General features: G+C 58.7%; 45 protein-coding genes, 1 pseudogene and 1 CRISPR repeat array (1 of these 47 running past the window's edge). Of the genes and pseudogenes, 31 read left to right on the top strand and 15 right to left on the bottom strand.

The window, feature by feature from the left end; genetic code table 11:
* The 8 genes from cas3 to cas2e all read left to right on the top strand — a co-directional run.
* Nucleotides 1–1,190, top strand: partial view of a CRISPR-associated helicase Cas3' gene (gene cas3 / locus ACLEIV_RS10930; RefSeq protein ID WP_410456676.1) — the end only. 1,570 nt of this gene lie to the left of the window's left edge; the window shows 1,190 of its 2,760 coding nt (coding positions 1,571–2,760); its start codon lies off the left edge, out of view; its stop codon occupies nucleotides 1,188–1,190.
* Between the two features lie 519 nt (nucleotides 1,191–1,709).
* A complete protein-coding gene (gene casA, locus ACLEIV_RS10925; RefSeq protein WP_410456675.1) occupies nucleotides 1,710–3,302 on the top strand; it encodes a type I-E CRISPR-associated protein Cse1/CasA in 1,593 nt (530 codons plus the stop codon).
* The gene (gene casB, locus ACLEIV_RS10920) at nucleotides 3,302–3,913 is read left to right on the top strand and encodes a type I-E CRISPR-associated protein Cse2/CasB (RefSeq protein ID WP_410456768.1); all 612 of its coding nucleotides are present in this window, start codon (nucleotides 3,302–3,304) and stop codon (nucleotides 3,911–3,913) included. Before casA ends, casB begins: the two co-directional genes overlap by 1 nt.
* Before the next feature lie 15 nt (nucleotides 3,914–3,928).
* Nucleotides 3,929–4,963, top strand: coding sequence for a type I-E CRISPR-associated protein Cas7/Cse4/CasC (gene cas7e / locus ACLEIV_RS10915; protein WP_410456674.1), 1,035 nt, complete (start codon nucleotides 3,929–3,931; stop codon nucleotides 4,961–4,963).
* 9 nt (nucleotides 4,964–4,972) lie between these two features.
* Entirely contained in the window at nucleotides 4,973–5,707 is a 735-nt protein-coding gene (gene cas5e, locus ACLEIV_RS10910; RefSeq protein WP_410456673.1) for a type I-E CRISPR-associated protein Cas5/CasD, read from the top strand.
* A 1-nt stretch (nucleotide 5,708) separates the two neighbouring features.
* Entirely contained in the window at nucleotides 5,709–6,536 is an 828-nt protein-coding gene (gene cas6e / locus ACLEIV_RS10905; protein WP_410456672.1) for a type I-E CRISPR-associated protein Cas6/Cse3/CasE, read from the top strand.
* Nucleotides 6,506–7,483 (top strand): type I-E CRISPR-associated endonuclease Cas1e, encoded by a 978-nt coding sequence (gene cas1e, locus ACLEIV_RS10900; protein WP_410456671.1) that lies wholly within the window; start codon nucleotides 6,506–6,508, stop codon nucleotides 7,481–7,483. Before cas6e ends, cas1e begins: the two co-directional genes overlap by 31 nt.
* Nucleotides 7,484–7,485: 2 nt before the next feature.
* Nucleotides 7,486–7,779 (top strand): type I-E CRISPR-associated endoribonuclease Cas2e, encoded by a 294-nt coding sequence (gene cas2e / locus ACLEIV_RS10895; protein WP_410456670.1) that lies wholly within the window; start codon nucleotides 7,486–7,488, stop codon nucleotides 7,777–7,779.
* Nucleotides 7,780–7,862: 83 nt separating this feature from the next.
* Nucleotides 7,863–12,469: a CRISPR direct-repeat array (repeat unit 29 nt; unit sequence CCGTTCCCCGTACGCACGGGGATAAACCG).
* Nucleotides 12,470–12,553: 84 nt separating this feature from the next.
* Here the strand turns inward: cas2e and ACLEIV_RS10890 are convergent.
* The 4 genes from ACLEIV_RS10890 to rimI all read right to left on the bottom strand — a co-directional run bounded on the left by ACLEIV_RS10890 (nucleotide 12,554) and on the right by rimI (nucleotide 17,732).
* Entirely contained in the window at nucleotides 12,554–13,603 is a 1,050-nt protein-coding gene (locus tag ACLEIV_RS10890; RefSeq protein WP_410456669.1) for an NADP(H)-dependent aldo-keto reductase, read from the bottom strand.
* A gap of 239 nt (nucleotides 13,604–13,842) precedes the next feature.
* A complete protein-coding gene (locus ACLEIV_RS10885; protein WP_410456668.1) occupies nucleotides 13,843–15,753 on the bottom strand; it encodes a PhoX family protein in 1,911 nt (636 codons plus the stop codon).
* A gap of 207 nt (nucleotides 15,754–15,960) precedes the next feature.
* Complete coding sequence (locus ACLEIV_RS10880) at nucleotides 15,961–16,428, bottom strand: hypothetical protein (RefSeq protein ID WP_410456667.1); 468 nt, start codon at nucleotides 16,426–16,428, stop codon at nucleotides 15,961–15,963.
* A gap of 197 nt (nucleotides 16,429–16,625) precedes the next feature.
* The gene (rimI, locus tag ACLEIV_RS10875; protein WP_410456666.1) at nucleotides 16,626–17,732 is read right to left on the bottom strand and encodes a ribosomal protein S18-alanine N-acetyltransferase; all 1,107 of its coding nucleotides are present in this window, start codon (nucleotides 17,730–17,732) and stop codon (nucleotides 16,626–16,628) included.
* Nucleotides 17,733–17,870: 138 nt separating this feature from the next.
* Here rimI and ACLEIV_RS10870 point away from each other — a divergent pair, with 138 nt between their 5' ends.
* Nucleotides 17,871–19,334 carry a RimK family protein gene (locus ACLEIV_RS10870; RefSeq protein WP_410456665.1) on the top strand — a complete coding sequence of 488 codons (1,464 nt, stop codon included), beginning with the start codon at nucleotides 17,871–17,873 and terminating at the stop codon, nucleotides 19,332–19,334.
* A 225-nt stretch (nucleotides 19,335–19,559) separates the two neighbouring features.
* Here the strand turns inward: ACLEIV_RS10870 and msrB are convergent, their stop codons facing one another.
* The gene (msrB, locus tag ACLEIV_RS10865; protein WP_410456664.1) at nucleotides 19,560–20,030 is read right to left on the bottom strand and encodes a peptide-methionine (R)-S-oxide reductase MsrB; all 471 of its coding nucleotides are present in this window, start codon (nucleotides 20,028–20,030) and stop codon (nucleotides 19,560–19,562) included.
* A gap of 2 nt (nucleotides 20,031–20,032) precedes the next feature.
* Nucleotides 20,033–20,647, bottom strand: a complete 615-nt coding sequence (gene msrA / locus ACLEIV_RS10860) for a peptide-methionine (S)-S-oxide reductase MsrA (RefSeq protein ID WP_410456663.1) — start codon at nucleotides 20,645–20,647, stop codon at nucleotides 20,033–20,035.
* Between the two features lie 251 nt (nucleotides 20,648–20,898).
* On the opposite strand from msrA, the gene ACLEIV_RS10855 reads away from it, so the two are divergent.
* The 3 genes from ACLEIV_RS10855 to ACLEIV_RS10845 are packed head-to-tail and all read left to right on the top strand — an operon-like array spanning nucleotide 20,899 to nucleotide 23,433.
* A complete protein-coding gene (locus ACLEIV_RS10855) occupies nucleotides 20,899–21,681 on the top strand; it encodes a TSUP family transporter (protein ID WP_410456662.1) in 783 nt (260 codons plus the stop codon).
* Nucleotides 21,681–22,682, top strand: coding sequence for a vitamin B12 ABC transporter permease BtuC (gene btuC, locus ACLEIV_RS10850; protein WP_410456767.1), 1,002 nt, complete (start codon nucleotides 21,681–21,683; stop codon nucleotides 22,680–22,682). The genes ACLEIV_RS10855 and btuC overlap by 1 nt, the downstream gene beginning before the upstream one ends.
* Nucleotides 22,675–23,433, top strand: coding sequence for a vitamin B12 ABC transporter ATP-binding protein BtuD (locus ACLEIV_RS10845; RefSeq protein ID WP_410456661.1), 759 nt, complete (start codon nucleotides 22,675–22,677; stop codon nucleotides 23,431–23,433). The genes btuC and ACLEIV_RS10845 overlap by 8 nt, the downstream gene beginning before the upstream one ends.
* A gap of 164 nt (nucleotides 23,434–23,597) precedes the next feature.
* On the opposite strand, the gene ACLEIV_RS10840 is transcribed toward ACLEIV_RS10845, so the two are convergent.
* Nucleotides 23,598–24,632: a 3-deoxy-7-phosphoheptulonate synthase gene (locus ACLEIV_RS10840; RefSeq protein WP_410456766.1), complete on the bottom strand. Its 1,035-nt coding sequence runs from the start codon at nucleotides 24,630–24,632 to the stop codon at nucleotides 23,598–23,600.
* Between the two features lie 87 nt (nucleotides 24,633–24,719).
* Nucleotides 24,720–25,127: a VOC family protein gene (locus tag ACLEIV_RS10835; RefSeq protein ID WP_410456660.1), complete on the bottom strand. Its 408-nt coding sequence runs from the start codon at nucleotides 25,125–25,127 to the stop codon at nucleotides 24,720–24,722.
* A 75-nt stretch (nucleotides 25,128–25,202) separates the two neighbouring features.
* Between ACLEIV_RS10835 and ACLEIV_RS10830 the strand changes: the two genes are divergently transcribed.
* From ACLEIV_RS10830 to ACLEIV_RS10815, 4 genes are all read left to right on the top strand, one after another.
* Nucleotides 25,203–25,505 (top strand): putative quinol monooxygenase, encoded by a 303-nt coding sequence (locus ACLEIV_RS10830; protein WP_410456659.1) that lies wholly within the window; start codon nucleotides 25,203–25,205, stop codon nucleotides 25,503–25,505.
* 111 nt (nucleotides 25,506–25,616) lie between these two features.
* Nucleotides 25,617–26,132: a prolyl-tRNA synthetase associated domain-containing protein gene (locus ACLEIV_RS10825; RefSeq protein WP_410456658.1), complete on the top strand. Its 516-nt coding sequence runs from the start codon at nucleotides 25,617–25,619 to the stop codon at nucleotides 26,130–26,132.
* Between the two features lie 77 nt (nucleotides 26,133–26,209).
* On the top strand, nucleotides 26,210–27,901 hold the full coding sequence (locus tag ACLEIV_RS10820) for a PhnD/SsuA/transferrin family substrate-binding protein (RefSeq protein WP_410456657.1): 1,692 nt from the start codon (nucleotides 26,210–26,212) through the stop codon (nucleotides 27,899–27,901).
* Nucleotides 27,901–28,509 carry a response regulator transcription factor gene (locus ACLEIV_RS10815; protein WP_410456656.1) on the top strand — a complete coding sequence of 203 codons (609 nt, stop codon included), beginning with the start codon at nucleotides 27,901–27,903 and terminating at the stop codon, nucleotides 28,507–28,509. The genes ACLEIV_RS10820 and ACLEIV_RS10815 overlap by 1 nt, the downstream gene beginning before the upstream one ends.
* Nucleotides 28,510–28,621: 112 nt before the next feature.
* On the opposite strand, the gene ansA is transcribed toward ACLEIV_RS10815, so the two are convergent.
* The gene (gene ansA / locus ACLEIV_RS10810) at nucleotides 28,622–29,638 is read right to left on the bottom strand and encodes an asparaginase (protein WP_410456655.1); all 1,017 of its coding nucleotides are present in this window, start codon (nucleotides 29,636–29,638) and stop codon (nucleotides 28,622–28,624) included.
* Nucleotides 29,638–31,473, bottom strand: coding sequence for a signal peptide peptidase SppA (sppA, locus tag ACLEIV_RS10805; RefSeq protein WP_410456654.1), 1,836 nt, complete (start codon nucleotides 31,471–31,473; stop codon nucleotides 29,638–29,640). The genes ansA and sppA overlap by 1 nt, the downstream gene beginning before the upstream one ends.
* A 177-nt stretch (nucleotides 31,474–31,650) precedes the next feature.
* Between sppA and ACLEIV_RS10800 the strand changes: the two genes are divergently transcribed.
* Together ACLEIV_RS10800 and ACLEIV_RS10795 are read left to right on the top strand one after the other, a co-directional pair.
* Entirely contained in the window at nucleotides 31,651–33,657 is a 2,007-nt protein-coding gene (locus ACLEIV_RS10800; RefSeq protein WP_410456653.1) for an FAD-dependent oxidoreductase, read from the top strand.
* A gap of 100 nt (nucleotides 33,658–33,757) precedes the next feature.
* Nucleotides 33,758–34,312 (top strand): NAD(P)H nitroreductase, encoded by a 555-nt coding sequence (locus ACLEIV_RS10795; protein ID WP_410456652.1) that lies wholly within the window; start codon nucleotides 33,758–33,760, stop codon nucleotides 34,310–34,312.
* 56 nt (nucleotides 34,313–34,368) lie between these two features.
* Here the strand turns inward: ACLEIV_RS10795 and mobA are convergent, their stop codons facing one another.
* Nucleotides 34,369–34,959, bottom strand: a complete 591-nt coding sequence (mobA, locus tag ACLEIV_RS10790; RefSeq protein ID WP_410456651.1) for a molybdenum cofactor guanylyltransferase MobA — start codon at nucleotides 34,957–34,959, stop codon at nucleotides 34,369–34,371.
* A 225-nt stretch (nucleotides 34,960–35,184) separates the two neighbouring features.
* Here mobA and ACLEIV_RS10785 point away from each other — a divergent pair, with 225 nt between their 5' ends.
* From ACLEIV_RS10785 to ACLEIV_RS10775, 3 genes are all read left to right on the top strand, one after another.
* Nucleotides 35,185–36,390, top strand: coding sequence for a CynX/NimT family MFS transporter (locus tag ACLEIV_RS10785; RefSeq protein ID WP_410456650.1), 1,206 nt, complete (start codon nucleotides 35,185–35,187; stop codon nucleotides 36,388–36,390).
* A gap of 86 nt (nucleotides 36,391–36,476) precedes the next feature.
* Complete coding sequence (locus ACLEIV_RS10780) at nucleotides 36,477–37,340, top strand: DNA ligase (protein ID WP_410456649.1); 864 nt, start codon at nucleotides 36,477–36,479, stop codon at nucleotides 37,338–37,340.
* A gap of 66 nt (nucleotides 37,341–37,406) precedes the next feature.
* A complete protein-coding gene (locus tag ACLEIV_RS10775) occupies nucleotides 37,407–38,198 on the top strand; it encodes an NRDE family protein (RefSeq protein WP_410456648.1) in 792 nt (263 codons plus the stop codon).
* A 60-nt stretch (nucleotides 38,199–38,258) separates the two neighbouring features.
* Here ACLEIV_RS10775 and ACLEIV_RS10770 read toward each other — a convergent pair.
* Together ACLEIV_RS10770 and ACLEIV_RS10765 are read right to left on the bottom strand one after the other, a co-directional pair.
* Nucleotides 38,259–38,768: pseudogene (locus ACLEIV_RS10770) on the bottom strand (phosphatase PAP2 family protein).
* 570 nt (nucleotides 38,769–39,338) lie between these two features.
* Complete coding sequence (locus tag ACLEIV_RS10765) at nucleotides 39,339–40,670, bottom strand: purine-cytosine permease family protein (RefSeq protein ID WP_410456647.1); 1,332 nt, start codon at nucleotides 40,668–40,670, stop codon at nucleotides 39,339–39,341.
* 270 nt (nucleotides 40,671–40,940) lie between these two features.
* On the opposite strand from ACLEIV_RS10765, the gene capB reads away from it, so the two are divergent.
* The 7 genes from capB (at nucleotide 40,941) to ACLEIV_RS10730 (ending at nucleotide 52,335) form a co-directional block, all read left to right on the top strand.
* Nucleotides 40,941–42,680 carry a caprolactamase subunit beta gene (gene capB, locus ACLEIV_RS10760; protein WP_410456646.1) on the top strand — a complete coding sequence of 580 codons (1,740 nt, stop codon included), beginning with the start codon at nucleotides 40,941–40,943 and terminating at the stop codon, nucleotides 42,678–42,680.
* A 27-nt stretch (nucleotides 42,681–42,707) separates the two neighbouring features.
* On the top strand, nucleotides 42,708–44,789 hold the full coding sequence (gene capA / locus ACLEIV_RS10755; protein ID WP_410456645.1) for a caprolactamase subunit alpha: 2,082 nt from the start codon (nucleotides 42,708–42,710) through the stop codon (nucleotides 44,787–44,789).
* A 103-nt stretch (nucleotides 44,790–44,892) separates the two neighbouring features.
* Complete coding sequence (locus ACLEIV_RS10750) at nucleotides 44,893–45,840, top strand: helix-turn-helix domain-containing protein (protein ID WP_410456644.1); 948 nt, start codon at nucleotides 44,893–44,895, stop codon at nucleotides 45,838–45,840.
* A 255-nt stretch (nucleotides 45,841–46,095) separates the two neighbouring features.
* The gene (locus tag ACLEIV_RS10745; protein WP_410456643.1) at nucleotides 46,096–47,391 is read left to right on the top strand and encodes a methyl-accepting chemotaxis protein; all 1,296 of its coding nucleotides are present in this window, start codon (nucleotides 46,096–46,098) and stop codon (nucleotides 47,389–47,391) included.
* Between the two features lie 80 nt (nucleotides 47,392–47,471).
* The gene (locus ACLEIV_RS10740; protein WP_410456642.1) at nucleotides 47,472–49,556 is read left to right on the top strand and encodes a putative bifunctional diguanylate cyclase/phosphodiesterase; all 2,085 of its coding nucleotides are present in this window, start codon (nucleotides 47,472–47,474) and stop codon (nucleotides 49,554–49,556) included.
* A gap of 220 nt (nucleotides 49,557–49,776) precedes the next feature.
* A complete protein-coding gene (locus tag ACLEIV_RS10735; protein WP_410456641.1) occupies nucleotides 49,777–51,576 on the top strand; it encodes a sensor histidine kinase in 1,800 nt (599 codons plus the stop codon).
* A 75-nt stretch (nucleotides 51,577–51,651) separates the two neighbouring features.
* Complete coding sequence (locus ACLEIV_RS10730) at nucleotides 51,652–52,335, top strand: response regulator transcription factor (protein ID WP_410456640.1); 684 nt, start codon at nucleotides 51,652–51,654, stop codon at nucleotides 52,333–52,335.
* Nucleotides 52,336–52,432: 97 nt separating this feature from the next.
* On the opposite strand, the gene ACLEIV_RS10725 is transcribed toward ACLEIV_RS10730, so the two are convergent.
* Both ACLEIV_RS10725 and ACLEIV_RS10720 read right to left on the bottom strand, forming a co-directional pair.
* Entirely contained in the window at nucleotides 52,433–52,564 is a 132-nt protein-coding gene (locus ACLEIV_RS10725) for a putative transporter small subunit (protein ID WP_410456639.1), read from the bottom strand.
* On the bottom strand, nucleotides 52,561–54,258 hold the full coding sequence (locus ACLEIV_RS10720; protein ID WP_410456638.1) for a sodium:solute symporter family protein: 1,698 nt from the start codon (nucleotides 54,256–54,258) through the stop codon (nucleotides 52,561–52,563). The genes ACLEIV_RS10725 and ACLEIV_RS10720 overlap by 4 nt, the downstream gene beginning before the upstream one ends.
* A gap of 449 nt (nucleotides 54,259–54,707) precedes the next feature.
* Here ACLEIV_RS10720 and purE point away from each other — a divergent pair, with 449 nt between their 5' ends.
* The 3 genes from purE (at nucleotide 54,708) to ACLEIV_RS10705 (ending at nucleotide 57,652) form a co-directional block, all read left to right on the top strand.
* Complete coding sequence (gene purE, locus ACLEIV_RS10715) at nucleotides 54,708–55,202, top strand: 5-(carboxyamino)imidazole ribonucleotide mutase (RefSeq protein WP_189618486.1); 495 nt, start codon at nucleotides 54,708–54,710, stop codon at nucleotides 55,200–55,202.
* Nucleotides 55,199–56,266: a 5-(carboxyamino)imidazole ribonucleotide synthase gene (gene purK, locus ACLEIV_RS10710; protein WP_410456637.1), complete on the top strand. Its 1,068-nt coding sequence runs from the start codon at nucleotides 55,199–55,201 to the stop codon at nucleotides 56,264–56,266. Before purE ends, purK begins: the two co-directional genes overlap by 4 nt.
* A 447-nt stretch (nucleotides 56,267–56,713) precedes the next feature.
* On the top strand, nucleotides 56,714–57,652 hold the full coding sequence (locus ACLEIV_RS10705; RefSeq protein ID WP_410456636.1) for a hypothetical protein: 939 nt from the start codon (nucleotides 56,714–56,716) through the stop codon (nucleotides 57,650–57,652).
* Nucleotides 57,653–57,671: the final 19 nt, after the last annotated feature.

Below are 57,671 nucleotides of genomic sequence, written 5' to 3'. Positions count from 1 at the left end.
AGGTCACTATTGGGCTGGGACTGAAAGAAACATCTGTCGACAGTCGGGCGGCCGTGAGTCGTGAGTTGGCGGTGGGCTTTGTTCATAGCGAGCAGGAATGTGTCAGCCAGATCCTGGCCGCCACTCAGCGGGGCGAGTGTGTGGTATGGATCCGCAACTCGGTCGATGACGCCATCCGCGCCTATCAGGCACTGGTTGAACAACTGGAGTCTACTGACATTCTGACCCTGTTTCACAGCCGTTTTACCCTGAAAGATCGTAAGGACATAGAAAACAGGGTGTTGGCTACGTTTGGCAAAAAAAGCGGTCAGGAAGAGCGGCGAGGACAAATTCTGATTGCCACCCAGGTGTTTCAGGAAAGTCTGGATGCGGACGCCGATCTGATGATCTCCGATCTTTGCCCTATCGACGACCTCATTCAGCGAGCAGGCCGCCAACACAGACATATCAGGGATCAGGCAGGCAATCGCATAAATAAAGAAAAAGATGAACGCCCGGCACCCATGTTACTCGTTCATGCCCCCGAGTGGCAGGAGCATCCCGATGCGGACTGGTTACTCAGTCATTTGCCCAATACCGAACATGTGTATCGCTCCCCCGGACGATTATGGCTGGGGTTGCAGGTATTACGGCAATTGGGTGCTATTCGCATGCCGGGCGAGGCGAGGACGCTGATCGAAGCGGTTTACGGTGACCATGCTTATGAGTGGATGCCGGATGCACTCAAAAAGAAAGAGGATTGCTATTTCGGCGAGCTTAGCGGCCAGTCAGCGCAGGCGAAGAGTCAGAAAATTGACTGGCACAAGGGCTATAACCAGACCAGTACCCGCGCCTGGCACGATGACAACATCGAGATCAGCACCCGTTTTTCAGACAGGGAAACCGTTCAGGTGCTGGTACTGAAACTTGATCCGCAAGGGCGGCCGCAGTTGTGGGCCGAAGGCGAGTCCCATGCGCTGCAGAACAGCATAGTGAAGCTCGCCAAACGACGTTTTGCCGATCAGTTGGCACCCTTGCCCGACAACCTGAAGGCGGCCTTTGAAGCCATTGTGCAGCGCTACCCGCCGGCAAAATTTCTCCAGCCCTGGTTACCCGACCATGATCCCTTGTTTGGATACAACCCAATAGTGGGTATGGCTCAGAAGGGGTCAATCCCCGCCGAGGCGGGGAACAGTTGCAAGCAGGGATGACAGCACCGCTCTAGAGTGGTTCATCTCCGACTATCGGAGAACGATGCGAAGGTTACGTGAGTACTTAAGGGATTTCCAGATTTTGTTTTAGATGGGGATTTAAATTTTTTACAGCTCCGCTGTAGAGCTTTTTATTTTTGTTGATGTCATAGGGTGAGTGTGCTTTACTTGAGTCTGATACCGATGCCTTCAGTGGGTGGGCGTGATTGAAGCAGCGTACCACTCCAATACGCCCGAGCGTAGCAGCGAAGATGGTATTAGGGTTCGGTGTTGGGTGCAATAGCGCCGTTAGTGGAAATGCTTCATAAGCCACATGAGTAATATTTATGGCAGATGAAACTGATAAAGACGATTACGTTGTCATTTTCCGACGGTTTATCAAAGGTAAGGACGGCCGTCTGCTCGATGCAAGACAGTATGGGAAAAAGGCTTGGCCAATAAAAGTGCCCGTAAAAAAGTAGGTATAGGGGCAGTTTACTGCCCCTGTTTACTCTTTTAACAATACAAGGAATCAAATTGATGAATTTGATAACCGATCCCTGGCTTAGCTACCGCTTCAGGGATGGCAGCGAGCGGAGGTTGCCGCTCAGCGCCATTGCCGACCCTGATGTGGTGGACTTTGCCTTGCCCCGGGCCGATTTTCATGGGGCTGCCTACCAGTTTGCCATTGGCCTGCTGCAAACGGTGATGGCACCGGAGGATAAATATCAGTGGCATGACTGCTACCAGTCCGCTCCCGATGAAAAGACGCTGGCAGCCAGCCTTTCTTTGGTCAAGCATGCCTTTGAGCTGGATGGCGATGGGCCGCGTTTTATGCAGGACTGGGATCCACTGGATGGCGTCAGCCCCGGCCCCGTGTCCGGTCTGCTTATCGAAGCGCCCGGTGCCAATGGACTCAAGTTGAACACGGATCATTTTATTAAGCGCGGTATTGCCGAAGTGCTGTCGCCGGAAATGGCCGCCCTGGCCCTGTTTACCCTGCAAATCAATGCGCCGTCCGGCGGCCAGGGACATAGAACCGGGTTAAGAGGCGGCGGCCCTCTTACCACCCTGGTGCTGCCCCATGACGCGGATGCCAGCCTGTGGCAAAAACTGTGGCTGAATGTTCAGAGTCGGGATGCCTGGAAATACGATGATCCAGACTATCAGAGCGCAGCGCTGTTCCCCTGGCTGGGCCCAACCCGGATCAGCAAGGCCAAGGGCAGTGAAATCTATGCCAATGATGTGCACCCGCTGGCCATGTTCTGGGCCATGCCACGGCGGGTAAAACTGTTGTTTGAAGAGCAAGAGGGTGTTTGTCAGCTCAGTCGGCAACCTTGTTCACGGCGTTGCCGACAGTACCGTACCAGCAATTACGGCAATAACTATGCCGGCAGTTGGGAGCATCCACTGACTCATTACCGTTTTGATCCCAAAAAACCGAACGAGGATTATCTGTCAACCAAGGGGCAGCCCGGTGGGATTCAATACAGGCAGTGGCACAGCCTGAGCTTTGTTGATCAGACCGAAGGTAACCTGCCGGCCAAGGTAGTACAGAATTTTGTTCGGGAAAAAGCGGCTTTCTTCGATTTTGATTGGGGAGAAGCACCCAGGCTGTGGGCCTTTGGTTTTGATATGGACAATATGAAGGCCAGAGGCTGGTACAACAGTGAATTTCCGCTGATCCGTCTGGATGCCGATTTGCGAGATACCCTGCTCAGTGAAATCAAGGCACTGCAGAGCCTGGCACAGGAAGTGGTGTGGCATTGCCGAACCCAGATCAAGGCCGCCTGGTTTGACAAGCCGGCAGATGCCAAGGGCGATACCAGCCAAATCGACTTGCAGTTCTGGCAGCAAACCCAGACCGAATTTTTTATCGCCGTGCAGTCGTTACTCAATACGCACGATGGCAGATTGACGGCAGAGATTGCCCGTCGCTGGCTTCGGGCCCTGTCATTTCAGGGGCAGGAACTGTTTGACGAGCAGGTCCTGTCCAACCTCTATCCCGACAGGGACATGGCTAAAAAAATGCAGGCGCGGCGTCGGCTTAGTGGTTGGCTGGCGGGCAGCAAGCGTATCAGGCAGTTCAGAAGTGACTATCGAATCGATAGCTTAATCAGGGAGCAGGCGTGATGACAGACATTGAACAAAGCGCACCGGCTACATCAGCGTTTGCCGGAGAAGCGGTAGTGATGCGCTGGTGGCAAGCCATGACATTATCCGAGCAGGAATTGACCGCCTTGAAGATAAGGCCGGCACCCACCGTATTCCGTGCCGAACTGAAGCGGGCAGAAACTCCGGAAGCGGTACTGATGACCCAAGGCTTCAGGGCGCTGTGGCTGGGTTTACCGGAATCGGCTCGGCAACGTAGAAGCTGGTCGATGCTTGCCTGGGCAACGCTGGCGGGGGTGTTGAGCCATGTACGACTACAGGATGACAGCCGCAGTTTTGCGGCTTCACTGGGAAAGATAGACGCGCATACCGACAAGCCCAGAGTCAGTGAGTTGCGCTTTCAGCAGTTGCAGGGGGCAAGAACGCCGGAAGAGTTCTATCGGCGATTGCATCGGCTGGTCAAGCAGGTGAAGGGGCAGACCCCGGTGGTGTCATTGGCCAAAGGCGTCCTGAGTTGGTTCGATGAACATTATGGTCATGCGCCATTACGCGCCGACAAGAAGATTGCCGTACGCTGGGCGATGGATTACTACCAGGCCGCCGAGAAAGGCCTGACAAAAACCAAAGATTAATCAAGGAGAATCACCATGAGTAAATTTATTCAACTGCACCTGCTGACCTCTTATGCCCCGTCCAATCTTAACCGGGACGACCTGGGCCGTCCCAAAACCGCCCGCATGGGCGGCACCGAGCGATTAAGGGTCAGCTCGCAAAGCCTTAAACGGAATTGGCGTATTTCCGATGTGTTTGAGCAGACACTGGGCGAACACATTGGCACCCGCACCAAGCGGCTGGGAGCCGAAGTATTCAACACGCTCAGTGAGCAGGGTGTGGCGGAAAAACAGGCGAAAGCATGGGCAATAGAAATAGCCGGTGTATTCGGCAAGAACAAGAAAGACAGCCTGGAGATTGAGCAGCTTGCTCATATTAGCCCGGAAGAGATGCAGGCGGTCAACAACTTGGTTAATACTCTGGCCGAAGAAAACAGGGCGCCGGAAAAAGAAGAGTTGTCTTTGCTGCGTCATAACGTGAAGGCCGTGGATATTGCCATGTTTGGCCGCATGCTGGCGTCCTCTCCCGAGTTTAACTGCGAGGCGGCCTGCCAGGTAGCGCACGCCATCAGTGTGCATGGTGTTGCGGTAGAGGAAGACTACTTTACGGCGGTAGATGATCTTAACCGGGGCGACAGTGATCTGGGCGCGGCCCATATTGGTGAGTCCGCTTTTGCGGCTGCCTTGTTTTACAGTTACATCTGCATCGATAAGGAACTGCTGGTCGCCAATCTGGGCGGAGATGTTGAGCTGGCAGATAAAGCCATTGCCGCCCTGGTGGAGGCGGCAGTAAAGGTCTCGCCGAAGGGCAAACAAAACAGCTTTGCCTCCCGTGCATATGCGTCTTACGTGCTGGCAGAAAAGGGTGATCAGCAGCCTCGTTCCTTGTCTGTGGCTTTCCTCAAGCCGATTGTCGGCGAAAACCAGGCGGAAGATGCCGTGCAGGCGCTGCAACGGCAAGCCGATAACTTCGACAAGGTTTATGGAGCCTGTGCCGATGCGCGTTATGCGGTGAATGCCGTAGAAGGCGAAGGGAGTTTTGAGCAGCTCAAGGCGTTTGTCGCCGACTGAGGAGGCGTTATGCAATATCTGGTTTTTCGTCTGTATGGCCCTATGGCCAGCTGGGGCGAAGCGGCCGTGGGCGGAGACAGACCTTCGGCACTGACTCCTACCCGTTCGGCGGTATTGGGGCTGCTTGGTGCGGCCCTTGGTATCAAGCGCGAGGATACCAGCCGGCTGGAGATGTTACGAACCAGCCTGGGAGTGGCCATCAAGGCCTATTCATGTGGCGGCTTGACCCGGGATTATCACACCGCCCAGGTGCCTTCGCAGGATAGAAAGCGAAGCTTTCATACCCGTAAAGACGAGTTGAGTATCGCAAAGGAAAAATTGAATACGGTGCTGTCCAGCCGGGATTATCGCAGCGATGGCTACTGGGTGGTGGCGGTATGGCAACAGCAGGACAGTGAGTTGACGCTGGATGCTCTGAACAGAGCATTGGCCAGCCCTGTTTTTATTCCGTATTTGGGCAGAAAAGCCTGTCCGCTTGCCGCACCAACTGCGCCGTTATTGGTAGAGTCAGATCTTAAATCGGCGCTAGATCAACGCTTTCCACCGATACTAGGCAGTTATGAGCAGGATCGGCGCTGGTTGGGTTTAGGTTCCATGGTTACCTATTTATGGCAGGGGCAGGCCGAGGATCTGGGGAGCTTCGATGGTGTACAGAGTTGCCAGGTATGGGATGAACCGATTAGCCGGATGCCCTGGCAGTTCGGCTCTCGGCAGGAGCATCAGCTGACCTTGGTGGAGGAATAACATGTATTTATCCCGAGTAAGACTGGGCGACAGCCAGGCTGCGAAAAGCGAGTTGGTTAAAACCATGAGTAAGGGGGTTTACGGCCATCATCAGTTGCTGTGGCGTCTTTTCACCCAGGAGCAACAGCGTGGCTTTCTGTTTCGCCATGAACAGAGTGACGGGCGGCAGGCACCATCGGGTGAACCGGTTTTTTACGTACTTTCTCGTGAAAAGCCGGATAACTCATCTCAACTGTTTGATGTGGAAAGCCGGTCTTTTTCCCCCCAGTTAAAGGCCGGTGATAAATTGGCTTTTCAGATCAGGGTTAATCCTACCGTTTACCGCCAGGGTAAACGTCATGATGTGCTGATGGATGCTCAGCGACAATGGTTGCATCAAGAAGCAAAACAATGTTCTTTGGCGGCAGAAGGCAGCAAGAAACAACTAAAGCACCAGCTACTGGATTTGGCTTCTGATGAAGATATCGTTCGCTGGAAAACTGTTGTGGCCAGTGGGCAGTATCGCGACGCTCTGGCTGCTCGTTTGGGCAGAGGAGCAACGATAGATTTGGCTTTGAAAACACTCTCGGAGCAGGCATTGCTCGACTGGTGGCAAGATCGTTGTCCTCAGATGGGGATTCATTGCCTGGAGCATGAAGGCGGGGTACAAATCGACGGTTATCTGCAACATGCCATAAAAGGTAAAAAAGCCGGGGCGGTATTCAGCTCGATTAACCTGAGTGGCACCCTGACTGTTGAAGAGCCGGAGCTGCTTCTAGACAGCCTTTATCAAGGTGTAGGCCGGGCCAAGGCGTTTGGTTGTGGTCTACTGATGATTCGGCGCGCCTAGCCTGTTCTGCCATTTGCAATGGAGTTGTTATGGCATTCATTCCTCTTAAACCCATACCGATGAAAGACAGGGTATCCATGATTTTTTTGCAGTATGGGCAAATTGACGTGATTGATGGCGCTTTTGTTTTAATCGACAAAATAGGTGTTCGTACTCATATCCCGGTGGGCTCGGTGGCTTGCATTATGCTGGAACCAGGAACCCGCGTTTCTCACGCCGCTGCCAAGCTGGCAGCGACTGTGGGCACCTTGCTGGTGTGGGTCGGGGAAGCTGGAGTACGGTTGTATGCCTCCGGTCAGCCCGGTGGAGCCCGCTCCGACAAGTTGCTGTATCAGGCGAAGTTGGCACTGGAAGACGATCTTCGTCTGAAGGTGGTACGCAAGATGTTCGAGCTGCGTTTTGGTGAGGAAGCGCCGAGCCGACGATCGGTGGATCAACTCAGGGGAATAGAAGGCAGCCGGGTTAGGGCCACTTACGCCATGCTGGCCAAACAATATGGCGTAGAGTGGAACGGACGTCGCTATGATCCCAAGAACTGGGCCAAGGGGGACAAGGTCAATCAGTGCATCAGTGCCGCCACTGCCTGCCTTTATGGTATTACTGAAGCCGCTATCCTGGCTGCGGGCTATGCCCCTGCGATTGGTTTTATTCATACCGGAAAACCGCTGTCGTTCGTTTATGACATGGCCGATATCATCAAGTTCGAGACAGTGGTGCCAAAGGCATTTGAAATTGCCAGCACAAATCCATCGCAGCCCGATAAAGCGGTTCGCATTGCTTGCCGGAATATTTTTCGAAGCAGCAACACTTTGGCCAGGTTGATCCCTCTTATCGAAGAAGTACTGGCTGCCGGCGAGATTGAACCACCTCCACCACCCGAGGATGCCCAGCCGATTGCGATTCCCGAGCCAAAGTCATTGGGTGAGGCAGGACACAGGAGCGGCTGATCATGAGCATGCTGGTAGTGGTAACAGAGAACGTACCTCCGCGGCTACGTGGCAGGCTGGCCGTGTGGTTACTGGAAATTCGTGCCGGTGTTTATGTGGGTGATGTTTCCAGACGTATCCGTGAGATGATCTGGGAACAAATAAGTAAATTGGCAGAGCAGGGCAATGTCGTTATGGCCTGGGCCACCAACACCGAATCCGGCTTCGAATTCCAGACCCATGGAGAAAATCGGCGTATGCCGGTGGATCTGGATGGACTGCGTTTAGTGTCTTTTTACCCTGTTGAAAATCAATGAGTTAGAGTTCTTTAAAAAAATGGAAATTTGGTAGTTTTTTCTTCCCTAGAAAAAGCTAATTAAATCAGTTATATATATTTAGACCGTTCCCCGTACGCACGGGGATAAACCGGGATTGCCCCGAACTGGCGCATAACTCTATCCCCGTTCCCCGTACGCACGGGGATAAACCGTGTGATCTGGAGCGCGAGCTGAATGTGGGCAGCCGTTCCCCGTACGCACGGGGATAAACCGCAGGCATCAAGGGCGGCAGCAGTCACTCAGGACCGTTCCCCGTACGCACGGGGATAAACCGGCGGGCTTTGCCGTACTTGCCCTGGCTGATGGCCCGTTCCCCGTACGCACGGGGATAAACCGTGGTGGCCGCGCCGGGGCAAGATCCCAAAGAGCCGTTCCCCGTACGCACGGGGATAAACCGGATGATGACGAACGCCCCTTTTCCGACGTTGTCCGTTCCCCGTACGCACGGGGATAAACCGGCACGGTCGTAATAGTGCCCCCGAAACATCAGCCGTTCCCCGTACGCACGGGGATAAACCGCCGGCATTGTTTTTGCCGTGCTTTGAAATGAACCGTTCCCCGTACGCACGGGGATAAACCGGTATAGGTCAGTACCACCTGTCCTTCGGTCGGCCGTTCCCCGTACGCACGGGGATAAACCGCGGGATGGTGATTTTTTAATAAAATTTATAAACCGTTCCCCGTACGCACGGGGATAAACCGGCATTTGCCTGTTGCTACGCAAGACGCTGCTGCCGTTCCCCGTACGCACGGGGATAAACCGAGTACGGCGTTAACTTTGGCGGAGCTAAGGGCCCGTTCCCCGTACGCACGGGGATAAACCGGACTCAAGCCAGCACCGGCGGTACAATAAAATCCGTTCCCCGTACGCACGGGGATAAACCGCTGCCACTCATTGATGAGGGAAGGGAGACCTTCCGTTCCCCGTACGCACGGGGATAAACCGGTGTCTATGGACTTCCGCTCATTGTCGGACTCCCGTTCCCCGTACGCACGGGGATAAACCGCCTATCCCTGCCAAGGGTAATCTCGACCTCAGCCGTTCCCCGTACGCACGGGGATAAACCGGGTCCAGCTGGCGGCCACGGCGGTGAGGCTGGCCGTTCCCCGTACGCACGGGGATAAACCGGCCGCCAGATGTCACTGACCCGGCTGGCGGAACCGTTCCCCGTACGCACGGGGATAAACCGATGCTGACCGACACTCGGCGCAAGTACATTCACCGTTCCCCGTACGCACGGGGATAAACCGGCGATGTTTGTTGCGCAAAAGGGGATCGCTATCCGTTCCCCGTACGCACGGGGATAAACCGGCGTTGGTAGTCATCCCCACAAGAGGGGCTGCCCCGTTCCCCGTACGCACGGGGATAAACCGCCGATGACCATGGAGGGTCAGGTATGGGCGCACCGTTCCCCGTACGCACGGGGATAAACCGATGGGATCCCGGACAACTGGACCGATGGCAACCCGTTCCCCGTACGCACGGGGATAAACCGAACCAGTCAGCTGCCCACCGAGATCATTGAGGCCGTTCCCCGTACGCACGGGGATAAACCGATGTATTCCATCCGCTGCATGGCGGCCTGGTACCGTTCCCCGTACGCACGGGGATAAACCGGGTGCAATCCGGTCGCTATGGTGCTACATGGGCCGTTCCCCGTACGCACGGGGATAAACCGGCATGATCCCCCCGTCCCCGACTGGAGACGACCCGTTCCCCGTACGCACGGGGATAAACCGGGCCATCCGGTGCTACGCACGGTACCGGATGGCCGTTCCCCGTACGCACGGGGATAAACCGCGAGATAGTCACGAGCCAAACCAACTGAGCATCCGTTCCCCGTACGCACGGGGATAAACCGATTCACTCCTGGCGGATTGGTTGTGTCGATAGCCGTTCCCCGTACGCACGGGGATAAACCGAGATAACTACGACGATGCGCCTGAGCAAAGAGCCGTTCCCCGTACGCACGGGGATAAACCGGCAGAGGCGGCACCGGCAGGCTTTGCACTGGACCGTTCCCCGTACGCACGGGGATAAACCGTTACCAAACCGCCTCCGGGCGGTTTTTTTATACCGTTCCCCGTACGCACGGGGATAAACCGGGCCCATCGTCGGCCTGGTGGATGGCCTGAAACCGTTCCCCGTACGCACGGGGATAAACCGGCCAGGGTGGTGCGGGTACAGGCCACCAGCAGCCGTTCCCCGTACGCACGGGGATAAACCGCAGTTGCTCGACCGCCTGGCCTTTCCCACCACCCGTTCCCCGTACGCACGGGGATAAACCGTCATTGGTGGTGGTAAATCATATAATTCTGTTCCGTTCCCCGTACGCACGGGGATAAACCGGGGATTATCATTCCGGTGCCGAGCAACTACGACCGTTCCCCGTACGCACGGGGATAAACCGGCTTTGGAGAGATAGACAAGGACCAAGAGGAACCGTTCCCCGTACGCACGGGGATAAACCGACGCGGCACTGTCTGGTGCACTGTCCGGGTGGCCGTTCCCCGTACGCACGGGGATAAACCGCGCTTTTGCAGATCCCAGTCGACAGTAACGCCCCGTTCCCCGTACGCACGGGGATAAACCGAGTTCACGGGAATGGTCTTATGATGAACCAACCCGTTCCCCGTACGCACGGGGATAAACCGGTATCGAGACAATTTTCATGGCCCGCATTTCGCCGTTCCCCGTACGCACGGGGATAAACCGTTATACAAGGACGGCATCACATGGGGTGAAGGCCGTTCCCCGTACGCACGGGGATAAACCGCAGCTGACCGGTACCGGCCTGACCGCCAGCGACCGTTCCCCGTACGCACGGGGATAAACCGGCAACCATGGCTGGCTACACCTTTGATGGGAACCGTTCCCCGTACGCACGGGGATAAACCGCCATCAATTTATCAGGGTGCTTTGTTAGGTGTCCGTTCCCCGTACGCACGGGGATAAACCGCGACGGGCATGACAGGTGCTCTTTTATGGGCGCCGTTCCCCGTACGCACGGGGATAAACCGTTCGCTGCCGCCGCGCCGTCGAAAACGGGGATCCGTTCCCCGTACGCACGGGGATAAACCGCTGGAGGGATGGACGAAATAATGCAGCGTTCTCCGTTCCCCGTACGCACGGGGATAAACCGGGCAGTGTGACGCTGGCGGGCAGGATGCCGGTCCGTTCCCCGTACGCACGGGGATAAACCGCATCAGTTAAGCTCCCGAGTTACTGTGAAAAACCGTTCCCCGTACGCACGGGGATAAACCGCGTTCCAGATTGTCCAGTGCTTGATATTTTTTCCGTTCCCCGTACGCACGGGGATAAACCGGTAAATACCTCGCGAAAAAACAGGCCGAGGAACCGTTCCCCGTACGCACGGGGATAAACCGGTGTATCTGACCACGGTCGGCACCGACAACGCCCGTTCCCCGTACGCACGGGGATAAACCGCGACTACGCCAACGGCATTCATCGGCTGCAAACCGTTCCCCGTACGCACGGGGATAAACCGTATGACCATTCACAGTACCAGACGTATCACTTCCGTTCCCCGTACGCACGGGGATAAACCGCTCAACCTGCAAACGCCGCCCAATGCCGACAGCCGTTCCCCGTACGCACGGGGATAAACCGTGGGGGAAGTCGCGCTTCATGCGTGTGGGCGTCCGTTCCCCGTACGCACGGGGATAAACCGGTCGCTGTGGTTGCGATTGGCCTTCATGGTCACCGTTCCCCGTACGCACGGGGATAAACCGGACTACCGCTGGGTGGACCCGCGCTACCTGCGCCGTTCCCCGTACGCACGGGGATAAACCGGGCATCAAGCCCGGCTTTGACTACCGGGACGTCCGCTCCCCGTACGCACGGGGATAAACCGCGTTTTCCCCTTTCCCTCTCAATTCGGAAACGACCGTTCCCCGTACGCACGGGGATAAACCGAGGTGGAGGGCTGGAACAATCAAATCGAATGGCCGTTCCCCGTACGCACGGGGATAAACCGCTTTATTTCGTTGTGAAGAAATGACAGTCCCACCGTTCCCCGTACGCACGGGGATAAACCGTATATTTATACAGCCTGTTCAAATTAACAGTACCGTTCCCCGTACGCACGGGGATAAACCGCGAGGATTTTACTAATGGAAATGACCCAAACCCGTTCCCCGTACGCACGGGGATAAACCGTTTTGCGGACTGATAACGAACGACCTTGTCACCCGTTCCCCGTACGCACGGGGATAAACCGCAGTTCCACATCGAAGTTCATGCCGGAGATGCCCGTTCCCCGTACGCACGGGGATAAACCGCTGGGTGGCCGCATGGACGACACCAGCCGCACCCGTTCCCCGTACGCACGGGGATAAACCGAAATTCGCGGCTTGGTTCAAAGCACAACAATCCCGTTCCCCGTACGCACGGGGATAAACCGCCATAACCCGGGTGCGACTTGGCCGACGGGGTCCGTTCCCCGTACGCACGGGGATAAACCGCCCTTGCGGTCCTGATTCTGAGCTGCGCTGCGCCGTTCCCCGTACGCACGGGGATAAACCGCGACCGGGTATCGCCCGAACCGATTGTGTCTGCCCGTTCCCCGTACGCACGGGGATAAACCGCCAAGGCTGACAAGCTGGCTGAGGATATGGAGCTGTTCCCCGTATGCACGGGGATAAACCGACCCAGCTCTCTAATCCTCCAGCCGCCTACGGCTGTTCCCCGTACTCACGGGGAGTCAGTTTTTGCCTCATCTATGTAGTGAGCTCACACCGCCGGATTGGGTATCTGCTGGTGCAGTTCTTCTACGGCCGACAGCAGTTCCGGGCTGAGGGTGATGTTCACGCTGTCGATGTTTTCTTTCAGTTGGGTCAGGTTGGTGGCGCCGATGAGGTTGCTGGTCATGAAGGGGCGGCTGTTCACAAAGGCCTGGGCCAGTTGTGCCGGAGTAAGGTTGTGCTCCCGGGCCAGGGCTGCGTAGGCGTGGCTTGCCTGCTGGGCGCGGGGGTTGAGGTAGCGCTGAAAACGGTCGTACAGGGTCAGGCGGGCGCCGGCGGGGCGGGCGTTGTTTTCGTATTTGCCGGTGAGCATGCCAAAGGCCAGTGGGGAATACGCCAGCAGACCGACCTGTTCGCGCAGGCTGAATTCCGACAGGCCCACTTCATAGCTGCGGTTGAGTAGGTTGTAGGGGTTCTGAATGCTGACGATGCGCGGCAGGCCGGCCTGCTCGGACAGCTTCAGGTATTGATGCAGACCCCAGGGGGTTTCGTTGGACACGCCAATCTGGCGAATTTTTCCGCTTGCTACCAGCTCTTCCAATGCGCGCAGGGTTTCTTCAATAGGGACCGTTTCTTCCTGCTCCAGCCTGTCCATGCCCAGCTTGCCAAAGTAGTTGGCGCTACGGTCCGGCCAGTGCAGTTGATAAAGGTCGATGTAGTCGGTTTGCAGTCGGCGCAAACTGTCGTTGGCTGCTTCAATCAGGTTGGCTCTGTCCAGGCAGGCCTTGCCGTTGCGAAAGTAGGAGGGCCGTACCGGATTGCGTGACGGCCCCACCGCCTTGGTGGCTAGGATCAGGTCTTCGCGCTTGCCTCGGGCCTTGAGCCAGTGGCCAATCATGGTTTCGGTGTCGCCCCGGGTGTGTTCTCTGGGCGGAATGGGATACATCTCGGCGGTGTCGATAAGGTTGATGCCGTGATCCACCGCCATGTCCAGCTGGGCGTGGGCCTCGGCTTTACTATTCTGCTCGCCCCAGGTCATGGTGCCCAGACCAATCAGACTGACGTCGATATCGGTGTTGCCCAGTTTTCTGTATTGCATTGCGCTCCCCACAGGTTGGTTGCATGTTTTTGAAAAAAAACAGCATATCAGCAAAAGGGGTGGAAGATCATGATGCCCCTTCGGGGAGCTGTCAGCGGTGCTGATTGCAGACGCTGAGTGGTATCTGTTGGTGTGATGATGTTTGTGATATGGACACCGGCCTTCGCCGGAGTGACGTTATTTTGTAGGCCGGAGATCCCCGGCCTACAATGTCCCAAGTCCCGAGTCTCTGAAGGTAATCAGGCGCCGATGATGCCTCCGTCTTCGCGGGTGATGATCATCACACTGGAGCGGGGGGTGCTGTCGCCACCGAGAGGAAAGTGAGATCCGGCAAGCTCTTCACCCGGGTGTTGCACACCCACGAACAGGTTTTTTTGATCCGGGCTGAAGGCCAGGCCGGTTATTTCGCAGGCAATGGGACCGGTGAGAAAGCGGCGTACTTCACCGGTGCCCGGGTCGGCACACAGCATCTGGTTGTTGCCCTGGCCGGCGAAATCGCCCTCGTTGGAGTAGTTGCCGTCGGTCTGGATCCACAGGCGTCCGGCCTGGTCAAAGCCGATGCCGTCCGGGCTGTTGAACATGTTGTCGGCGTTGATATTGGCGGAGCCGGCGTAAAGGCCATCGTTGTGGACGGTAGGGTTACCGGCGAGCAGGAACAGATCCCAATCGAAACCGGCGTCGGTGTGGTTGCCATTGGCCGGCTGCCAGCGCAGGATCTGGCCGTAATGGTTTTCGGCGCGAGGGTTGGGACCGTCGACCGGCTGGTTGTCTTTTACTCCCCGATTCTTGTTGTTGGTCAGGGTACAGAACACCATCGGTTCGGTAGGGTGAGCGGCTACCCACTCGGGCCTGTCCATGGTAGTGGCGCCAACTTGAGTGGCGGCAAGGCGGGCGTGGATCAACACCTCGGCCTGGCTGCTGAAGCCGTTTTCCGGCGTCAGGCCGTTTTTACCGAAGGTCAGTTCCAGCCAGTCGCCCTTGCCCTTGAGTTCACCCTCGCTGGCAGCGTTAAAGCGGGCCACATAGAGGGTGCCTTTGTCCAGCAACTCACGGTTGGCCGCTATGTCGCTCGGGTTGTACTTGCCTTCACTGACAAAGCGATACAGGTGCTCGCCGCGTTCGTCGTCGCCCAGATACACCACCACATGACCGTCGTTATCGATCACCAGCTCGGCATTTTCGTGTTTGAAGCGGCCGAGTGCAGTGCGCTTTATCGGGGTGGAAGCGGGGTCCCTGGGGTCTATTTCCACTACCCAGCCGAAGCGGTTGGCTTCGTTGGGGTGTTTGGCCAGATCGAAACGCTCGTCAAACTTGTGCCACTGCCAGCCGGCGTCTTCGGCACCTATGCCGTAACGGGCCTGGGCCGGGGTGATCTCGGCCTGGCCGGAGGTGCCAAAGTATCCGTGTACGTTTTCTTCACAGGTGAGGTAGGTGCCCCAGGGGGTCATACCGTTGGCGCAGTTGTTGAAGGTGCCCAGAGCCAGCTCGCCCTTGGGGTCGGCCTGGGTTTTGAGCAGGTCATGGCCCCTAGCCGGACCGCTGATGGCCATGGGGGTGTTGGCGTCGATACGGCGGTTGAACTTGCCGTCTTTCTCAAAGCGCCAGCCATCAGCCTGCTTTTTAAGGGTAAGAACGGACACGCCGTGGGCGGCCTGGGCGCACTTGACGTCTTCTTCACCCATGTTCTTGCCCTGGTGGGGGAACATCAGCTCGTAGTTACAGTATTCGTTGTTGATGGCCAGGATGGCGGTGTTGTCGTCCACCGGGAAAAAGCTCATGCCATCGTTGTTGTCGCCAAACTGACCGGCCTGAGCGGCCGCCGTGTTGCCGCCGCCGTTGATGAACTCGGCGACGTTGGAAAACAGCGGATCGCCCCAGGAGATCAGGCGTTCGGCCTTGTAGCCTGGCGGTACCACAAAGGTGTCGGCGGTGCTGGTGGGGACGGCTTCAAAACCCAGCAGCGGGCTGCACCCGGTGGCGGCGGCCATGGTGCGGGAAAGTGGCGAGGCGCTGAAAAAAGCCACGGCGCCCAGGGCGGCGGCACCACCGAGGAAGCGGCGGCGGCTCAGACTCTGTTCAACCATCCGGGTAAACTCGGGCATCTCGGTGCGGGGGTGGTTCTGTTCGTCCTTCAGTTCAAACTGGCTCATTTTTAACTTATCCTTTGCTCACATGGGGTTATGACCACTTTATGACTGCGGCTTAGGCTAGCGATGAATCATGGCAGTTTGATAGCAACCGTATGACAGGAAGATGATGATGCGAATGGATCGCCGATACGAAATACCACCCGCGGGAGATATAAAGAAAAGGCCCGCTGTATGTCGGGCCTTTCAGGTAGTGGTCGGTCGATCGTTCTAGTCATGATCGTGGCGATGTTTGCGCCAGTTTTTGTGCTTATGTTTGTGCTTGTTATAACGCTTGTCGTGATAGTAGTGATGCACTTCCTTTTCGCGGTGGCCGTCTCCGGAACGCGCACCCAGGGCCGAGCCGGCACCGCCGCCGATACCGGCACCAATCAGCTGGCCCGTGTCACCGGCCAGGTTTTTACCCAGCGCGGCACCACCCAGGGCGCCCACGGCACCGCCGATGGCGGCTTCGTTCTTGTTGCCTCTGTCGGCGGTCACGGCGCCCCCGGCGGCGCCACCCAGGGCGGCCCCCACCAGGGCACCGGTGTCACCGCCCATTTGTTTACCGAGTAATGCGCCGGCAGCACCGCCACCGGCACCGCCGATAATAGTACTGAGGGTTTCACCGGCCAGGGCCGGGGTGGCAGCAAACATCAGCGGCAGCAGGCCAAAGGCGATAATGTGTTTTTTCAACATACAGGCTCTCTCTCAGACTGTTTATAATTTGGCGTCACTATACAAAGGATTGTCTGCAAGGGAAGCGATATCGGATGGGTTATGTTTGAGCCTGAAGAAAATGAATCTAGGTAAGTTATTGTTTAATAATATTTTTTGTTTTTTCGTGATTGACAGCGACTTGCCATGACCGACAGTTCCTGACCGTTGATGTGTTTTCAGTCCCTGAACAGCCACACCAGGGTACGCAAACCCTGCTGACCGTAGCGGGCCAGACGGTCGAAGCGGCTGCGTTCTATCGGCAGATACTGTTTGTCGACCGGACTTTCCCCGGCGGCTTCGTCGATATCCGGGTCGTGGATATAAACGAATTCCTTGTCGATGGCACATACCAGCACCCAGTGCGGCGCCTTGCGACCGTCCAGATGATAGGTGCTGATCAACACCAGCGGCAGGCCGCCCCGGCCTAGCCCTTGTTCCAGTTGCACCAGGGTAAAGTGGCCGTATTCGGGTTCAATATTCAGCGCGTCCATCTGGGCCAGAAACTGCTGATGCACCCGTTCCAGTATCTGTTTCTTGTCGGCGGTGCGTACGCCACCCACAAACAGCGGCCCGGTCTGATTGAGGGTTAACGCCACCTTAAAGCCGCGTCTGTGGGCGGCCAGTGCCAGGCCGTGGGGGCCGCAGCCGCCATGGCCGCTGGTCATGAAAATGGTGGTGGCCTCGCGCCACAGTTGCAGCTCTTCATCTATTTCCGGCCGGTAATCCGGATTGAGGGCACTCACCGCCATCATCAGCGAGGCCGGACCACAGGTAAAGTCGGTGGTCTGGCGGTAGTAGGGTACTTCCTTGCTGCCACTGAGCGGATGATAGTGATGTACCCGTTTCTGGTAGCGCAGGGCAATTTGATGATCTTCGTAATAGTCGTGGTAGACCCCGAACTGGCGGTAACCCAGGCGTTGGTAGAGGTTTTGCGCCGACACGTTATCGGCCCGTACTTCCAGGCGCATGAACACGGCACCCTGTTCCCGGGCACAGGTTTCGGCGGCGTTCATCAGCGCCCGGCCCAGCCCCAGGCCGCGGGCGTCCGGGGCCACCGTGATGGAATACACCCGTGCCAGCCGGGTATTGCGGCGAAACAGCACCAGAACATAGCCCAGCAGTTGCCGGTTTTGCTCGGCGACCAGCAGCCTGTCCTGCGGGTGTTCGATAAAGCGCTGAAAGCTGCGCCGGCTGATCCTGTCCTGACTGAAACAGCGTTCTTCAAGCGCCACCAGTTCGTTCAGTTCGGACTTGAGGGCGGGGCGGACGAGGGGGACGGACATAGGTCACCGACAGGGTGTTACGGGAGATCTCAACATACGATAATTTGATATTGGCCGCGAGAAAATTTCACTGTGTTCACGGTAATTTGCGTATAGAGTGAACCTCATATCGCGGCTGCAACCCTAACGGATTTTCACATGACTCAACTTATCCTGGTGGTGGATGAACTCAGCGCCTGGGCGCCGTATTTTCCCAGCGAAAACCTGGTCGACTTTCAGGCCTACCTCAAGCAACCCCCGGCCAAAAATGCCCCCCGCACCAGGGTGATCAACCTGTGCAAGACCGGCAAGTATCTGTCAAACGGCTATTATTGTTCGCTGTTGGCAGAAGCCCGGGGTCAGCATGTTATTCCCTCTGTGGCCACGCTCAACAACCTGCGCAACAAGGGGTTGTTTGCCTTCGGTTTTAACGGGGTGGCCGATACGCTGGCGGCATTGGTTACCGATGACGAGGTAAAACAGATCAAGCTGAAGAGCTACTTCGGGCAGGTGACCGAGCCGGGGCTGGAGCCGTTGTGCCGGGAGCTGTTCGAACGGCTGCCTTGCCCGGTGCTGGAGCTGACCTTCAAGAAGCGTTCACGCTGGGAGCTGACCGGGCTGGCTACCTTGTCGCCGAGAGAGTTGCGGGGCGAGGAGGAAGACCGTTTCGCCGAGGCGCTGGAAGCCTATTCCCGCATCATCTGGCGCAAACCCAAAGCCACCAGGCGTTACCGTTACGATCTGGCCATGCTGGTCAACCCGGACGAAGAGCTGCCGCCTTCCGATCCCAGGGCGCTGCAACGTTTCGTCAAGGCCGGCGAGCGGGCCGGAGTCAACGTGGAGTTTATCACCCGCAAGGATTATCAGCGACTGGCGGAATACGACGGCCTCTTTATCCGCGAGACCACCGCCATCGATCACCATACCTTTCGCTTCGCCCAGAAGGCCGAGCACGAGGGGCTGGTGGTGATTGACTCGCCGACTTCCATTTTACGTTGTGCCAACAAGGTGTTTCTGGCCGAGAGCTTTACCAAGCACGGCGTGCCCACCCCCAGAACGCTGATGGTGAACCCGAAAGAGAAAGAATCCGTGGGCTGGCTCGAGCATGAGCTGGGTTATCCTCTGGTGCTGAAGATCCCGGACGGCGCCTTTTCTCGCGGCATCTACAAGGTGGCAGACAGGGCGGCGCTGATAGAGACGCTGGCGATTCTGCGCAACGCCTCGGCGCTGGTGCTGGCGCAGGAGTATTTCTTTACCGAATTTGACTGGCGCATCGGGGTGCTCAACCACCAGCCGATTTTCGCCTGCAAGTACTTTATGGTAAAAGGCCACTGGCAGATTTACCGCCACAACGGCGGCGGCAAAGAAGCGGACTCCGGCAGTTTCGTGACCCTGCCCACCTTCGAGGCGCCCAGGGCGGTGATCGGCGCCGCGCTCAAGGCGGTCAAGCCCATCGGCGATGGCCTCTACGGCGTGGACATCAAGGAAGGGAAGGGCCGGGTGGCGGTGATAGAGGTGAACGACAACCCCAACATCGACCACGGCGTGGAAGACGTGTTTTTGAAAGACAAACTCTACGACATGGTGATAGCAGACTTCGTGCGGAGATTTGAAGCGAACTGAGCATCGCTGCAGCGGCGGCGACATCGTGAGCCGGTCGGTCTCGTAGGGTCATTTCAATGGACTTGCCGTGTCATCACGGCATGATGTGGTCGAATACTCTTACCTAAAATAAGTTGACCCTACGAAAAACGGCTCCTGTAGGCGCCCATTTATGCGGCGCACGTCTACCGGCGACGCCGGGTTGCCGGGCGTGACCACATGCAGTGCCTATGTACCGTCGAGCGTTTACAGAAAATCGCGCTCGCCGCGGCGCAGCGGGTCCGGCTTGGGCTCGCCGTCGGCACAGAAATTGAGCGAGGCCGAGTTCAGGCAATAGCGCAGGCCGGTGGGGGCCGGGCCGTCCGGAAACACATGACCCATGTGGCCGTCGCACCGGCGGCAGCGAATTTCGACCCGGCGCATGCCGTGGCTCACATCCGACAGCTCCAGAATATGATCCGGGTGATAGGGCGCGTAAAAGCTGGGCCAGCCGGAGCCGGACTCGAACTTGCAGGCCGAAGAGAACAGCGGCAGGGCGCACAGCTTGCATACGTAGCTGCCATCCTGGTGGTTATCGAGCAGGCCGCCGCAAAACGGGGCTTCGGTACCCTGACTCAGCAAAATTCGTTTTTCATCTTCGCTCAGTTGTGCGGCAAGTTGCTGCAACTGCGCGTCCGTAGGGGGGCTCAGATCGTAGGGACTGGGAGTTTGTGCCATGGTTACAGATCCTTTTTCAGCCGGTGTTTAAAGAAATGTTGCACCTTGGCCACCTTGGGCTGGGCAACGGCGGCGATATAGGGCTGGTTGGGATTGGTTGCCGCATAGTTCTGATGATAGGTCTCTGCCGGATAAAATGTGGTCAACGGCTCTAGGCTGGTGACCACCGGCGCCCGAAATACGGTGTTTTTCTCCAGCAAGGCAATATAGTCGGCGGTCAGCTGGCGTTCGGCGCCGTCCTGATAAAATACCGCCGAGCGATACTGGCGACCACAGTCGTTACCCTGGCGGTTAAGCTGGGTGGGATCGTGGGCGATGCCGAAAAATACCTTCAGCAGGGTGCCGGGGCCGATGTCGGCGCTGTCGTATTCGATGGCGATGGCTTCCGCATGGTCGGTGTTGCCACTGCACACGGCATCATAATTTGCGGTGTCGGCCGTGCCGCCCGTATAACCTGAGACCACGTTCAGCACCCCGTTCAGCTGGCGATACACCGCCTCGGTGCACCAGAAGCAGCCCCCGGCCAGCACCAGCCGGCGCACACCTGTGTTCAGAAAGGCATTGTCGTCGGCATCGGGAAAGTCACCGGGTAACAGGCTCAGCACAGAATCCGTCATCACATTTCTCCTCGTGGATAATAAGGCTACGTTACCACAGCCAACCGCCTGGCTAAACGACCTTGCGCGGTCTGCCCGGGAGTAAAGCGGTTTATGCTGCCAGCGTCGTTGCAGAAAGTGGTTGTGCTGAACGGGACCCGAGCTAACCACTTCATCTGTATGGCGAAAACACGACCAGCCGAGGGTTTTGCTGTTGCTGCTTTTGCCATCCTGATAGTCTATGCGCCTTTGTGCTGAATGTCGGAATCATCATGGAACTGGACTTGCTTACGCTGGGGTTGCTGGCGCTGGCGGCGCTGCTGGCGGGCTTTATCGATGCCATTGCCGGTGGTGGCGGCCTGATCACGGTGCCGGCGCTGCTGGCCACCGGCATGCCGCCGACCGTGGCCTTGGCCACCAACAAGCTGCAAAGCAGCTTCGGTTCGTTTTCTGCCACCTTTTACTACCTGCGCCGGGGGCTGATTGACTGGCGAACCATGAAGTGGGCGGTGGTCTGTACCTTTATCGGCAGCATGCTTGGCACCTTGCTGGTGCAGCGTATCGATGCGTCTATTCTGCAAAAAGTGCTGCCTTTTCTGCTGGCGGCCTTTGCGCTGTATTTTCTGTTTTCACCCCGGGTAGGGGATCAGGACCGCCAGCGTCGCTTGGGTATTATTCCCTTCGCCCTTCTTATCGGCACCGGCGTCGGCTTTTACGACGGCTTCTTCGGCCCCGGCACCGGCTCCTTCTTCGCCCTGGGCTTTATTGCCCTGGCCGGATTCAGCATGGCCAGAGCCACGGCCCACACCAAGTTGCTCAACTTCACCTCCAACATCGCCTCGCTGCTGTTCTTTATTCTCGGAGGCCAGGTGGCCTGGGTGGCGGGGTTGTCGATGGCGCTGGGGCAGTTTGTCGGCGCCCGGCTGGGCTCGAAGATGGTGGTGACCCGGGGCACCCGTATCATCAAACCCATGCTGGTGACGGTGTCGCTGGTGATGTCGGTACGCCTGCTGTGGCAACAGTATCCGGCCTGGTTTGCCTGGGCGAGCCTGTGATGCTGGCCACACTCTTGCAGCAACAACAGCGTAAATATCAATACTGGCTGCTGGGATTGGGTCTGTCACTGCTGGCGGCCATGTTGCTCAGCCTGCAGTTGGGTGCCGTGGGCGTGGGCATCGAGGCCTTGTGGCAACCGGTATCACAGCTGGAGCAGCAGGTGTTCTGGCAGTTGCGGCTGCCGCGTACCCTGCTGGCGGTGCTGGTGGGCGCCAGTCTGGCCCTGTGCGGCGCCGTGTTGCAGGTGTTGCTGCATAATCCGCTGGCCGAGCCCGGGTTGATTGGTATTTCCAGCGGGGCCAGTCTGGCGGCGGTGTTGACCCTGTCGCTGTCGGTGCATTTTGGGCTGGCCCTGCCTTACTGGAGCCTGTCGCTGGCCGCCTTTGTCGGCGCCTTGCTGGTCACCCTCTTGCTGCTGGCGCTGGCACGCCGCCGACTGGGGCCGGGGGCACTGTTGCTGTTCGGGGTAGCGGTGGGCATTCTCGCCAGTGCGGTGCTGACCTGGTTACTGTATCTGGCCGACGATGCTTCGTTGCGCAGTTTTCTGTTCTGGATGATGGGCAGTCTGGGCCATGGCCAGCCGCTGTCGTTGTGGTGGTGGCTGCCGGCGTTGTTTGCGCTGGGCTGGCTGGTGCGGCAGGGCAGGAAGCTCGACGTGTTGGCGTTGGGCGAGCATCAGGCCCGGTTACTGGGGTTGAATGTGCGGTGGTTGCAACCCCGGCTGGTGCTGGCGGTGTGCCTGCTCACCGCCTTCAGCGTGGCCATGGCCGGGCCCATCGGTTTCGTCGGCCTGGTGGTACCGCACCTGCTGCGGTTGCTGGCTGGCGGCAAGCAGCGCTTCTTGCTGCCAGCCTCCATGCTGGCCGGCGGCATGATGCTGACCCTGGCCGATGTGGCGGCGCGCACCGCGCTCACTGTGGGCGAGCTGCCTATCGGGGCCGTCACCGCAACGGTTGGTGCTCCGATATTTATCTGGTTGTTGGTGCGTCGCCATGCTTGAGCTTGAACACTTTACCCAGACCGGACGGGTCGGCCCCGTCAGCGGGGCATTTGCGCCGGGTCGGCTGACTCTGCTGATTGGCCCAAACGGCAGTGGCAAGTCCAGCCTGCTGGCGGGCGCGGCAGGCCTGAGTGACAGCGACGGTGAAGGCCGGGTCCGGTTGGACGGCCAGGCCTTGTCCGGTTTCAGCCTGCACGAGCTGGCCCGGCACAGGGCCATGCTGGTTCAGCAGACGGTATTGCCTCATGGCTTGCGTGGCTATGAATTGCTGGCGCTGGGGGCCGAGCCGCTGGGCGGAGTGAGCGCAGCGGTGTGTCGGGCCATCGCCGATTTGGCCGGCCCTCTGGGGCTGGAGCCGCTTTATGCTCGTCAGTTGAACACCCTGTCTGGCGGTGAGCAGCAACGGTTGCTGATTGCCGGCACCCTGTTGCAGGTTGACCCCGCCACCAACCCCGATGCTCGCCTGTTACTGCTGGACGAGCCCCTGGCTGGACTGGACTGGCATCATCAGCTCGCCACCCTGCGCCTGCTGCGCGGTTATGCGGAACAAGGACTGGCGGTGGTGGCCTCGATTCATGACATCAACCTCGCCTGCCAGTACGCGGACGAGATCTGGTGTTTGCACCGGGGGCGGCTGGCGGCGCGGGGCGCCCCCGAGATCATTACCCCTGCACTTATCGCCGAGGTGTTTGAGGTCAAGGTGCGGGTATTCGAGCAGGATGGCCGCCGGATTATGCTGCCGGAAGAGTGAAGCGCGGGAAGGTCAGCCGCAAGCGGCCAATGGTTGCCGCCGCTTCAGCTGGCGGCTCACATCGCACGAGGCCCTCAGGCGATATGCCATTCTGGCAGACATGTCGTTGCCGACCGATTTACGCCGCATAAATGGACGCCAGCTTACCGCTTATCGCTTGCACTTCATGCCTGATACAGGGTTTCCAGCAACTGCTCGGTGTCGTCCCAGCCCAGGCAGGCGTCGGTGATGCTCTGGCCGAATACGTCCGCCTTGCCTTCCACCACATCCTGGCGACCCGATTCGATAAAGCTCTCGGCCATGATCCCGGCAATACGGCGGCTGCCGCCCTTGAGCTGGTTGCAGATGTCCTGTGCCACCAGCAACTGGCGCTGGTGCTGCTTTAGGCTGTTGCCATGGCTGAGATCCACCACCAGCCGGGGTGACAGACCCACCTGCTCCAGCCCGTTTGCGGCCTCGGCCACGCTGTCGGCGTCGTAGTTGGGCGCCTTGCCGCCGCGCAGGATCAAATGACCGAAGGGATTGCCGCTGGTCTGGTAGATGGTCATCTGACCGTCTTTGTCCGGCGAGCAGAAAATATGCGGGTGACCGGCGGCGCGTACCGCGTCCAGTGCAATCTGAATGTTGCCGTCGGTGCCGTTCTTGAACCCCACCGGGCACGACAGGGCCGAGGCCATTTCACGATGTACCTGAGACTCGGTGGTGCGCGCCCCGATGGCGCCCCAGCTGATCAGATCGGCAATGTACTGACCGGTCACCATATCCAGAAACTCGGTGGCGGTGGGCAGCCCCAGGGCGTTGATGTCGCACAATAACTTGCGGGCCAGTTGCAGGCCGGTGTTGACGTCGAAGCTGCCGTCCAGATGCGGATCGTTGATCAACCCCTTCCAGCCGACTATGGTGCGCGGCTTTTCGAAATAGGTGCGCATCACTATACACAGCTTGTCGGCATAACGGGCACGCAGTGGGGCCAGTCGCTCGGCGTAGGCGAGGGCGGCGGCCGGGTCGTGAATGGAGCAGGGTCCTACTATCACCAGCAGCTTGTGGCTGGTGCCGGTCAGAATGGCTTCAATCTCGGCGCGGGCGGTCAGCACCGTCTGGGCCATGGTATCGGAGAGGGGGAATTGGGTGTTCAGTTGGTGCGGGGTGATCAGCGCCGCCAGGCGGCGGCTTCTTAGTTCATCTGTGTTCGGAGACATCATATTGCCTGCTGCAAAGTCGATGTCCTTACCATAACGGAAAGCCGTGGCAGGGAAAACCACGGCAATCCATAAATCCTGGGGTATTTACGGATTGGTGAAGCGCTGACCGGAGATCTCCGGATGGTAGATAGGCTGGATCACGTTACCGGCCGGATCGGTAATGTGGAAGCTGCGGGCGCCGTCGCTGTGGTCGTGCGGGCGGTCCAGCATGGTCACACCCTTGCTCTGCAGGTACAGGAACCACTGCTCCAGCTCTTCCTTGCTGTCGACGATAAAGCCGAAGTGGTCCATGCTCTGCACACCGCTGGCGGGCAGGTCGGCGCGGCCCAGAGACAGGTTGTCGTTGCCGCAGGTGAGGTACACCAGATCCTTGTGGGCCCGGCGTAACAGCTCCATGCCCATGATCTCGGTGTAAAAACGCTCACATTCTTCCAGATTGGGCATAGTGAAGGCGATATGACGCATGCCGTTCAAACGACTGGGTCTTTCCATGGCGGGGCTCCTTGTCTCTTGGCTGAAAATATTGTGTACTATTTATTGATTTTAGATAAACAAATGGAGTTTACAATGTATTCGATTATTGTCAAAACCAAGCTCAAGCCCGGCACTACCGAGACCTTTCTGGCGGCCATGCTGCCCAATGCGGCCGCTTCGGTACGCGACGAGCCCGGTTGTCACACCTTTGATGTACTGCGGGACAAGGCCGATCCCGAGCTGTTCTGGCTGTATGAAATTTACCAGGACGAGGCCGCCCTGGCCGAGCACAAGCTGACGCCGCATTACAAGTCCAGCCGCGCCGTGGTGACCGATTTGATTGCCGAGCAGTCGGTGATCCGCGCCGACGTACTGGCGGTGAATCCGGCCCGTTAAGCCGCGAGGCCCGCTTTGGGCAGGCTTCTCCCGGGTCGAACGGGCCCGGGGTGGCAAAGACTGCGCGCGGGCGATATGCTGAGGCACTCCGTGAATTGCCTGATATTGCCCATGACAGCAACACAAGACATCATGAACAGCGAGACCCTGATGGGCTTGCTGGCCGGCTGGGGCATTACGCCACCGCTGATAGAACACCCGCCACTCCATAGCTGTGAAGACGCCGACCGGCTGCTGCTCAACAGGCCCGGTACCCGGCTCAAGAACCTGTTTCTGCGTGACAACTACGGTCGTCGCCACGCCCTCTTGCTGACCCGCTCCGACAAGCAGGTGGATCTGAAAGCCCTGTCGCGGTATGTCGGCTGGTCCCGGCTCGGCTTCGCCTCCGCCGACCGGTTGCGGCGTTATCTGGGAGTCGAGCCCGGTCATGTGTCGATGCTGGCGCTGGTGAACGACCGCGAGCAAGAGGTAGAGCTGTGGCTGGACCAGGAGCTGCAAACCGGCAACGACTTTCACTGCCATCCGCTACGCAATACCGCCACCGTTTTGCTGAGCAAGACCGATCTGCAGGCTTTCACGGACCATACCGGCCACACGCCGCTGTGGTTGCCGGTACCGGCGTCTTGATGACGAGCCGGTGCAGCAGGCTTCGGGTTAGGCTCCGGAAAGGGTCTCTTTGTCATGGCCTCATTCTGTGGCTGCTGTTGTTCTTTAGTTTACCGGCGCTGGCCAAGCAGTATCGGGTGGGTTTTCTGGCCTTCAGAGGTGAGGCGCAGTCGCGTACCGAATGGGCACCGACGCTGGCCGCACTCAATGGTGCCCTTCCCGGGGAGCGCTTCGAGGGGTATTTTTTCACCCAGCAGCAACTGGATGACGAGTTGGCGACCGGCCAGCTCGACTTTGTGGTGACCAACCCGGCGCACTTCATGTTGAACCGGGGGCAGGGGCTGAACTGGCTGGCGTCTTATCTTGATCCTCATTACGGCCTGGCGCGAGAAAGCGTGGCCGGTACCCTGTGGGTAAGGGCCGACGGCGACATGACCGCGCCCGAGCAACTGCGGGGCAAGCCGGTGGGGGCGGTGCACGAGCAGGCCTTTGGTGGCTATTTGTTGGTGGCGGAGCAGTTGCGTCGCCGGGGTGTTTTGCCTGCAGAGTTGGATCTTCGCTTTACCGGTTATCCGGTGGATGCCCTAGTGTATCTGTTACGTGACGGTGCCCTCAGTGCGGCCATGCTGCCGACCTGCCTGCTGGAAAGCATGGCGCAAGAGGGCCTTATCGAGGCGGCGGACTTTCTGGCCCTGATGGTGGAGGATGACGCCACCTGTGCGCGCTCGACCCCGCTGTATCCGGGCTGGAGCTTCGCCGCCGTAGGGGCGGCGGATGAAGGTGTGCTGCGGGCGATTAGCAGGGCCTTGCTCAATCTGGAGCACCATGGTCGCCCCGTGTGGGGGGCGGCCATTCGGCTGGACGAGGTCGAACGGTTACTGGCAGACTGGCAACTGGGTCCGGCATCCGATTCTGCGTCGCCCTTGCGGCTGCTGCGTCAGTTGATTGGGCGTTACTGGCCTTTTCTGGCTGCACTCGTGGTCATAGTGCTGGCCATGTTGTTGCACCACTATCGTGTGACCCTGTTACTGCTCAGGCGGACTCAGGAGCGGGATAAATTGCATGATCTGATGCAGCACAAAGAGCAGGAGCTGTCCCAGGCACGACAACGCATCCTGGTGGGCGAAATGGCCACCGGCCTGGCGCATGAGCTGAACCAGCCGCTGTCGGCGATTCAGGCTTATGCCCAGGCGGGGGAATTGGTGAGTGATTCCGGGCCGCAACAGGAGGCCTTCGGTCACATAGTGGCGGAAACCGAGCGGGGGGCGGCCATTATTCGCCGTTTTCGCCAGTGGGCTACCCAGCCCTTGCCTCGCGCAGAGGCGTTCGAACCGGCGGAGGTGTGTCGGGAGCTGGTGGCGAGAATTGGCCCTCGGGCAGACGCGAAGGGAGTGCGGCTTTCTGCCCGAACCGAGGCCGGCACCCTGTTGTCGGTGCGTCCGGCGGTTGAGCAGATCCTCAATAATCTGCTCGGTAATGCGCTGGACGCTCATGCCCGAGCGGATAATGGCCGTGAGACTCATGGCCGGGAAAACCGCGGCGGCATCATGTTGCTGACCGCACACCACGAGGCGGGAGCCTGGCACCTGACGGTAGAAGACGATGCCGGCGGAGTGGCCGGTCACATTATCGAGGCTATGCAGCAGAGCCTGCCGGCCAGCCACTATCACGGTATGGGCATAGGGCTGCTGGTCAGCCACCGGCTGGCGCTTCGCCTCGGCGGGCGCCTGACATTGGTTAATACCGGTCGGGGTACCCGTGCCACGCTGTTTTTGCCTGAGGAGGCCTGATGCAGATTTACATTCTGGACGACGACGAGCAGGTGGTGGCGGCCAATCGTTTCCTGCTGAATGCCATGGGACATGTCAGCCTGGGCTGGTCTTGTCCGCGGCAGTTTCTGGGTGAGCTGGAGGATGATAAACCGGCCATTCTGTTGCTGGATCTGGCCATGCCAGAGCTGGACGGCCTGGCGGTGCTCGGGGCACTGCAACAGCGCCGCAGCACGGTGGCGGTGATATTGCTGACCGGTCATGGTGATGTGCCTCAGGCGGTGGAAGCGATGAAACTGGGGGCGGTGGATTTTCTCGAAAAGCCGATAGATGCCCGCCGCCTGGCCACCGCGTTAGGTCAGGCCCGGCGGAAGGTAGATCGGTTGACCGAACAGGCCCGGGTGCACCGGTGTTTCACCCGGCTATCGGTACGCGAGCGGGAAGTGGTGTCCTTGGTCGCTACCGGTTTGACCAACAAGGCGATCGCCGAGCAACTGTGTGTAGCCGTGCGCACGGTAGAAGTGCACCGCGCCTCGGCCATGCACAAGCTGAGCGTCGCCAACATGGCCGAGCTGCTCAATCACTGGCAGCTGTATCGGGAAAAAGACAGCGATAGCCATAAGCCTTAAGCAACAGCGTAATAGTTGGTGTGTTGTCGATGCCGCTTTAGCCGGCAGGCCCAGCTTGCTGAGCTTTATCTATAACGCCGAACTGCAGAGCATGCGCGGCACCTGATTTTCCTTACGCCGGCCTGCTCAATTCACCGCGCAAATTCTGCCTCATCAGCTCGCGTATTTCTTCCGGTGGCAGGTTTTTGCTCAGCAGATAGTGGAGCTTGGCCAGCGCCGCTTCTGTGGTCATGTCGTAACCGGAGATCACCCCGGCCTGGGCCAGGGCGTGGCCGGTGGCGTAGCCGTCCATGTTGACGGTGCCGCGCAGGCATTGGGTCAGGTTGACGATAATCACGCCCCGGGCCGAGGCTTCGGCCAGCAGGGTCAGCATGGCCTCGTTCTGGGGGGCATTGCCCACCCCGTAAGACAACAGCAGCAGCGCCTTGACCGGTTGTTGCAGTATGTTGCCGATCACTTCGGCGGAAATACCCGGATAAAGAGTGATTACCCCTATGGGTTGGGGCGTGATGGGGCTGACGGTCAGCGGCTTGCCGGTGGTACTGCCAAGCGTCCCCGATTCCAGGCTGATATGAATGCCCGCATTGAGCAGCGGCGGAAAGTTGGGCGAGTCGAAGGCCTGAAAGCCGTCGGCGTGCACCTTGCTGGCGCGGTTCCCCCGATACAGGCGGTTGTTGAAGAACAACCCCACTTCGTGAATGGGGTAACAGGCGGCCACATAGAGGGCGTTGAGCAGGTTGGGACGGCCGTCGGAGCGCAGCTCGGCCAGGGGGATCTGGGAGCCGGTGACGATCACCGGCTTGTCCAGATCTTCCAGCATGAACGACAGCGCCGCGGCGGTAAACGCCATGGTGTCGGTGCCGTGCAGCACCACAAAGCCGTCGTAGTCGTCGTAATTGGTCTTGATATCGTCGGCAATGCGCTGCCAGTCGGCGGGGGTCATGTCCGAAGAGTCGATCAGGGGGTCGTACTCGTGAATATGGTAGGCCGGCATCTCGGTGCGATGAAACTCCGGCGTATGGGCCAGACAGTCGGTCATGAAGCCCGCCTGGGGCACATAGCCCCGGGCGGATTTTTGCATGCCGATAGTACCGCCGGTGTAGGCGATGTAGATTTTTTTCTGGTGCATTAAAACTCCTGACATTCCACACACAGCACATACTGGCCGCGAATATCATTGAAGTGACTCAGAGCCGACAGTTCGTTCTTGAGCTGTTCACCGGCCGGGCGCAATACCGCCGGCAGGGCGGCGGTAGCCCAGTCGCTCAGTACGCCCGAGTCCAGCAACAGCTGTTCCAGCAGCATTTCTTTGGCGGAGCTGGGCAGTTTCACCGGCTTGACGCTGAACTCCGCCAGCTCGGCCAGGCCGGCGGCACCGGCCAGGGCATCGTCCAGATAACCCAGCTCATCCACCAGACCCAGCGCCTGGGCATCCTGTCCGGTCCAGACGTGACCCTGAGCGGCGCGCTCCACCTGTTCCGGCTTCATGCTCCGGCCCTTGGCCACCAGCTCGACGAACTGATCGTAGGTGTGTTCAACTCCCATCTGGATCAGTTGCTTGGTGTGCTCCGGCAGACCCGTGGTCAGGCCTGCACCCACAAAGTCGGTGGTGCCGACGCCGTCGGTGTGCAGGCCCAGCTTCTCGAAGGCTTCCTCGAAGGTGAGGAAGAGGCCGAACACGCCGATGGAGCCGGTGAGAGTGGTGGGCGCGGCGTAAATCTTGTCGGCGTCGGCCGCTATCCAGTAACCACCGGAGGCGGCGGTACTGCCCATGGATACCACCAGCGGCTTGCCGCTTTCCTTGAAGCGCAACAGGCTGCTGCGGATTTGCTCGGCGGCAAAGGCGCTGCCGCCGGGGCTGTCGATGCGCAGCACCAGGGCGTGAATGTCCGCGTCCAGTCGGGCTTCATCGATCAGCTGACCGAGGTATTCGTCGTTGATGGTATTGGGACCCGCATCGCCACTCATGATGGCGCCGCTGGCGGTGATCAGGCCCACCGCCGGGGCGGCATTCTTGCGCGGCGCGCTGTGGCTGAGGTAGGCGGGAATGTCGACACTCATGTAGCGGTTGGCCTGGCTGTCCCAGCCCACCTGCTCGGCCACGGTCTGCAGCATTTCGTTGCGGCTGGCGAGCCGGTCGACCAGACCCTGCTCAAGGGCATAGCGTGCCGGGTCACCATCCACGGCGCCAAAGCGGTTCAGCAACTGCTCTTTGCTCGGGTTGATATGATCGGCGGGAATATCCCGCAGCCGGACTATGTTGTCCTGATAATGCTGCCACAGTTGGCCGAGCCAGCGCAGGGTATCTTCGCGGCTCTCTTCGGACATGTCGTCACGCAGATAGGGCTCCACGAACGACTTGTAGGTGCCCACCCGGAACACATGGGGGGTGATGTTGAAACGCTCGAAGGCAGACTTGTAGTGCAGCCGGTAAACGCCGAGGCCCTGAATGGTGACGGCGCCGGCCGGGTTCAGCAGCACTTCGTCGGCGTGGGCCGCCAGATAATACTGGCCCTGAGTGTAGTAGTCGCCAAGGGCATACACCGGCTTGCCTGAGGTCTTGAACCCCTCGATGGCTTCGCCGACTTCATCCAGCTTGGTCAGGCTGGACTCGCTCATGTTCTGCAGCCGCAGCACCAGGGCACCGATGCGTTCGTCGTTGCGGGCACGATCCAGGGCTTCCTTGATCTGACTCAGGGTCATGGGCGGGGGTGTGGTATCGCCAGACAGCCATTTTTCGGCCAGACGGCGGGGGCTGGCGGTGGCTTCCTGCTCCAGCACGGGCCCGGTGAGGGTCAGTGTCAGCGCGGCCTTGGCCGGCAACGCAGGTGCATCATCCCCGGCGCTGAAGATCAGCACCACGAACACCAGTACGGCGAGAAACAGCAGGTTGGTTATCAGGAGGCGAATGGCATTCAGCACCCGGCCCAGAGTACGAAATAACCACTTGATGGCAGACCACATAGCAACGCCTTAATCGGAATAATTGTCGAGTCGGTCCATTATGACGGCAGCCGCGGCGCAATACCATGAGCGGCGACCGGTTTACCGTGAAAATCGGGGCTAAAACAAGTGTTTGAAAATGGCGCTGCGATCCATTAGCCTCGAGTGGTCAAACCTGTCTTGTACGGCGGAGGGATCATGAGCCATTACCCCCATTTACTGGCGCCCCTGGATCTGGGCTTCACCACACTGAAAAACCGGGTGATCATGGGCTCCATGCACACCGGGCTGGAAGAAGAAAAAGGGGGGTTTAAAAAGCTGGCCGCCTTTTATCGGGAACGGTCTCGTGGCGGCGTGGGGTTGATCATCACCGGCGGCATGGCTCCCAATTTTCGCGGCCGCCTGCTGCCCCATGCGGCCCAGCTCGGTTTTTCCTGGCAGGTGGCTCGCCATCGATTGCTGACGGACGCAGTGCATGAAGAGGGCGGCAAAATCGCCCTGCAAATACTGCATGCCGGCCGCTATGCCTGGCATCCTTTCCTGCAGGCGCCGTCGGCCGAAGCTGCGCCCATCAGCCCGTTCAAACCCAGGGCCATGAGCCCACGCCAGATTCACAACTGCATCGCCGACTTCGCCCATACCGCCTTGCTTGCCCGACAGGCCGGTTATGACGGGGTCGAAATCATGGGCTCCGAAGGCTATCTGATCAATCAGTTCATCTGCAGCCGAACCAACCACAGAGACGACGAATGGGGTGGCAATAGTGAACGCCGCCACCGCTTTGCGCTGGAGATAGTGAGGGCGGTACGCACTGCCGTGGGCGATGATTTTATTGTGATCTTCCGCTTGTCGATGCTGGATCTGGTGGAGCAGGGATCCAGCCTGGAGGAGGTGATTGCGTTGGGTCGGGCGCTGGAACAGGCGGGCGTCACCCTCATCAACACCGGCATCGGCTGGCACGAGGCGCGGATGCCCACCATCTCCACCAGCGTGCCCAGGGCGGCGTTCAGCTGGGTTACGGAAAGAGTACGGCAGGCGCTCTCGGTACCGGTTATTGCCACCAATCGCATCAATACCCCCGAGGTGGCCGAGCGAATACTGGCCTCGGACCAGGCGGATCTGGTGTGCATGGCCCGGCCTTTTCTGGCGGATGCGGACTTCGTTGCCAAGGCGGCGTCGGGGCAGGCGGAGTTGATCAACACCTGTATCGCCTGCAATCAGGCTTGTCTGGATCATGTGTTCAAGCGCAGACGTGCCTCCTGCCTGGTGAACCCCAGAGCCTGCCATGAAACCGAGCTGAATTTTGTGCCGACCAAGAGCCCCAAGCGGCTGGCGGTGGTGGGCGCGGGTCCGGCCGGGCTGAGCTTTGCCTGCCAGGCCGCCGAGCGCGGCCACAAAGTCACCCTGTTCGAGCGGGCGGCGGAAATCGGCGGCCAGTTCAATTACGCCAAGCAGATACCGGGCAAGGAAGAGTTTTTCGAGACCCTGCGCTATTATCGCCACCGACTGGCGCAGACCGGAGTGGCGCTGAAGCTGAACACCGAAGCGACGGCCGAGCTGCTGGCCGGGTTTGACGAGGTGATCCTTGCCAGCGGCATTCGCCCTCGTACCCCCGAGATAGACGGCATCGCTCATCCCAGGGTATTGAGCTATCTGGATGTGCTGGCTCATCACGCCCCGGTGGGAGAAAAAGTGGCCATCATAGGTGCCGGCGGCATCGGATTTGATGTGGCCGAATTTCTGGTGGCCAGGGCGAATCAGAGCACCGAACAATGGCTGGCCGAGTGGGGTATAGACCGGCAGTATCGCGCGCCGGGAGCCCTGATGGCGCCCGTGTCGGTGGTGCCGCAACGCCGGCTCTGGCTGCTGCAGCGCAAGGAGGGCAATCCGGGCAAGGGGCTCGGCAAGACCACCGGCTGGATCCACAAGGCCAGCCTGCGCCACCACGGCGTGAAGATGTGGGGCGGCGTCGGCTACAAACGCATCGACGATGAGGGGCTGCATATAGAGCGGGACGGCGAGTTGTTGTGCCTGGCGGTGGACAACGTCATTATCTGCGCCGGCCAGCAGCCGGATCGCAGCCTGCAGGCGACGCTGGAACAGCAGGGCAGCAAGGTGCACCTGATTGGCGGTGCCGACGTGGCGGCAGAACTGGACGCCAAGCGGGCCATCCGCCAGGGCGCCGAACTGGCGGCGGTGATCTGATGGTCACGCCTTGCCACGCCTGCGGGGCTTTATGCCCACGCGCTGTGCTGCTAAGGTAGCGGGCATCGCAATTCGAGCTTATTACAGAAGGTTTTACATCATGGATGCACTGGAACTGTTACTCAATCGCCACTCCAACCCCCGACTGGTTGAGCCGGCCCCGGCGGGCGAGCAGCTGGAGACCATTTTCAAGGCCGGTCTGCGGGCGCCGGATCATGCGGCCCTGACTCCCTGGGAATTCATCGTGTTCGGCGGCGAGCAGCGGGAAAAACTGGGTGACATTCTGGCCGCCGCCACCGAAGCTAAAGGCGAGCCTGCCGAGACGGTCGAGAAAGCCCGACTGGCGCCGCTGCGCGCCCCCATGGTGATCACAGTGGTGGCCAAGGTGAAGCCCCACGACAAGGTGCCGCAGCTGGAGCAGGAAATCTCTGCCGGCTGTGCCCTGATGGCGATGCAGATGGCGGCGCTGGCGCTGGGTTATAACGGCATCTGGCGTACCGGCTGGTTTGCCTTCGACCGCAATGTGCATCAGGCGCTGGGTCTGGACGCGCAGGACCAGATCGTCGGCTTCCTGTATCTGGGTACGGCTCAGGTAGAAGTACGTAAACTGCCCGAGCGGGATCCGGCACAGTTTGTGCGCTACTTCGGCTCCTAATCTTTACCTGATAAAAAAGGGGCGGCGTTATTTAAATAACGCCGCCCCTTTTTTGTTTATTCCTGGCCCCCCTGCTCCAGCTGTTGCAGGGCTTCGTCGGTATTGAGGTTGATAAAGGCGTCGGCCTGGTCGCCGAAGTCTACCGGCACCAGCTGGTGGCGCTCATACCACAGCTGCAGCTTGCGATCGCCGCCATCCAAATAGTTGTGAAGGGAGGGCAGCAACGACTGGTGCACCAGGGCGGTGGCGGAGTGGAGCCGGGTGCCGTCGTCCACCACCGCGATTTGATCGTGATGGCGTATGGCGGCACACATCCGCCGTGCCAGATCGGCAGGCACCAGCGGGCTGTCGCAGGGCACGAACAATACCCATTCGCTGGGCGCATGGCTCAGCCCGGCTTCAAATCCGGCCAGAGGGCCGGCATAGTCACCGTTGCTATCCGGCACCACCGGTGCCAGTTGCCGGTAGTGTTCCAGATTGCGGTTGGCATTGATCAGCACCTTTCCCACCTGAGGGCCGAGTCGTTCCAGCAGATGAACGACCAACGGCTTTCCCCACAGCTCCAGCAGCCCCTTGTCTGCGCCCTGCATGCGCCGACCCTCGCCTCCGGCCAGAATAACGGCAGTGATATCTTTTGGATCCAGCATGATATTTCCTGTTATTACCGCTTTTGCCCGATATTAACCATTTAACTATGTCAGTGGCAGGCGCCACATCAAGTAATTGATATTTTTGTGTTACTTGCTCTCTTTGATCGCAGATCCTAACATGGGCTACTTTCGAATTACTGCCAACAATCATCGTCGATGCGCCTTGCCGTTAGATAGAAGATGTATTGCCAGGCCGCCGCTGTCGCATACTAAGGGATAATAATGACAACAACCTCGCCCGATGGCCCCTTCTTGGGCCGTCCCGTTATTGCTTTGCTGGCCATAGTGGCTCTGATGCTGGCCGCCGCCAACCTGCGTGGTGGTCTGGTGGTGGTAGGGCCGCTGGTGATGGAAATTCGCGCCACGCTGGATATCAGCGCCAGTGCCTTCAGCCTGCTGACGACCTTGCCCCTGCTGTGTTTCGGCGTCATGTCCATCTGTGTGCCCTGGCTCACTCGCCGCTGGGCGCCCCAGTGGCTGACGATTACCGGCCTCATGGTGATAAGCCTGGGCGTGGGACTGCGACTGGTAGATAACTATCCGCTGGTGATCCTCGGCACCCTGCTGCTGGGCCTGGCCATCGCCGTGCTCAACGTGTTGATCCCCGGGCTGGTGAAAGCCTTTTTCCCCCGTCAGGTGGGGCTGATGACGGGCCTGTATTCAGTTACCCTCAGCCTGGGGGCGGGCATGGGTGTATATCTGGCCGTGCCTTTGCTGGAACAGTTTGGCAGCTGGCGTTATCCGGTGGCCCTGTGGGCGATACTGCCGCTGCTCAGCCTGTTGTTCTGGTTGCCGATGCTTGGGGTAAAAGGGGTGGGACGACCACAAAACCCGGTTCGTGTCAGCCTGTGGCGAGACCGGCTTGCCTGGTCCATCACCTTATACATGGGGCTGCAGTCGTTTTACTTCTACTCCATGGCCACCTGGCTGCCGAAAATCCTGCTGGAAAATGGCCTGGACGCCCATGAAGCCGGTACCGCCACGGCGCTGATCAACCTGGTGAGTATTCCCTTCAACCTGCTGGTACCGATACTGGCGGCCAAGATGAGCAATCAGCGATTGCTGGTGCTGGGTACCTTTATCGTTTCCTTTGTCGGCATTGCCGGACTCTGGTGGCAGCCTGCGGCGGCGCCCCTGTTGTGGGCGACACTGATAGGCATGGGTTGTGGCAGCGCGCTCAGTCTGGCGTTGTCCTTCTTCGTACTGCGGGCGGCCAACACGGCTCAGGCCACGGCGCTGTCGGCCATGGCCCAGAGCATCGGCTATCTGCTGGCGGCACTGGGGCCGGTATCGCTGGGCCTGTTGCGCGATGTTGGCGGCGATTGGCAGTGGGCGCTACTGTTGATGCTGGTGTTGCAGCTGGCGCAGTTTGCCTTTGGCTGGTCTGCTGCCCGGCCCGTCAATGTGGTGCCGGATCAGCAGCGGTAAGCCAACGCAGGTCAACCGGTGGCCGCCGCCCCTTGTCTTCGATCCTGGCGCCTATACTTGGCGGCACAGAAGAAGGAGGATTGACCATGTCACCGTTTGCCATGCAACCGATTTTGCTGCTGGTGCCGCTGGTACTGACCCCGCTCGGCTGCCATGTCCAGGCTCAAGACTCGCCCCCATTACAGCTGGCGGCCGAGTATCAACAGCAGGATGTGACCCATTACCGGGTCAGCGAAAAGCTGGACGGGGTACGCGCCTGGTGGAACGGACGCGAGCTGCTGTCGCGTGGCGGACATCGTTTTTCGGCGCCCGACTGGTTTGTGGCCGGCTTTCCCGATACCGCGCTCGACGGCGAACTCTGGCTGGGCCGGGGGCGGTTCGAAGACTTGTCGGCTGCGGTACGCCGTTACCGGCCCGACGAGGCCGAATGGCGACAGATCCGCTTCATGGTGTTCGACCTGCCCGCCAGCGAGCTGCCGTTCGAGGCGCGGTTAACGGCGCTGGAACGACTGTTTTCACATCTTGATACCCCCTATATTGAGCTGCTTGAACAGCGACGCTTGCCCGATAATTCCGCTCTGGCCGCTTACCTGACCGAGGTGGAAGCCCTGGGCGGCGAGGGGCTGATGCTGCGCCATCGCGACAGCCTCTATCTGCCGACTCGCAACCAGGATCTGCTTAAGCTCAAACGATTTCAGGATGCGGAAGCCCGGGTACTGGCGCATCTGCCCGGGCAGGGCAAATACGCAGGCATGATGGGTGCCCTGCTGGTGGAAACCAACGATGGCCGCCGCTTTAAACTGGGCACGGGTTTCAGCGATCGGCAGCGGCAACATCCGCCGGCGGTAGGCGCTGTGGTGACCTATCGCTACCGAGGTGAAACCGGTGAGCGGCTGCCTCGATTCGCCAGTTTCGTTCGGATAAGAAACGACGAACCGGAGCGGCCCTGATCCTGGCCTGGGGCCACGCTCGGGAGTACAGTAGGGTCTTGTCGATATTATCCGAGGAGCCCGCTTGTGTGTCTTATTGCCTTTTCGTGGCGGCCGGAACAGGGACGCCTGCATCTGCTGGCCAACCGGGACGAATTCTATGCCCGCCCCACGGCGTCGGCCCATTGGTGGCCGGATCATCCCGATATCTGGGCCGGTCGCGATTTGCAGGCCGGGGGGACTTGGCTGGGCATGACCCGAGCCGGCCGTTTTGCCGCCCTGACCAATGTGCGGGAAGGCGGAGCTCGTTCCGGGGGGCGTAGCCGCGGCGAGCTGGTGGCCGACTTTCTGGCCGGCGAGCAGGATCCCGGGGCCTATTTACGTCACCAACTGGTCAAGGGCGATGATTATGCCGGTTTCAACCTGTTGGTGGGGGAGCTGGCCCGTGGCGAGCTCTGGTACGGCGGCAACCGCCCCGGTTCGGATGCCCGCCGGCTGGGGGCCGGGCTTTATGGCTTGTCCAACGCCATGCTCGATACCCCCTGGCCCAAGGTGGAGCGGCTCAAGCAGGGGCTGGCCACACTTGGGCCTGTGCATGAAGGAACGGCCTTCGGCCTGCTGGATGACGACACCCGGGCCGCGCTCGAACACCTGCCCAACACCGGCGTCGGCCCGGAATGGGAAAGTCTGTTGTCGTCCATCTTCATTCAGAGTCCGGACTATGGTACCCGGGCCCAGACGGTGCTGTGCGTCGAACAGGGCAGGGTGGCCATTACCGAGCAGGGTCGGGGGCCAAAAGGTGCCGCGCTGGAGCGATGTCAGGCAAGCTGGACGCTGATTCAGGCCGAGCCGAAGAAGAGCCAGGGGAGCCACGTCTGATACTTAAGTATCTGGTCAGATATTGGATCGGAGCACGAGAGGCAACGCAGCCGCCTCGCGTCAGGCTCGGCCGTGGTGTAGCGCAAGCAACACCTTGATCACCAACGGCAGCATGGCGCCGATGCAGGCCGCCGCCAGTACATCGGTCGGCCAGTGTACGCCCAGCACCATACGCGAAAAGGCGACCAGCATGACTCACAGCATTGCCACCGCCAGCGCGAAGCCGCGAGCGGCAGGCATCATTCGGCTAACGCACAAGGCGACCGCCGTCGCAAAGGCGGTGACTACCAGCGTATGGCCGCTGGGAAAGCTGGAGCCCCAATACCATTCGGTGTGCCACAGATCGGGCCGGGCGCGACCCACCGCCATTTTGAGCACGTACACCACGGCGGCACCGCTGGTGACCGAGGCGGCAACCAGTATCGCCTCGGCCCGGTGCCTGGCCAGCAGCAAGCCGACCGTCGTGAACAGCGTCAACGGCGTCAGCACAGTGGCCGAACCGGTGAGCGTAACCGCCTCGAAGAAGCCGGTCAGCGAGGGCGAACCGTGGCTGCGAATAAACAGCAGCATCGTGCGGTCGAACGGCCCCGACTCGCCGCCCAGCACATCTTCGGTTACCTTTATCGCCGTCACCGCGAGCACCAGCACGCACAGAATCGCCTGCCGACGCTGCTCCAGAGGCCCGGACCACGCCGGTTGCCTGCGACGCACATAGATACCCAGCGCGAAATAAAGACTGACGACGATAAGTGTCAGCTTGATAACGTCTTCGATCACTTCATAAATCATGATGAGCTCAACTGGTTCTTGTTGTTTGTGGGGAACTCGATTATTAAACGCCGGGTTGCCAGCAGACGGTGCCAACAGGCGACGCCTACGCATCAAGGAGGGCAAAGGGATCTGCTCCGCCGACCATCCGTGCCACGGATGGCACGGTTGAGCCTCCAGGGAAGGATTTACGGCGAGTCGGCGGAGCGGGCCCTTTGCCCGGGATGAATACAGCAGTCAAGCAGCTCGATTGTTTAATGAGATAGGGCGGATGCGTCAAACTGGCCGGAACCGAGGCACAAAAAAGCGGGTCCCGCAGGGCCCGCTGTAGTGATAGATAATTCGGCATGACACCCGTTCGCGGTTGTCCTTTCAGGACTGTTCTGCGGAAGCCAGTCGGGCTGAACGCCGGTTGAGCAGACTATAGAGGCCGAAGGCGGTCACAAAAGACAGGGGCGCCGACAGGTTGCTCCAGTGTTCTCCCGCCATCATGCAGCCGATGCCGAGACCCGCTGCCGCCAGCCAGGCACCGAGACCGGCCGAGCGCAAACGAGGGGCCTGTTCGCCGTAGCGTACCGTGCCCGGATCGAAGAAAATATGGCTCAGCGCCAGACCCACCCAGGCCACCACTAAGATGCCCTGATAGGCCAGCGCCTGCAGGATGAACTCGAACACATTGGTCAGCATCAGCAGATAGACCACCACGCCCACCAGCACGCCGCAGGCCAGCTTGGGCAGCCGCAGACCCAGCCCTTTTTCCAGACAGCTTTGCAGGTTGATGGTGGCCAGATAAAAGTTGGCGGTGTTGATGCGGGTCTGGCTGACCCAGACGAAGGCCAGACCGGCAAAGCCCATCAGCTTCAGCAGAGCCAGCACAACCGACACCTCGGTCACGGGCCCATCGGTGGGAATGCTGGCGGCCAGGAAGATGCCGACCACACCGTTGACCAGAAAAGTAAACGCATAGAAGGGCAGGCCGAAATTGAAACGGGCGTGGTAGTCGGCATCTTCCTCTTTGCCCATGCGGGCATAGTCCCAGGTGTACATCATCAGGATCCACACCCCCATGAAGTAGCTGAAGCAGCGCCACCAGCCGTCGGCTGGCGCACCGCCTTCCGGTCCCAGTTCCAGCCAGGCATGGCTGTAACCGTAGCTGTTGAGGGTCATCAGCACCGCGGCCGCCAGCCCCAGCAGGTAGAAGGGCAGCAGCACGCCGTTAAGCTTGTCGAGCCAGCGCTGCACGCTGCCCAGCACCAGAGGCACGCTGTATAACACCACCAGCAGATAGGCCTGGTTCAGGGTCAGAGATGGAAAGTAACCCTGAATGGCCACCGCGATCACCGAGCCTTCGAACACCCCGTAATAAATGGCGGTGGCGAAGAAGATCAGGGTGGCAAGGGCCGCCCCCGATCTTCCCAGCAGGGTGTGGGAAAAGAGCCCCACCGACAGCCCGGTACGGATGGCATGGCGGCTGATAACGGCATTGATCAGGCTGTAGCACAGCGCCGACAGGCCCAGACCGATAAGGGTATTGACGGTGCCGTAATGAATGGCCAGGGTGGCAGACACGACCAGCCAGAACATGGCACTGCACACCGACCACCAGGCCATGGTAAGGCCGAAACGGGACATGCGTGCGCTTTGTGGTACGGGTGAACGGGTAAAGTCCGGATCCGAACTCTGGGGGTGCGAAATATTCGCCATGGCAAACTCCTTTTCACTCAAGATAAGGCTCAACCCCTGTTGAGCCATTACTAACCAACGCAGCATAAAAGGAGCCGGCAGTAAGAAAATTGAACCTGAGCGCATCGGCTATTGCCAGTCAGTGCATCACAGCCGGGTGCGTTGATGGTCAAAAGCGGGTGCGCTCATCGTCAATTCGGCCGGGGGGAACGGCTTTTATACTGGCGGCGAAACGTTGCGGTAACAGTTTGTTAACCGTCATTCAGCCAGTCATAAAACGGAAGGTAGACGATGGCCACACATGTAGATCCCATAACCCTGGCGGTGGTGCGCGGAGCGCTGGAAACCACCCAGCGGGAAATGACACTCACCCTGGAAAAGACCGGGCGTTCGAGCGTGTTCAACCTGGCTCACGATTACAGTAATGCCCTGTTCGACCATTTTCCCGAGATGATACTTCAGGGCCAGGATATTCCCATTCACCTGGGCTCGCTGATCCCGGCCATGAAGGCGGTGGCCGAATTCTTCGACGGCGACATTCAGGAAGGGGACGTCATCTATCACAACGATCCGGCCTACATGGGCAGCCACATCCTGGACTGCTGCATGTACAAACCGGTGTTCTACCAAGGCGAGCTGGTGTTCTGGACCGTGTGCAAGGGTCACCTCACCGACATCGGCGGCCCGGTACCGGCCGGTTATAACCCGGACGCCAAGGAAATTTACGCCGAGGGCCTGCGCATTCCGCCGGTCAAACTGTGGGAGCAGGGCAAGCCCAGGAACGACGTGATCAACCTGCTGCTCACCAACATGCGTGCAAGGCGTGATCAGGAAGGGGACATCAACGCCCAGTACGGCGCCTGCCGGGTGGGGGAGCGCAATCTGATTGCGCTGCTCGACAAATACGGGGTGGACACGGTCAAGGCCTGCATCGCCGAGCTGAAAGACATGGCCGATCGGCAGATGCGTTCACTGATCCGCGACGTCCCCGATGGCGTCTACCATGGCAGTGCCATGCTGGAAGATGCCGGTCACGGCTTTGGCGAGATGGAAATCACCAGTACCATCACGGTCACCGGCGACCAGCTGCACATTGCCGTGCAGAGTCCGCCGCAAATCCCGTATTTCATCAACTCCTACGAGGGTAACTCCCTGTCCGGTGTCTATCTGGGTCTGATGATGTTTGCCCAGCTGCCGCCGCCCTACAACGAGGGCCTGTACCGCTGCGTGACCGTGGATCTGGGCGAGAAGGGGACCCTGTGCAATGCGGTTGAGCCGGCGCCCCACGTCAACTGCACGACCACCCCGATGGAAACCCTGACCGATGCCGTGCGCCAGGCCCTGGAGCAGGCTGCTCCCGAACGGGTCACCGCCTCCTGGGGCCATGCCAGCGGCATCAATATCGCGGGCATGGATCCGCGCAGCGGCGAACAGTACGTGACCATGGTACTGGCGTCCATTATCTCCGGCGCCGGTGCCACCCAGGTGATGGATGGCTGGCACGCGGTGGGGCCCTTGTGCTGCTTCGGTGCGCTCAGCTCCGGCGACGTCGAGCTGCTCGAATATTCCTATCCCATCATCATTCACCGCTACGGCCTGCTGCAGGACAGCGGGGGGGCCGGCAAGTATCGCGGTGGCTCGGGTACGGCCTGGGAAGTGGAGCCGAGAGATCACGAGATGCAGGTCATCGCCTTCGGCGAAGGCCGCCAGATTGCCACCCTGGGGGCGGCGGGTGCCGAGAACCGGCTGCCTGAGCCCAAGCTGGGCAAGCTGGTGGTGGACAGAGCCGACGGCCAGCAGGTGCACAAACACAACACCATGCTCACCATTAAACCGGGCGAGCGGGTGACCAACATCAATCCGGGCGGTGGTGGTTACGGCCCTGCCTTCGAGCGGGACCCCAAGGCGGTGCAGGAAGACGTGCGCAATGGTCTGGTATCGCTGGAAGCGGCCGAGCTGGAATACGGCGTGGCGCTCAACCCCGATTGCCTGAGCGTGAACTGGGCCGAGACCGAACGCCTGCGTGGCTGAACTATTTAACAGGTAAGGAAACTGATTATGCGTAGCAAATATCGTCTGGGCGTGGATGCCGGCGGCACCTTCACCGATTTCGTACTGGCCGAGAACGACGGCAACATTCGGGTATTCAAGAGCCCCTCTACCCCCGAGGACGGCACCATTGCCATTCACCACGGTCTGGGACAGATTGCCGAGTCGCTCAACAAGCCGGTGAGCCAGATAGTGCAGGAATGCGATTTGTGCATCAATGGCACTACGGTGGCGCTCAATGCGTTAATCGAGAAGAAAGGGGTCAAGGTGGGCCTGCTGTGCAGCACGGGCCACGAAGACAGCATAGAAATTCGACTGGGCCACAAGGAAGAAGGTTATCGCTACGAAGCCGACTTCCCCCCGGCTCACATGATAGTGCCGCGCCATTTGCGCCGGGGCATAGACGGCCGCTTTCTGGCCGACGGCACCGAGTACAGCCCGCTCAACGAGCAGCAAATTATCGACGCGGCGGCCTATTTCAAAGAGCAGCAGGTCGAAAGCGTGGCCATTTCCTTCCTGTGGGCGGTGCGCAACCCGGCCCACGAGCGGCGAGCCAAGGAGCTGATCGAGCAGCTGCTGCCCGGGGTCTTCGTGTGTACCGGCAGTGAGGTGTACCCGCAGATCCGCGAATACAGCCGCACCTCCACCACGGTCGTCAACGCCTACCTGAGCCCGGTAATGCGCCGCTATGTGGAGCGCATCGACGAGTACTTCAGGAAGCTGGGCGCCAAATATCCGGTGCGCTACTTTCAGTCCAACGGCGGCCTGGCCATCGGCGAGGCCATGCAGGGCAGGGCCGTCAACGCCATCAACTCGGGCCCGGCTTCGGCGCCCCAGGCCGGTCTTTACGTGGCGCGCCCCTTCGACATCGAAAACGTGATCACGGTGGACATGGGCGGTACCTCGTTCGACATCACCCTGACCAAAGACAGCCACACCAACCTGAGCAAGGACATCGACTTTTTGCGCTACCGCATCGGCGTGCCCATGATCCAGGTGGAAACCCTGGGCGCCGGCGGCGGCTCCATCTGTCAGGTGGACGAGTTCGGCATGTTGCAGGTGGGCCCCGAAAGTGCGGGCGCGACCCCCGGGCCCGTGTGTTACGGCAAGGGGGGTACCCGTCCTACCGTGACTGACGCCAACCTGGTGCTCGGCTACCTTAACCCGGACGCCGTGCTGGGCGGCACCATTCGTCTGAACCGGGATGCGGCCTGGCAGGCGGTGAAAAAACACGTGGCCGACCCGCTCGGCATCAGCGTGGAAAAGGCGGCCTACGGCATCAGCACCATCGTCAACCTCAACATGGTCAACGGCATTCGTCGGGTCTCCATCGAGCGGGGCTATGATCCGCGCGACTTCGCCCTGGTCTGCGCCGGTGGCGCAGCCGGCATGCACATCAGCTCCCTGGCCGAGGAAATTGGCAGCCGTACCGTGCTGGTGCCCAAGGTGGCTTCCGTGTTCTGCGCCTTCGGCCAGATCATCTCGGACGTGCGCTACAACTACCTGGCCTCGGAGCCCATGCCTATCCACCGGGAGGCGGAACTGGGCCTGCTCAACGAGCGTTTTCACGAGCTGGAGAGTCAGGGCACCGAGCATCTGCTGGCCGACGGCTTCCACCCGGGCGACATCAGCCTGTCGCGCAGCGTGGAGATGCGCTATCAGGGGCAGATCCACGAATGCCCGGTCGAGCTCCCCGGCGGCGACATTACTCCCGATACGATAGATGGCCTGCTCGAGGCCTTCCACCGCCGCCACGAAGAGCTGTATACCTACAGCGAGCCGAACAACCCGGTGGAGTTGGTGAACATTGAATCTACCCTCACCGGCAAGGTGAGCAAGCCGCCGGTGCAGCAGCTGGTCGCCACCGGCCGTACCCTGGCCGACGCCTTGATGGGTCACAGACCCATGCTGTTCGACGCCGACGGCCACTGGATTGAAACCGGTGTTTACAGCGGCGAACGGCTCGATGTGGGGCTGGAGATAATGGGACCAGCGGTGGTGGAAGAGCCGACCACCAACATAGTGGTGCGTCCGGGCTGGTGCCTGGTGTTGGAGGCCAACAACTGCTATCGCCTGACCCGAATGAGCTGAGGGTCTCGTTTCAGCACTCGTATTCTTGAGGTTGCCGCCGGACCATGGTTACATGGCCGGCGGTTTTTTGGCCAGGACGCAATGGATTTGCGAAGGAGCGAGCATGCACTTATGCCATCTCACCACGCTGTTGCCGGTAACGGAACGGCAAGACTACTGGCGTCAGGTGATAGGAAGCACCTATTTCGATTTGGACCTGCGTTTCACCGAGCGGCAGGGCTTTTACGGGCAGTTGTGGAACTGGGACGTGGCGCCGTTCGGCATTTCGTTTTTGAGCAGCTCCCCCACCCAGTACCAACGTCTGCGGCAGCACATCAAGCCGCACGGCGATAATCATTTCCTCATCACCATTCCCGAGCGGCAGGAAGTACATTTCAGCCAGGATCGGCGCAGTGTGCGTTGCCGACCCGGCAACTTCATTCTGGAGCGCAGCGACAAACCCTACCAATTCGAGTATCGGAACGACAACAGCCTGTGGGTGCTGCGGGTGCCCGACGTTTTGCTGCGTGCCCGGCTGCGGTTACCCGAACGCTATCTGTTCAGCGAGTTCGATCGCAGCCAGGGCCTGGGTGCCGTGTTCTTCGATTTTTTCCGCAGCATCACCCAGCAGGTGGCCTATCTGGACGACCGCCAGGCTGAGCCCCTGTTGCGCCAGCTGATAGAGCTGTTCGCACTGGCAGTGGAGGGCGATCGGCGCGCCATCGCCAGTGAAGACAGCAGTCTGCGCCAGGTACACCTGCAGCGTGTGGAGCAGTATATTCGTGAACATATCCGTGATTCGAATCTGAATCCGGAGCAGGTGGCGGCGGCCTGCGGCATTTCTACCCGCTACCTGCACAAGCTGTTCCAGGGCGAGGAGTTGAGTGTCAGCCAGTGGATCCGCGAAATACGCCTGCAGGGAGCCGTGGCCGACATCCGTCGCAGCGGCACCGGCAGAACCCTGGCCGATATCGCCTATAAATGGGGTTTCAGCGATCAGGCTCATTTTTGCCGCAGCTTCAAGAGCCGGTTTGGCATGACTCCCAAGGAGGCCCGCCAGCCTGGTGAATAAGGCGGGTGTCACCTTCCCGGAGCCACCCGATTGGTCCTGCCTTCATGCCGTTTTTTTGACGCCTCACATCCGGGGGATGTCTGCTTTGTACACCGGGAGTACACCTCAGGTTGCAGTAATGGCACCTTCGTCTCTGACGGTGAGTTTTGGTGAGCCTTCCCGTTTCCTGGCCTGTTAGCATGCGAGCCATTTTACGGGTGGGGTCGTTTCAGCTGGCGACGACTTCACGGAACAAATAAAACAGGCAAGAGAAAAATGTTTTTCAAGAAAATAAAAGCTGAAAATGAATCATTGCGGCAATCACTGTCCGACAGGGAAGGCATTATCGCGGCCATCTCGGACCACGTGGCCGTCATCGAGTTCAGTCCCGATGGTATCATCCTGGATGCAAATCCTCTTTTTCTGGAACTGACGGGTTATCGTCTGTCCCAGATAACCCGTCAGCATCACGCCATGTTTTGTGATCAGGATTATGTAAACACGAAAGATTACCAGGCGTTCTGGCAACGCCTGGGAGAAGGAAAGTCCAACCGGGGCACCTTTCGCCGGTTTGATGCCTCCGGTCGGGAAGTCTGGCTTGAAGCAACGTATTTCCCGGTAAAGGGCGCTGCCGGCCGGGTAGACAGAATACTGAAAGTGGCAGCAGACGTGACCCGGGACACCCTCAGCCTGCGCTCCCACACCGCCGTGAGCCAGGCTCTGGACCGTTCCATGGCTGTTATCGAGTTCAGCCCGGAAGGGGACATTCTGGCCGCTAACGAGAATTTCATGAAAGCCACCGGCTATCGGCTCGCCGAGCTCAAGGGCTGTCACCACCGCATTCTGTGCGACAGTGATTTTTATCATGAGCACCCGGACTTCTGGTCATCGCTGGCATCCGGCGAGTTCAACTCCGGCAGGTTCAGGCGATTCAGGCGTGATGGTTCGCCTATCTGGCTGGAGGCGACTTACAACCCGGTCAAGGACGCCGATGGAAAGGTGATTCGAGTCATAAAATTTGCCAGCGATATCACCGAACAGGTGCTGAAGGACGACAGAATAGAGCAGGCCGCTCTGCTTGCGCATACAATGGCACAGCAAACCGCCGGTGAAATAGAGAACAGCCGGCACGCCATTACCTCGGCCATGAATACCTCGACGTTGATTGCCGATAAAGTCAAAATAACGGAAGCGGTGCTCGACAGACTGAATGAGCAGGCCAAAAGCATTTCCGATATTGTGGATACGATAAGCGGTGTCGCCAATCAAACCAACCTGCTGGCGCTGAATGCCGCCATAGAGGCGGCCCGAGCCGGTGAGCAGGGACGGGGCTTTGCCGTGGTGGCCGACGAAGTCAGGCAACTGGCATCCAGAACTACCGGGGCGACGGAAGACATTGCCGCTATCGTGGCCCAGAACAGAAACGTTACCCAGGACGTTATTGAGTCCATTTTCGAGATTGACGCCTATTCGGAACAATCCCGGCAACAAATCATTCAGGTCAGGGATATCTTCGACGACATTCTGGCCGGTGCCAATCAGGTGGTGTCTGCCGTCGAGACTCTGGGGTAGGGGGGCGCAGTAACGGGCTTTCTCGTTCAGATCCAGGGCACTGCTCATTTTCAGTGACATTTATATAAAACAGGTTTTTGATGTTATCAAGCAGCTACAATCAGGCACTCGTGGTCTGTTCCGTCATCGTCGCCATTCTGGCATCTTACACGGCGCTGAATATGGCCAGCCGAGTGTCCAGCACCTCGGGCAGATCCGCCCTGCTGTGGTTGATTGGCGGTTCCTTCGCCATGGGGTTTGGCATCTGGTCGATGCACTTTATCGGCATGCTCGCCTTTCAGCTGCCCATTACACTGGGCTATGACGTACCCCTTACCCTGGTTTCATTGCTCATCGCCGTGGTGTCCTCCGCGCTGGCTCTTTATCTGGTCTGCAAGGACACCTTGCCCTGGGCGCGACTGGTGTCGGGCGGTGTACTGATGGGGCTGGGTATTGCCTGCATGCACTATACCGGCATGGAAGCCATGCTGATGACACCACGCATCATTTATGTGCCCTGGATATTTGTGCTGTCCATCGTTATCGCCATTCTGGCCTCGGTGGCCGCCCTGTGGCTGGCCTTTCGGCTGCGCCAGGAGGTCAAGCGGGCCACTTATAGCCGTATGGGCGCGGCGTTGGTGATGGGGTGTGCCATTATCGGTATGCATTATACGGGGATGGCCGCCTCGAAATTTCCGCTTAACAGCTTCTGCAGTGCGGCCAACAGCGGCATCGATACCAAGTGGCTCGCCGTGCTGGTGATTATTGTGAGCCTGTCCGTTTTTGCCATTGCGCTGATTGTCTCGATGCTGGATGTACGCACGGATCGGTTGGCCAACTCGCTGGACCAGGCCAATAACGAGCTGATCAAGCTGGCCTTGCATGACAATCTTACCCGGTTACCCAATCGTATTCTGCTGAACGACCGGCTGGATCAGGCCATACGCAGGGCCGAACGAAAAAATGGCGAGTTTGCGGTGCTCTTTCTGGATCTGGACGGCTTCAAGGCCATCAACGACATGCATGGTCACCATGTTGGCGATCTGTTGTTGAAAGAAGTCTCACAGCGTCTGATGCAGGTTACGCGAGAAGAAGACACGGCTGCCAGGCTGGGCGGAGACGAATTTGTGCTCTTGATGGAACCCGGCTCACCTGAAAATTCCGCCGTGCTGGCCCAGCGGTTAATCGAGATGATAGAAGAACCCTACCATGTTTCGAGCCTCCCGCTGCACATATCGACCAGTATCGGCATTGCCATTTATCCCCATGACGGCAAGACCGAACACGAGCTGATGGTGAATGCCGACGCCGCCATGTACCACGCCAAAAAGCAGGGGCGCAACGGCTACCGTTTTTTCGAACCGAATATGAACACCGACGTGCGCCTGCAGATGCAGCTGCAGCAGGATTTGCGCCAGGCGATTCACCGCGACGAGCTGGAGCTGTATTATCAGCCCAAAATGGTGGCGCCGGACGGTCCCGTGACGGGGCTGGAAGCCTTGTTGCGCTGGCAAAGCCCCACCCACGGCTTTCTTACACCGGATCGCTTCTTGTCGCTGGCTGAAAGCTCAGGGTTAATAGTCCCGATCGGTAACTGGGTGATCAACGAGGCCTGCCGGCAGATGAAAGTCTGGTTCGATCAGGGGCATGGCGACTGGAGTGTGGCGGTGAACCTGTCTGCCGTGCAACTGGAGCATACCAGTCTGGTGGATGTGGTGCGCACGGCGTTGGAAGAACATGAGCTGGCGCCTTCACATCTGGTACTTGAGATCACCGAGTCCACCGCCATGCGCGATGCAGAGGCCAGCCTGAAGGTACTGAACCAACTGTCTGCTCTGGGCGTGTCCATTTCCATCGATGACTTTGGTACGGGATACTCCAGCCTGCTCTACCTCAAACGGCTGCCGGCCAATGAGCTGAAAATCGACCGCGGCTTTATTACCGAATTGGCGCAGGGTAACGATGATGAAGCCATCATTCAGGCGATCATTGCGCTGGGCAAGACGCTGGACATGAAGATCGTGGCCGAAGGCGTAGAAACGTCGGAACAGCAGGCACTGCTGACCCGGCTGGGTTGTGACGCCTTGCAGGGCTATCTGCTGGGCAGGCCCGGCCCGGCCGGTGGATTGCTCAAGGAGGCAGTACCTCCGGAAAAGGCCCCGGAGCCGACGCCCGTTTTTCAGTAGATGTCCCCTTTCTGTCTGCTCTCCGAGTCCGGTTCCGGGCTCGGTTTTTTTGTTGTTTTCCTGTTTGTGCTTCCTACTGTTGAATAACACGTATAAGATCGACTTCTTTTCAGATTAGTCTCATTTGGAATCTTTCATTGTCAGCAGCCTGAAACCGTCAACCATGCCCATCATCAGCAATATCACAGCACGCCTTCAGCCTGACAGGTTGTCTTTGATCATGGCATTGGTTGCTTTTTTTTACTGCCATTTGGCCCTGGCCGAGGCGGCCGGACCTCTTGACTCCCGATATCGAATAGACCAGATCCGGGTAACCGGGATAGCGGAAGAAAACAGAAGGTGGGCGTTTATCAGGCAACTTCCTCGTGCGGAGGTCACGCTGCCCTGGTCTGCCGGATTCAGCCCCCGGCCGGACTTTTTTCTGCTCACCCTGACAAACAACAGTGACGACGGTAAACATCTGATCCTTGAAGTATCGCCGGCTTTTCTGGAAAAGGTCACCCTGCAGCCGCTCTCCGACGGTGCCCGAGTGAACCGCAAATCTGACGCTCAGACCAGCGGGCTGGCCGTCTCATCCCAGAGCAGTAGTAACGATTTCAGGTATCCTGTATTCGACCTGAGCATGGCGGAGCGGGGGACACATTATTTTTTGCTGATCCTGGACAGTCGCTCGTCAAAGGCTCTCAAGCTGTCTTTTTATCCCGCCGGCGACTATCACCAGAAGGAAACAAAGGCAGCGACCGGCTTCATGTTCTTTTATGGCACCCTGGGCATGCTCGCGCTGATGACATTGCTTACGGGCATCGCCATAAAAGAAAAAATATACCTGACTTACTCCTGTTATGTCATTGCCAGCACCAGTGTTCACTTCATCGCTCAGGGATGGGCGAAAAGCATGAATATATCGTTTGGACCCATCTCGCAACTGGATATGATGGCATTGATGATGTGTCTGACCCTGATGGCGGGGGTCGAGCTGATTCGCATCACCAACTTTCAGCTGCACTATCCCACACTGTGGAAGTGGACCCGGGGTCTGTGCTGGCTGGCTGCGATGGTTTCCATCTGCTTGTTGTACCTCGGCCATTACGCCCTGGTATCGGCCAGCCTGCAATTGGTATTTCTTTTTCTTATGGTTTACATCACGGCCATGGCAATGGTCATGAGCATCAAGGGAGAAAAGGCGGCCAGGCTGTATCTGGTGGCCTTTCTGATACACAATACGGCGTCCATTCTTACAATACTGAGAAGCTTCGGAATACTGCCGGTAAACGACATCACTCTTTTTTCGATCAACTTCACCATTATCATCCATGCGCTGTTTATTTATCTGGCCATGACCAACAAAATCTACACCCTTAAACTGAATTCGGAGAGGCTGGCTCAAATCGAGCTCAAGCTGAACTACGAAGTCAGGTTCAGGGAGCTGCAAAGCCGGTTTTTCAAGCTGTTGACGCACGATTTCCGTACGCCCATCAGTATCATATGCAATGAATTGGACAGCGCCGTTTCCTGTCAGCCCCGAAGCATGGAGCGAATAAGAACCAGTGCGGCCAGGCTGGAACAGATGATTGATCAATATATTGATACCAGCTTCCATCTCGAGCTGACTAAAAAAGATGCCACCTCAACAGATATCGGCTCCCTGCTGGAGCGGGTGGTATCCAACTTTCAGTTCACATGCCACGAGCATGATATCAGAGTGGCATCTTCTTCCCCGCAGGAGTGGAAAATCAACGGCGGCATACTGGAGATCATCATCGGCAATCTGATCAGCAATGTGATTCGGCACAGTCCCGGTGGCACCCGCTGCCAGGTAGAATACTGGACGGAAAATGACCGGCTTTACCTCGGTGTGAACGATAACGGCCCTGCCATCGACAACCTGGAAAAAGGGGTAGGTTTAACACTCACCTGGGAAGCCGTAGAGTCGTTGGGCGGGTCTATCGGCTTTTCTTCCTGTCATAAAAAAGGGAACGTGTTCACCCTGTCTTTTCCTGCAACGATGGTATCAGAATGACACTAACCCGGTATTATCAACAGGGTCGGGGATGATGGATTTTGTGATGACAGCCGACACTCATGGGGATGGGTAATGATCACTATCTTTGTCGTAGAAGACGATTCCGACTGGAATCGGACCGTGAAAGACGCCCTGGTCAAAGCTGGATACCGGGTGACCAGTTGTTACTCCTTGTCCGAGTTATGGGACGCGTTGGCCAATACCAGACCCAATGCCATTATTCTGGATGCCAGGCTGCCTGATGGCAGTGGTTTTGATGCCCTGACTCGCATCAGGAAAGAAGCGCCGCACAGCTGCATTCTGATGCTGACCGGCATGGTGCAGAGCCAGTTCAGAATAAAGGGATTGCTCGACGGAGCCGACTGTTATCTGACCAAGCCGGTGATGACAGACGAAATACTGGCCAATCTCTGTGCCGTATTGAGGCGGAGGCCTCAACCGCAGCGGCACGAGCAGCCGCTGTCCTTATCCATCGAACGGCAGAGTCTGATATCACCCAACGCCGGGGACATACCGTTAACGCCTCAGGAATACACCGTATTCAGGGTGATGGCGTTGCAGCCACTGTACCCGGTCAGTAAAAGCAAACTGATTTCATCACTGGGTTATCAGGAATACGAATACGATAACCACCGGCTCGAAACCCTGATGTACCGTCTGCGGCGCAAGTTGAAAAACATCGAGAGCGAGTTGAGTATCAAGGCCGTGTACGGCAAGGGCTATTACATCAATTATCCGGTGCAGATTATCTCGTGATACCGGGAAGGGCTCCTTATCCTTCGCGACTCACATGACTGAAAAAGGCGGGCCCCGAGATCCGCCTTTGTTGTGTTATCGGCCGTGAAACCGGTGACTACACCAGATCGCGGTTTTCTTTTTTAGCCTCGCCCACATCCTTGAGCACAGCCTTGCAAATCAGCAACAGTATCCACAGGGTGAGGGCGGGCCAGATCAGAATATAGGCGCCTAACATCAGTTCGTTCATGAGGACTCCTTGGCAAAACGAGGGGAATTCAGGCTGGCCTTACCGGCGCGGGGCTTGATATCGGCTCTGTCGTCATAGTGACCGACCCGCCGGGCAATCAGGTCGAAGTCGAACTGCTCGCGGCCGAGCAGACTCACGGCCACACATACCAGGGTGCTGACGCCGTAGGCCACCAGAGATGACAGCAGCACCGTGTATTCCCGCAGAAAGCCGGTGGCAAAGAACATCAGCGTTACTCCGGCAATAATACCGGCCACAAAACCGGCACGAGTGCCGAAGAAGCCAAACACCATCAGGCCGATCACCACACCGCCGCCGATACTGGCCAGTAGCTCGAACAGCACCGCGATGGCGCCGGTCATCGGCACCAGTTCGAAACGGGCCACGCAGAACATCAGCAGGCCGGCAATCACCGAGCCGGTAAAGGCACTGTTGGTCACCCGGTTCCAGAAGCAGCTGGCGATAACCGGGAACACGATGGCGCCCCACAGCGCGCCTACAAACACCAGCATCACCAGAATATCGAACGAGAAGCTGGCGAAAATGATACCTATCATGGTGGCAACCACCATGGTCAGACGGCCGATAAGCAGCATGCGCTTGGGGTCGGCCTTGCCTTTGGCGATGTTCTTGCCATAGACATCGGCCATCATGATGGCCGAGAGTGCCGACAGGTCCGAGTCGGCGGTGGACGACAGGGAGCCGATCACCAGAATAAAGAAGAGCCCGATAAACACCGGCGGCAGGTAGGAAGACACCATCTGCGGGATCAGGTTATTCATGTCGCCGTTCAGCGGTTCCACCCCTGTGGTCAGGGCCATCAGGCCTATCATGCCCAGACCGATGACGATGGCGCCGTAACCCAGGGTGGCGGTGATGAAGGTGGGTTTGATGTGTTTTTCATTCACCGCAAACAACCGCTGAGCAATGGTCTGATTACCGATGGCATAGGCCAGCACCGCCACGAAATAAGGCGCGCCCTGATGGAGAATGGCGTCGGTCGAGAACAGGTTGGCCTGTTGCAGGCTGAGCTTGTCAAAGCCATTGAGCATTTCGGCCGGGCCACCCATGGCGAACAGCACGGCAGGAATAATGATGATGGCAATGGCCATCAAGGCGATCAGCTGGGCAAAGTCGGTGAGCACGGAGGCGCGAAAGCCGGACCAGAGGGTGTAACTGAGTACGCCGGCGCCGGCGATGATGACGCCGGTTTGAAACGACAGCGGCGACAGCACCGACACCAGGGCACCGGCGGCGGTAAAGTTCACCATCAGGCTGATGATGCTGCCGAGCAGGTTGGACAACGCCAGGATCAGCTGGCTGGAAGAGCCATGGCGGGCGTGAATGATTTCACCCAGAGTATGTGCCTTGGGGGCCAGGGCACGGAAGCGGCGACCGAAAGGGTAGATGAACAGTATCATCAGCGCGCCCCAGAGGCCGTAATGCAAGGGGCCCGATACGCCATAGGTATAGCCGGAGGTGGCGGCGGCGTAGAAAGAGGCCGCCCAGATCCAGGTGGCGGTCATGCTGGCCGCGCCGATGCCGAAGCCGACGCTCTGGTTGGAGACCATGAAGGCGTCGGTATCTTCCTGTTCTTTCTTGATAAAGGTGGTAATCAGATAGGTTCCGCCATAGAAGGCGGCCAGCAACAGCAACACTGTGGTGCTGGAAAATTGATAGAGTTCCAAGTTCATCTCCATTTACTCGGATGAGCAGACAGACGCACAGACAACAGACACCGGATGAATGGCACCTGAACTGGCGTTGGTTAGACGACCTGGCTAGCGGCAACGGACGCGGAGATCCCGTAAGAAACGGATCGGCAATAAATAAGACAATGACTTAGAGACGTTGGCGATAGCCTGGTGATGTGTGGTCGACGACACTGATGGTCGTGACTAAGGTAATGCTTCGATGGCACCAAACATGGGGCGGACACCTCCTAGGTATACGTGACGCTTACTTGTGAGGACGCAGTACCTTAACGTGACGTCCGGATTATGTCCACCCCCTGCCCCATCGGCGACTAGCCGCCACCCCCCCCTTTCGTTATAATCCGCGCTCCCCCGGATCCACCAAAATGCCGAACGTTGTTTTAGACATTGTTTGAATGTCGTTAAAACGCTGTTGAACAGGAGTAGTCATGCAAGCAAAAGTTGCCGTCATCATGGGCTCGAAGAGCGATTGGCCCACCATGCAGGGTGCCGCGGAAATCATGGATAAACTGCAGGTCGCCTATGAAGTGGAAGTGGTGTCGGCGCACCGCACCCCAGACCGACTGATGGAGTTTGGTGAACAGGCCGTAGACCGCGGTTTTGAAGTCATCATCGCCGGTGCCGGCGGTGCCGCCCACCTGCCGGGCATGGTGGCCTGCAAGACTCGCTTGCCGGTGCTGGGTGTGCCGGTACAAAGCCGGGCGCTGAACGGCATGGACAGCCTCTTGTCTATCGTGCAGATGCCCAAGGGCGTGGCGGTGGGCACTCTGGCCATCGGCGAGGCAGGTGCCTTCAATGCGGGCCTGATGGCGTGCCAGATCCTGGCCAACAACGACGCGGCCCTGGCCGAGCGGCTGGAGGCCTTCCGCAAGGCTCAGACCGAGACCGTGTTGAGCAACCCCGACCCGCGGGAGGAAGCATGAGTCGTATCTGGGTACTGGGCGCCGGCCAATTGGGCCAGATGCTGAAACACGCCGGCATGCCGCTGAATCTTGATGTGCGTCCGGTGGATATAGAGTCGGAAGAGACCTTTCCGCTGCAGCCCCACGAGCAGGTGACCGCCGAGCGGGAACAGTGGCCGGACACCGTCGCTACCCGTCAGCTGGCCGCCCATCCGGCCTTTGTGAACCTCGAGACGTTCCCCATTCTGGCCGATCGCTTCACCCAGAAGTCGCTGATCGACAAGCTGGATCTCGCCACCGCGCCCTGGCAGCTGGTTGAAACCGCCACCAGCGCCGAAGCACTGCATCAGAAGCTGGGCGAGCGGGTGCTGCTCAAGCGCCGCACCGGCGGCTATGACGGCCGTGGTCAGCACTGGCTGCGTGAGCCGGGCCTGGACGCCATTCCCGACGACTGGCACGAGCAGGCCATTGCCGAACAAGCCATCGACTTCGACGAAGAAATGTCGGTGGTGGGCATGCGCGGTGCCGATGGCCGGTGCTTCTTCTATCCACTGACCCTGAACCTGCATGTGAACGGCATTCTGCTGGGGTCTGTGGCCCCATTGGCGCGACTGGCGCATTTGCAGGCCGAAGCCGAGCAGATGCTGGGCAAGCTGATGAACGACCTCGATTATGTGGGCGTGATGGCGATGGAATGTTTCCGGGTCGGCGAACACCTGCTGATCAACGAACTGGCGCCACGGGTACACAACAGCGGTCACTGGACCCAGGCCGGTGCTAACATTAGTCAGTTTGAGGCCCATTTACGTGCCGTGGCCAAGTTACCCCTGGTGCAGCCCACCGTTAAAAACACCAGCGTCATGGTGAACCTGGTGGGTACCGAGCGCAACGATGCCTGGCTGTCGGTGCCCGGTGCCGAGCTGTACTGGTACGGCAAGGAAGTGCGTCCCGGTCGCAAGGTGGGTCACATCAACTTCTGCCTCGACAACCATGCGGACACCAAAACTGCCCTGGACCAGTTGCAACCCCTGCTGCCGGTCAACTATGTTCAGGTACTGAACTGGCTACGCAGCCAGCTGGACTGAAACAAAAAGCCCCGCTCAAGCGGGGCTTTTTGTTGGTATGAAATTCGCACCATAAGTAGATGCTGATCTGGCGATTATGTGCTTTCCTCGTTTGATGCCTAATATCTATCCCATTAAACAAATGCTTTATTTTACTTCTGTATCAATGTCGGACAAAGAGTTTGCTCCACCGACCCGCTTCAAGCACATCCATGTGACGCTCAGCACATAACGTCCCTGTCATGTGATGGTCGGCGGAGCAGATCCCTTTGCCCTCCTTGATGCTACAGAGTCACCTGTTACCTCTGTCGTTCCACACCCAAAGATGCTCAAATATTTAATGGGGTTGATATTATTTATATTAACTTGAATAAAAATAAATGTTGTCGACTCAGGCACACCGACTTTCTAGCGACAAATCAGAGAAGCGCAAGCCTGTCCTGAATCGGCCGATAGGAGGGTGAACTAATGAATGAGTTAAAGCCAGATGATCCAGCATTTTACTATTTCGTCGATGACTTGCCAGGAGCGCATATCCCTGCCACGCGAATTAGGAAAATTTTTGAAAGACTTCAGCAAGGTAAATCACTCTCCGATTTTACTCTCGGCTATCTGAAAAATCAGGGGCTTGAAGCCCTGTATCTACATCTCACAGGTTGCTCAACGGTTGATGAGTTTCAAAAAGCGGCGAGAGCCGAGCAAGTTAAGCGACAGCAAGCCGCACTGGAATCGAGGATAGCGAGGGAAACAGAGGAACAAGCTAGAGATATCGCACGACAGGCCAGAGTGAAACTGGCTACCGAGCAAGCAGAGGCCGCTCACCGGGCGAGGGAGCAAGACCCTAGATATATTGCCAAGCTTAAGAATAAAAAGCTCAGGGACCGATATGACCTTGATATCTTTATTGAAGAAGACTTTTTCGCTCAATTGATGAGCATTCTGCGCCGGGTTGATACAGGAAAACGGTTGACCGATGCGGATATTCTTTGGCTGTCTACAGAGGCAGAGGAATACTACACAGATGCCTTGTGTTCAGCCTTTCACGAACTTGAGGCTGTTTTTTACGCGGAAGAATTCAAGAAAACCCAAGATCCCTGGATGGCTGTTAATGCCAGCAGTCACTACCGTAAGTGTAATCAAGCCAGAGCGGCAGAAACATTATTGAGCCCGATTAAAGTTGATCAGCTGAAATCCTCAAAGCTTAAGTCGGCACTCTGCACCACGCACGGTGGCGTAAAACGCGACCTTGAACGCTGGAATGATGCCATCAGTCTGGGAGAGCAGGCGCACGGTTTTATGGAGATGGATTTCAGACCATGTACATTACTGGGCGCGGTATATATGGAAATGGGCAGTTACGACTTGGGCCAGAGATGTAGTGGTTCAATGATCCCGGACACCATTTAAGGTGGTACAGTCACCACCG

This window comes from Oceanisphaera submarina, assembly GCF_046521305.1.
In the GTDB taxonomy this organism is placed as follows: Bacteria; Pseudomonadota; Gammaproteobacteria; order Enterobacterales; family Aeromonadaceae; genus Oceanimonas; species Oceanimonas submarina.
Note: the sequence above shows the minus strand (reverse complement) of the source record. Positions and strands in the feature narration are given on the sequence as shown.

Bases quoted from the DNA above. Each gene is read 5' to 3' on its own strand.
- ACLEIV_RS10740 (WP_410456642.1), top strand. From the start codon at position 47,472: ATGTTATCAAGCAGCTACAATCAGGCACTCGTGGTCTGTTCCGTCATC.
- ACLEIV_RS10720 (WP_410456638.1), bottom strand. From the start codon at position 54,258: ATGAACTTGGAACTCTATCAATTTTCCAGCACCACAGTGTTGCTGTTG.
- ACLEIV_RS10880 (WP_410456667.1), bottom strand. From the start codon at position 16,428: ATGTTGAAAAAACACATTATCGCCTTTGGCCTGCTGCCGCTGATGTTT.
- ACLEIV_RS10800 (WP_410456653.1), top strand. From the start codon at position 31,651: ATGAGCCATTACCCCCATTTACTGGCGCCCCTGGATCTGGGCTTCACC.
- msrB (WP_410456664.1), bottom strand. From the start codon at position 20,030: ATGGCACAAACTCCCAGTCCCTACGATCTGAGCCCCCCTACGGACGCG.
- ACLEIV_RS10725 (WP_410456639.1), bottom strand. From the start codon at position 52,564: ATGAACGAACTGATGTTAGGCGCCTATATTCTGATCTGGCCCGCCCTC.
- ACLEIV_RS10780 (WP_410456649.1), top strand. From the start codon at position 36,477: ATGTCACCGTTTGCCATGCAACCGATTTTGCTGCTGGTGCCGCTGGTA.
- purE (WP_189618486.1), top strand. From the start codon at position 54,708: ATGCAAGCAAAAGTTGCCGTCATCATGGGCTCGAAGAGCGATTGGCCC.
- sppA (WP_410456654.1), bottom strand. From the start codon at position 31,473: ATGTGGTCTGCCATCAAGTGGTTATTTCGTACTCTGGGCCGGGTGCTG.
- ansA (WP_410456655.1), bottom strand. From the start codon at position 29,638: ATGCACCAGAAAAAAATCTACATCGCCTACACCGGCGGTACTATCGGC.
- ACLEIV_RS10855 (WP_410456662.1), top strand. From the start codon at position 20,899: ATGGAACTGGACTTGCTTACGCTGGGGTTGCTGGCGCTGGCGGCGCTG.
- ACLEIV_RS10705 (WP_410456636.1), top strand. From the start codon at position 56,714: ATGAATGAGTTAAAGCCAGATGATCCAGCATTTTACTATTTCGTCGAT.
- cas2e (WP_410456670.1), top strand. From the start codon at position 7,486: ATGAGCATGCTGGTAGTGGTAACAGAGAACGTACCTCCGCGGCTACGT.
- ACLEIV_RS10785 (WP_410456650.1), top strand. From the start codon at position 35,185: ATGACAACAACCTCGCCCGATGGCCCCTTCTTGGGCCGTCCCGTTATT.
- ACLEIV_RS10765 (WP_410456647.1), bottom strand. From the start codon at position 40,670: ATGGCGAATATTTCGCACCCCCAGAGTTCGGATCCGGACTTTACCCGT.
- ACLEIV_RS10835 (WP_410456660.1), bottom strand. From the start codon at position 25,127: ATGGAAAGACCCAGTCGTTTGAACGGCATGCGTCATATCGCCTTCACT.
- ACLEIV_RS10840 (WP_410456766.1), bottom strand. From the start codon at position 24,632: ATGTCTCCGAACACAGATGAACTAAGAAGCCGCCGCCTGGCGGCGCTG.
- casA (WP_410456675.1), top strand. From the start codon at position 1,710: ATGAATTTGATAACCGATCCCTGGCTTAGCTACCGCTTCAGGGATGGC.
- ACLEIV_RS10885 (WP_410456668.1), bottom strand. From the start codon at position 15,753: ATGAGCCAGTTTGAACTGAAGGACGAACAGAACCACCCCCGCACCGAG.
- capA (WP_410456645.1), top strand. From the start codon at position 42,708: ATGCGTAGCAAATATCGTCTGGGCGTGGATGCCGGCGGCACCTTCACC.
- ACLEIV_RS10830 (WP_410456659.1), top strand. From the start codon at position 25,203: ATGTATTCGATTATTGTCAAAACCAAGCTCAAGCCCGGCACTACCGAG.
- ACLEIV_RS10890 (WP_410456669.1), bottom strand. From the start codon at position 13,603: ATGCAATACAGAAAACTGGGCAACACCGATATCGACGTCAGTCTGATT.
- ACLEIV_RS10750 (WP_410456644.1), top strand. From the start codon at position 44,893: ATGCACTTATGCCATCTCACCACGCTGTTGCCGGTAACGGAACGGCAA.
- msrA (WP_410456663.1), bottom strand. From the start codon at position 20,647: ATGACGGATTCTGTGCTGAGCCTGTTACCCGGTGACTTTCCCGATGCC.
- cas7e (WP_410456674.1), top strand. From the start codon at position 3,929: ATGAGTAAATTTATTCAACTGCACCTGCTGACCTCTTATGCCCCGTCC.
- btuC (WP_410456767.1), top strand. From the start codon at position 21,681: ATGCTGGCCACACTCTTGCAGCAACAACAGCGTAAATATCAATACTGG.
- purK (WP_410456637.1), top strand. From the start codon at position 55,199: ATGAGTCGTATCTGGGTACTGGGCGCCGGCCAATTGGGCCAGATGCTG.
- cas6e (WP_410456672.1), top strand. From the start codon at position 5,709: ATGTATTTATCCCGAGTAAGACTGGGCGACAGCCAGGCTGCGAAAAGC.
- rimI (WP_410456666.1), bottom strand. From the start codon at position 17,732: ATGTCCGTCCCCCTCGTCCGCCCCGCCCTCAAGTCCGAACTGAACGAA.
- ACLEIV_RS10735 (WP_410456641.1), top strand. From the start codon at position 49,777: ATGGCATTGGTTGCTTTTTTTTACTGCCATTTGGCCCTGGCCGAGGCG.
- ACLEIV_RS10815 (WP_410456656.1), top strand. From the start codon at position 27,901: ATGCAGATTTACATTCTGGACGACGACGAGCAGGTGGTGGCGGCCAAT.
- ACLEIV_RS10870 (WP_410456665.1), top strand. From the start codon at position 17,871: ATGACTCAACTTATCCTGGTGGTGGATGAACTCAGCGCCTGGGCGCCG.
- ACLEIV_RS10825 (WP_410456658.1), top strand. From the start codon at position 25,617: ATGACAGCAACACAAGACATCATGAACAGCGAGACCCTGATGGGCTTG.
- ACLEIV_RS10730 (WP_410456640.1), top strand. From the start codon at position 51,652: ATGATCACTATCTTTGTCGTAGAAGACGATTCCGACTGGAATCGGACC.
- ACLEIV_RS10745 (WP_410456643.1), top strand. From the start codon at position 46,096: ATGTTTTTCAAGAAAATAAAAGCTGAAAATGAATCATTGCGGCAATCA.
- cas5e (WP_410456673.1), top strand. From the start codon at position 4,973: ATGCAATATCTGGTTTTTCGTCTGTATGGCCCTATGGCCAGCTGGGGC.
- ACLEIV_RS10795 (WP_410456652.1), top strand. From the start codon at position 33,758: ATGGATGCACTGGAACTGTTACTCAATCGCCACTCCAACCCCCGACTG.
- mobA (WP_410456651.1), bottom strand. From the start codon at position 34,959: ATGCTGGATCCAAAAGATATCACTGCCGTTATTCTGGCCGGAGGCGAG.
- casB (WP_410456768.1), top strand. From the start codon at position 3,302: ATGACAGACATTGAACAAAGCGCACCGGCTACATCAGCGTTTGCCGGA.
- capB (WP_410456646.1), top strand. From the start codon at position 40,941: ATGGCCACACATGTAGATCCCATAACCCTGGCGGTGGTGCGCGGAGCG.
- ACLEIV_RS10845 (WP_410456661.1), top strand. From the start codon at position 22,675: ATGCTTGAGCTTGAACACTTTACCCAGACCGGACGGGTCGGCCCCGTC.